Below are 57,671 nucleotides of genomic sequence, written 5' to 3'. Positions count from 1 at the left end.
GAAGGTGGCCTGGAAGTGGGTGGTGGGGGTCGGACTCGTGCTGGGCGTGGCCAAGTTCGGGCTGCTCTTCATCGGGATGGACGCCGGGATGCCCGCCGGTCTGTCCTCGCTCGTGCTCCAGGCCCAGGCCGTCTTCACCGCCCTGTTCGCCTTCGTGGCGCTGGGGGAGCGGCCGGGGCGGGTACGGGCCTGGGGCATGGTCGTCGCCTTCACGGGGATCGGCGTCGCCGCCGTCGACGAGGGGGCGGGCGGACCGCTCACCGCCTTCGCCCTGCTGATCGGGGCCGCCGCCTGCTGGGGCGTGTCCAACGTCCTCACCCGCAGGGCCGCCCCGCCGGATGCCCTGAACTTCATGGTGTGGGTGAGCACCGTCCCGGTGCTGCCCCTGCTCGGGCTCTCGCTGCTCTTCGAGGGGCCCGCGCGGGACCTGGCCGCCCTGCGCTCGCTGGACTGGCAGGGCGCGGGCATCATCGTCTACGTCGCCTGGGTCACCACTGTCTTCGGCTTCGGCGCCTGGGGGTATCTGCTGCGCCGCCACCCGGCCTCCACGGTCGCCCCGTTCTCGCTGCTCGTGCCGGTCTTCGGCATGTCCTCCGCGGCCCTGCTGCTCGGCGAGCCGGTGAGCGCGCTGCGGTGGTGCGCCGCGGCCCTGCTGGTGGGCGGGGTCGCGCTGACCTCGTTCGCCCGGCCGGGCGGCGTCAGCCGGAGCGGGCCACGAGCTGTGACAGCAGTTCCCGGCCGGGACCGAGCAACGGGGCCAGCGGCGCCGCCTCCTCGTACCAGCGCTTCTCGTACTCCCAGCACAGCCACCCCGCCCGGTGCTCCCCGCTGAGCAGCGCCACGCACTCCGCGAGCGGCAGGACCCCGGCGCCGAGCGGCAGCGGGGTGGTGTCGTCGGCCGATGCGATGTCCTTGACCTGGACGTAGCCGAGGTAGGGGGAGAGAGCGGCGAAGGTGTCGGCGACGGGTTCGCCGCCGAGCCAGGTGTGCATCACGTCCCACAGCGCGCCGACCTGACGGTGGCCGACCGTGCCGAGGACGCGGGTCGCGTCGGCGCCCGTGCGGTGCGAGTCGTGGGTCTCCAGGAGGATGCGGACGCCCGCGTCGGCGGCGTACCGGGCGGCGGTGCCAAGCCGCCGCGCGGCCGTCGCGTCGGCCTCGGCCGCGCTCCGGTCGGTGCCGCCGCCCGGGAAGACGCGGACGAAGGGGGCGCCCAGGTCGCGGGCGAGGCCGACGAGGGAGCCGATCTCGTCGAGGACCGGCTCGTCGTCGCCGGGCGCCGCCACGCGCGCGTACCCCGCGACACCGAGGATCTCGACGCCCGATGCCTTGAACTCGGCGGCCACGTCCGCCCGTTCGGCGAGCCCGAGGCCGGGGTGTACCGGCTCCTCCGGGTGCGCGCGGAGCTCGACGCCGTGGTAGCCGTGGGCGGTGGCGAGCGCCAGGACGTCGGGGACGGGCAGGCCCGGCACGCCGAGCGTGGAGAAGGCGAATTTCATGGACCCGACAGTAGGCGGGACCCGGAGGTGGCCGACAGCAGGCGGCGCGCGGACGCGGTCGGCCCCGCCGCCCCGGCCGGGCCAATGACCTCGGGAACCCTCAGAGGAACGCCAGCCGCGCCCCCAGCGCCGCGAACGCCACCGCGAAGGTGCGCCGCATCCGGCCGACCACCCGGGGCCGCGAGATGACGTGGTCGCGCATCGCCGCCGCGAACCGCCCGTACGCCACGAAGACCACGAACGTGATCAGCATGAAGTACGCGCTGAGCTCCGTCATCCGCAGGAAGGCGTACGGCTCGTCGGGGCTCACGAACTGTGGCAGGAACGCGAGGAAGAAGAGCGTCAGCTTCGGGTTGAGGATGTTGATCAGCACGCCGGTCAGGATGGTGCGGCCCGCCGAACGCGGCTCGCTCTCCCGCCCGGTGGTGAGCTCGCTCTTGTCGCGCAGCGTGCTCCACGCCATGTACAGGAGGTAGGCCACGCCCAGGTACTTGAGCGTCTGGAAGGCGACCGCGCTGGCGTTCAGGAGCGCCGCGAGGCCGGTGATCGCGGCGACCATGTGCGGGACGACGCCCAGGGTGCAGCCGACGGCCGCGATCACCGCGGCCCGGGTGCCGCGCGCGAGACCGGCCGCGATCGTGAACAGGACGCCGGTGCCGGGCGTCACGCAGACCACCAGGGAGGTGAGGAGAAATTCCATGCCCCGACCCTCCCGCCACAATGGCTCCATGAACAGGTCCATTGGATCTCCTGCCGACCGGTCCACAACCCCGCCCGCGCCCCCGGTCGCCGCCACGTCCGACTGGCTGCAGCTCAACACCGCGGACGCCCCGCGCGGCGGGCTCAGCGACTGGCTGACCCGGCGGATCAGGGCCGCCATCGCCGACGGCCGCCTCACCGCGGGCAGCCGCCTCCCCGCCACCCGCACCCTCGCCGGCGACCTCCGCGTCTCCCGGGGCGTCGTCACCGAGGCCTACCGCCGCCTCACCGAGGACGGACACGTCGCGGGGCGCGGCCGGGCGGGGACGGTGGTGGTGGCGGTACCGCGGGCCGCGGCGCCGGGGGAGGTGCGGGGCGGGTCAACTCCCGTACCGGTCAAGGCCGATGACCGCCCGCCGGAGCCCCGGGCCCTTTTCGCGTCATCCCCCGAGGACCTCGGCTTGTTCGACGCGATCCGGGCCGTGCCCGCCCGGATCGACCTCTCGCCGGGACTGCCCGACCTCTCCGCCTTCCCGCGCGCGGCCTGGCTGCGCGCCGAGCGGTCCGTGCTCGGGCGGCTCACGCCGACGGACTTCGGGTACGGGGATCCGCGCGGCACGCCGGCCCTGCGCGGCGCCGTCGCGCGCTGGCTCTCCCGGAGCCGGGGGATCCGCGCCGACCCCGACGACGTGCTGATCGTGAACGGCACGGCCCAGGCGCTGCGGCTGCTCGTGGACGTGCTGGGCGCGGCGGGCATCACGCGGGTGGCGGTCGAGGAACCGGGATCGCTCGGCGTACGGCAGCACCTGCGGCCGCTCGGAACGCCGCCCGTCCCGGTCGACGCGCAGGGAGTCCGCGTCGACGCCCTGCGCGCGACCGGGGCGCCCGCGGTGCTGCTGACGCCCGCCCACCAGTTCCCCACCGGTGTCGTCCTCGGCGGCGAGCGGCGCCGCGAGCTGATGGCGTGGGCCCGCGACGGCGGCCTCGTCATCGAGGACGACTACGACGCCGAACACCGTTACGACCGCCCCGCGGTCCCCGCCCTGCGCTCACTCCTCCCGGACCAGGTCTGTTACGCGGGCAGCGTCTCGAAGCTGCTGGCGCCGGCGTTGCGCCTGGGCTGGCTGCTGGCGCCCCCGGCCCACCGGGACGCGCTGGTGGACGCCAAACGCCTCATCGACCTCGGCACCGCCGCCCTGCCCCAGCTCACCCTCGCCCACCTCATGGACTCCGGCGATCTGGAACGCCACCTGCGCCTGGTCCGCAGACATCACCGCAGGCGCAGGGACGCGATGATCGAGGCGATCGGGAGGCGGCTGCCGGGGGCGGTGGTGCACGGCGCGGCGGCGGGCCTGCACCTGACGATCACTCTGGACGCGTACGCGTACGAGGGCGGCGACACGGCCCTGGCGGCGGACGCCCTCCACCGCGGAGTCAAGACCCACCCCTTGTCCTGGCACACCCAACTCCCGCACGCCGCGGGGCTGGTGCTCGGTTACGCGGCGTCCGGGACGGCGGAGATCGCGGAGGGGGTGGGGGTACTGGGTGACCTGCTCGCCGGGGGCGGCCGCGCGGGACGTGGACGCCGAGGGTGAGCTGACCGCCCGCCGACAGAATCGCCCTCGGCGGGGCACGTCGCCCTACGTGCCTGCCACGGGCCGGGGTCGGCCGGAACGCCGGCTGGGCGGTGGCCTCGCGGGGCGGGTCCTTGGGGTGCCCGGCGACCCGTAATCCCCTACCGGGGCGCCGCCGTGGACCCCCGCACCATCAACTCCCCGTGCACCGTGGCCACTCCGCCCGGTGGCGGGTTCTCCTTGGCCATCGCGATGCGGCCCGCCCGGGCGCCCGCCTCGTGCAGGGGGAGGCGGACCGTCGTGAGGGCGGGGACCGCGTCGATGCTGAAGGGCAGGTCGTCGAAGCCCGCCACCGACACGTCGTCGGGGATGCGCAGGCCCTTGTCGCGCAGGGCCGCGCAGGCGCCCAGGGCCACCGTGTCGTTGGCGGCCACGACGGCCGTCAGATCGGGCGCGCGGCGCAGGAGTTCGGCCGTCGCGTCGTAGCCGGAGCGGCGGTCGTAGGGGCCGTGGACCGTGAGCGCCGGGTCGTCCGCGATGCCGCGCGCGGCGAGCGCGGCGCGGTGGCCCTCCAGGCGGTGCCGGGTCGTCGTGCGTTCCTCGGGACCCGCGATGTAGCCGACGCGCCGGTGGCCGAGGCCCAGCAGGTGTTCCGTCAACTGCTGGCCGCCGCCCCGGTTGTCGAAGGTGAGCGCCACCGCCTCGGTGTCCGGGGCGGGCGGTCTGCCGCAGAGCACCACCCGGGCGCCCGCCTCCGCGAGGCGCCGCAGCTTGCCGGCGAGGGCCGCCGCGTGGTCCGGGTCCTCGACGGCGCCTCCGGTGAGGACGACCGCGGCGGCGCGTTGGCGCTGAAGGAGCGTGAGGTAGGTGAGTTCGCGCTCCGGGGAGCCGCCCGTGTTGCAGACGACGGCCATCCGCTCCCCGCCGGCCCGTCCCCCCGGCCCGCCGATCTCGGACTGCACCGCCCCCGCCATGATCCCGAAGAAGGGGTCGGCGATGTCGTTGACGAGGATGCCGACCAGGTCGGACGTGGCCGCGGCCAGCGAGCTCGCGGGACCGTTCAGGACGTAGTCGAGGTCGTCCACGGCGCGCAGGACGCGCTCGCGCGTGGCCGCGGCCACGGGGTAGTTGCCGTTCAGCACACGCGAGACGGTGGCGGGGGAGACCTGCGCTCGGGCCGCCACGTCCGCCAGGGTCACGGTCATCTCGTACTCCTCCGGTCACCGGACGCACGGCCCGGTCACCCATATGTCGGCGCCCGGTCACCGCTCTCGACCGGCACCCTTGTCCGAACCTTGTCGGGCAGGCTAGCTTGCATCCGTATAGAAAGCGCTTGCTACGCTCCTACGGAGGGACTTTCGTGACACGCAAGACGGTGCGCATCGCCATGAACGGCGTCACCGGACGCATGGGCCACCGCCAGCACCTGGTCCGCTCGATCCTCGCCCTCCGCGAACAGGGCGGCCTCGACCTGGGCGACGGCACCGTGCTGTGGCCCGAGCCCGTCCTGGTCGGCCGCAGGGAGCCCGCGCTGCGCGCGCTCGCCGCGCGGTACGGCCTGGAGCACGTCTCGACCGACCTCGACGCCGTCCTCGCCGACCCGGCCGTCGACATCTACTTCGACGCCCAGGTCACCTCGGCCCGCGAGGACGCCCTGAAGCGGGCCATCGCCGCGGGCAAGCACGTCTACACCGAGAAGCCGACCGCCACCGGCCTCGACGCCGCCCTCGGTCTCGCCCGGCTCGCCGAGGCGGCGGGCGTCAAGCACGGCGTCGTCCAGGACAAGCTCTTTCTGCCGGGGCTGCGCAAGCTCAAGCGGCTCGTCGACAGCGGCTTCTTCGGGCGGATCCTGTCCGTGCGCGGCGAGTTCGGCTACTGGGTCTTCGAGGGCGACACCCAGCCCGCCCAGCGCCCGTCCTGGAACTACCGGGCGCAGGACGGCGGCGGCATCGTCGTCGACATGTTCCCGCACTGGGAGTACGTCCTGCACGAGCTGTTCGGCCGGGTGCGCAGCGTCCAGGCGCTCACCGCCACCCACGTCCCGCAGCGCTGGGACGAGCACGACAAGCCCTACGAGGCCACCGCCGACGACGCCGCGTACGGCATCTTCGAACTCGACGGCGGCGCGATCGCGCAGATCAACTCCTCCTGGACGGTCCGCGTCCACCGCGACGAACTCGTCGAGTTCCAGGTCGACGGCGTCGAGGGCTCGGCGGTCGCGGGCCTGCGCACCTGCCGCGTACAGCACCGCGCCACGACCCCGAAACCGGTCTGGAACCCCGACCTGCCCGCCACCGAGTCCTTCCGCGACCAGTGGCAGGAAGTCCCCGACAACCAGGGCCCCGAGGGGTTCGACAACGGCTTCAAGGCTCAGTGGGAGCTCTTCCTCAAGCACGTGTACGCCGACGCGCCCTACCGCTGGGACCTCCTCGCCGGCGCCCGCGGCGTGCAACTCGCCGAGCTGGGCCTGCGGTCCTCCGCGCAGGGCCGTCGCATCGAGGTCCCGGAGATCGCCCTGTGAGCGCCACCCTCCTGCTCCCCGCCGCGGACGGCGGCACGCGCGCGTACACCCCCCGCGGCGAGCCGCCGCGCACCGCGCCGGGCGGCCCGCCGCTCACCTCGCGCACCGTCTTCTCCGCCGCCCACGTGGTCGCCGACCCCCGCGCGGACGTCACCCCGGACGGCCCCGCCGCCGTCGACTGGGACGCCACGCTCGCCTTCCGCCGCCACCTCTGGTCGCACGGCCTGGGCGTCGCCGAGGCCATGGACACCGCCCAGCGCGGCATGGGCCTGGACTGGGCAGGTGCCGCCGAGCTGATCCGCAGATCGGCCGCCGAGGCGAGGGCGGTCGGCGGCCGGCTCGCCTGCGGCGCCGGCACCGACCAACTGGCCCTGCCCGCAAGCCTTTCCGAGGTCCGCGCCGCGTACGAGGAGCAGCTGGCCCTCGTCGAGTCGGCCGGCGCCCGCGCCGTCCTGATGGCCTCACGGGCACTGGCCGCCGCCGCGACCTCGCCGGACGACTACCTGGAGACGTACGGCCACCTCCTGCGCCAGGCCCGCGAACCGGTGATCCTGCACTGGCTCGGCCCGATGTTCGACCCCGCCCTGGAGGGCTACTGGGGCTCCGCCGACCTGGACGCGGCCACGGAGACCTTCCTCCAGGTGATCGCCGCCCACCCGGACAAGGTCGACGGCATCAAGGTCTCGCTCCTGGACGCGGGACGCGAGATCGCCCTGCGCCGCCGCCTGCCCGACGGCGTGCGCTGCTACACGGGCGACGACTTCCACTACCCCGAGCTGATCGCCGGGGACGACCACGGCTTCAGTCACGCGCTGCTCGGCATCTTCGACCCGCTGGGCCCGCTCGCCGCCGAGGCCGTCCGGCTCCTGGACACGGGGGACACCAAGGGCTTCCGCGCCCTCCTCGATCCCACCGTCGAGCTGTCCCGCCATCTCTTCCGGGCCCCCACCCGGTACTACAAGACCGGCGTCGTGCTGCTCGCCTGGCTGGCCGGGCACCAGACGCACTTCACCATGGTCGGCGGCCTGCAGTCGGCCCGCCCGCTGCCGCACCTGGCCCGCGCCTACGAACTGGCCGACGGACTCGGCCTGTTCCCCGACCCCGACCTCGCGGCCACCCGCATGCGAGCCCTGCTCACCGTCCACGGAGTCCCCCAATGAGCCTCGCCCCCAGCACTCCACCGAGCCCGCAGCCCCCCATGTCGCTGTCCCGGCTCAGCATCAACCAGGAGACCCTCAAGCAGTGGTCCCTCCCCGAACTCGCCGAGGGCTGCGCCAAGGAGGGCATCGACGCGGTCGGCCTGTGGCGCGCACCGGTCCAGGAGTACGGGGTGGAGCGCGCCGCCCGGCTGATGCGGGACGCCGGCCTCACGGTGACCAGCCTCTGCCGGGGCGGCTTCTTCACCGGCCCCGACGAGGCGGCACGCGCGCGTGCCCTCGACGACAACCGCGCGGCGGTCGACGAGGCGGCCGTGCTCGGCACCGACACCCTGGTCCTCGTCTGTGGCGGTCTGCCGCCCGGCAGCAAGGACCTGGCGGGCGCGCGCGAGCGCGTGGCCGACGCGCTCGCCGTCCTCGGCCCCTACGCCGAGGAGCGGGGTGTACGGCTCGCCATCGAGCCGCTGCACCCGATGTTCGCCGCGGACCGCTGCGTGGTCTCCACCCTCGGCCAGGCCCTCGACCTCGCGGAACGCTTCCCCGCGCGGCAGGTCGGCGTGGTCGTGGACACCTACCACGTCTGGTGGGACGACCGGGCGCCCGAGGAGATCGCGCGGGCGGGCAGGGGCGGCCGTCTGCACGCCTTCCAACTGGCCGACTGGATCACGCCGCTGCCCGCGGGCGTCCTGCTGGGGCGGGGGCAACTGGGCGACGGCAGCATCGACTTCAGGGCGTGGCGTGCCCTGGTCGACGCCGCCGGGTACCGCGGCCGGATCGAGGTGGAGATCTTCAACGAGGCCCTGTGGGCGCGCGAGGGGAGCGCGGCGCTCCAGGAGACGGCGGAACGCTTTCGCGCGTACGCCTGAGAGCCCGGACCCGGCGGGGCCCGTACGCCCGGTCCCTACTTGCGGCCGCCCAGGATCTGCCCCAGCAGGTCGCCGAGGCCGCCGCCCGAGGAGGGCGCGGACGCCGTGGGGCCCGCACCGCCGGGCCCCTTCGTGCGCGCGGCCCGCTTGGAGAGCACCGCGAGGACGACGGGGATGAGCATCTCGATGACGCGGGTGACCTGCGGCGCGGGGATGCCGGTCTTCTTGGAGACCGCGTTGGCCACCGGCTTGCTCATCTTCGCGAGGACGCCGGACATCATCCCGCCGGCCGCCAGACCGCCCAACCCGCCGAACGCCGCCACCCCTTGGAGGGGCGCCTCCTCGGGCGCCGGTGCCGCGCCGACCTCGGTGATGGCCTGACGCACCTCCGCCGCCTCCGAGGGGTCCGACGTGTCCGCCTTCTCCCGCAGATTCCCGGAGAGCGCGGACACCGTGGTGCCCACCACGTCCTGGGCGCCGGACTGATCCGTTCCGAGCAGACCGGCGATCTCCTGCAGCTTGTCGTCGCCGAGCTCGTGCAGCACGTCCTGCTCGAAGGACCGAGGTTCATCGCTCATGCGACAAACGCTACGTCTGCCCTGCTTTGTCAGCATCTCCAGGCCGCCGGAAAAATTCATGGCAACGCCGTGCAACCCTTCGGGCACCACGCGTGTCGTACTTGGCGTCAGAACCCATGAGGGGGGACCAGGATCTGCGGGGATCCGGGGGATCCGGGGGGGATCGCGAGTTCTGGCAGGGGAGGGGAAACCCGAAGGGGTCCGGTCCGATGCGACCGGGCCCCTTCGAAGGTTGCCGGGGAGTGCGGGCCGCGGGGAGTTTTCCACAGGCTCACCACGCTGTCGGTGCCGGACGGTAGCGTCGGATCATGGCGAGTCCAGCTGCGGCGACGGTGGCGCTCGAGGCGGTCCTCGAGCGCATCACGTACGCCAACGAGGAGACGGGATACACCGTCGCGCGCGTCGACACCGGCCGCGGCGGCGACCTGCTGACCGTGGTCGGCGCCCTGCTCGGCGCGCAGGCCGGCGAGAGCCTGCGGATGCAGGGCCGCTGGGGCTCCCACCCGCAGTACGGCAAGCAGTTCACGGTGGAGAACTACACGACGGTCCTGCCCGCCACCATCCAGGGCATCCGCCGCTATCTCGGCTCCGGCCTCATCAAGGGCATCGGCCCGGTGATGGCCGACCGGATCACCACCCACTTCGGCGTGGACACCCTCGACGTCATCGAGACCGAGCCCGAGCGGCTGGTCGAGGTGCCCGGACTCGGACCCAAGCGGACCAGGATGATCGCCGCGGCCTGGGAGGAGCAGAAGGCCATCAAGGAGGTCATGGTCTTCCTCCAGGGCGTCGGCGTCTCCACCTCCATCGCCGTGCGCATCTACAAGAAGTACGCCGACGCCTCGATCTCCGTGGTGCGCAACGAGCCGTACCGCCTGGCGGCCGACGTCTGGGGCATCGGCTTCCTCACCGCCGACCGCATCGCCCAGTCCGTCGGCATCCCGCACGACAGCCCCGAGCGCGTCAAGGCCGGTCTGCAGTACGCCCTTTCGCAATCCACCGATCAGGGCAACTGCTACCTCCCCGAGGAGCGCCTCATCGCCGACGCGGTGAAGCTCCTCCAGGTCGACACCGGCCTCGTCATCGACTGCCTCGCCGAACTCGCCGGCGAGGAGGAGGGCGTCGTCCGCGAGACCCTCCCCGACCCGGACGGCGGCGACGCCATCGCCGCCGTCTACCTCGTCCCCTTCCACCGCGCCGAACTGTCCCTGGCGGGGCAGCTGTTGCGCCTGCTGCGGACCGGCGAGGACCGCATGCCGGCCTTCCGGGACGTCGCCTGGGACAAGGCGCTCACCTGGCTCGCGGGCCGCACCGGCGCCGCGCTCGCGCCCGAGCAGGAGGAGGCGGTCCGCCTCGCGCTGACCCAGAAGGTCGCCGTCCTGACCGGCGGACCGGGCTGCGGCAAGTCCTTCACGGTCCGCTCCGTCGTCGAGCTGGCCCGCGCCAAGAAGGCCAAGGTCGTCCTCGCCGCCCCCACCGGCCGCGCCGCCAAGCGCCTCGCCGAGCTCACCGGGGCCGACGCCTCCACCGTGCACCGACTGCTCGAACTGAGACCGGGCGGCGACGCGGCATACGACAAGGAGCGGCCGCTCGACGCCGACCTGGTCGTCGTCGACGAGGCCTCGATGCTCGACCTGCTGCTCGCCAACAAGCTGGTGAAGGCCGTGCCGCCCGGCGCCCACCTGCTCTTCGTGGGGGACGTGGACCAGCTGCCCAGCGTCGGCGCCGGCGAGGTGCTGCGGGACCTGCTGAGCGAGGGGAGCCCGATCCCCGCGGTCCGGCTCACCCGCATCTTCCGGCAGGCCCAGGAGTCGGGCGTCGTCACCAACGCCCACCGCATCAACTCCGGTGTCCCGCCCATCACCCAGGGCATGAAGGACTTCTTCCTCTTCGTCGAGGACGAGACCGAGGACGCCGGCCGGGTCACGGTGGACGTCGCCGCGCGCCGCATCCCGCAGAAGTTCGGCCTCGATCCGCGCCGTGACGTCCAGGTCCTCGCGCCCATGCACCGCGGCCCGGCCGGCGCGGGCCACCTCAACGGCCTCCTCCAGCAGGCCATCACCCCGGCCCGGCCCGACCTGCCGGAGAAGCGGTTCGGCGGCCGGGTGTTCCGCGTCGGCGACAAGGTCACCCAGATCCGCAACAACTACGAAAAGGGGCAGAACGGCGTCTTCAACGGCACGGTGGGCGTCGTCACCGCCCTCGACGCCGACGAGCAGCGGCTCACCGTGCGCACCGACGAGGACGAGGAAGTCCCCTACGACTTCGACGAACTGGACGAGCTGGCGCACGCCTACGCCGTGACCATCCACCGCTCCCAGGGCAGCGAGTACCCCGCCGTGGTGATTCCGGTCACCACCGGGGCATGGATGATGCTGCAGCGGAATCTGCTCTACACGGCGGTGACACGCGCCAAGAGGCTGGTCGTTCTGGTCGGTTCGCGCAAGGCTCTGGGTCAGGCGGTGCGCACGGTCTCCGCGGGCAGGCGCTGTACGGCCCTGGATTTCCGGCTTTCCGGACACCGCGGAGCGGGCCCGGGAAAGTTTGATCGATCAAACGAGTCGGAAACGTCACACAGCACTTCCGGAACCGGGGCGAAGGGGGCAGGATGAGCAGGTTGGCGGCACTGAGTGCCGCCAATAGGCCCAATGGTCGACCCCGAGTGCACTCTCCAGGGCCAAATGGGGGATGGTAGAGACAGTCAGGGCACCTCGAAGAAGAGGCACAACGTCGGTGAGGGATGACGTGAGCGAGAACGCTAACAACGGTGTAGTACTGCGGTACGGCGACGACGAGTACACCTACCCGGTGATCGAGTCGACCGTGGGCGACAAGGGCTTCGACATCGGGAAGCTCCGCGCCCAGACCGGTCTGGTGACCCTGGACAGCGGCTACGGCAACACCGCCGCCTATAAATCCGCCATCACCTATCTCGACGGTGAAGAGGGCATCCTCCGGTACCGCGGCTACCCGATCGAGCAGCTGGCCGAGCGCTCCACCTTCACCGAGGTGGCGTACCTCCTGATCAACGGCGAGCTGCCGAAGGTCGACGAGCTGGCCACGTTCAAGAACGAGATCACGCAGCACACCCTGCTGCACGAGGACGTCAAGCGGTTCTACGACGGCTTCCCGCGCGACGCCCACCCGATGGCGATGCTGTCGTCGGTCGTCAGCGCGCTGTCGACGTTCTACCAGGACAGCCACAACCCCTTCGACGAGAAGCAGCGCCACCTCTCGACGATCCGCCTGCTCGCCAAGCTTCCGACGATCGCGGCCTACGCCTACAAGAAGTCGCAGGGCCACCCGGTCGTCTACCCGCGCAACGACCTCGGCTACGTCGAGAACTTCCTGCGCATGACCTTCTCGGTGCCCGCCGCCGAGTACGAGCTGGACCCGGTCGTGGTCTCCGCGCTCGACAAGCTCCTGATCCTGCACGCGGACCACGAGCAGAACTGTTCGACCTCCACCGTGCGTCTGGTCGGCTCCTCGCAGGCGAACATGTTCGCCTCGATCTCGGCCGGCATCTCGGCCCTGTGGGGCCCGCTGCACGGTGGCGCCAACCAGTCGGTCCTGGAGATGCTGGAAGGCATCCAGGCCTCCGGCGGCGACGTCGACACCTTCATCCGCAAGGTGAAGAACAAGGAAGACGGCGTGAAGCTCATGGGCTTCGGGCACCGCGTCTACAAGAACTTCGACCCCCGGGCGAAGATCATCAAGGCGGCGGCGCACGACGTCCTCTCGGCGCTCGGCAAGTCCGACGAGCTGCTCGACATCGCGCTGAAGCTGGAGGAGCACGCGCTGGCCGACGACTACTTCGTCGAGCGCAAGCTCTACCCCAACGTGGACTTCTACACCGGTCTCATCTACCGGGCCATGGGCTTCCCGACCGAGATGTTCACCGTGCTCTTCGCGCTCGGCCGGCTGCCCGGCTGGATCGCCCAGTGGCACGAGATGATCAAGGAGCCGGGTTCGCGCATCGGCCGCCCGCGCCAGATCTACACCGGCGAGGTTCTCCGGGACTTCGTCCCGGTCGAGGGTCGCTGACCCCACCGGGCCGCCGGGCACAAAGCGGAAAGCGCCCCGCCGTCGATCCCCCCACGGGTCGACGGTCGGGGCGCTTCCCTTTTTCCCGGTGCGGATTCCCCCCACGGGATCCGGCCGGGCGTCTGTGGATGCCCTGCGGTCTGCCGGGACGCGTACGTACGGGAGGGCCGCTCAAAGCTCCCCGGTGCACGTGCCCCGGCAACGCAATTTCCGAGGAACATCCCCCAAGATGTCCCTCGATGCCGGAAGGCGTCCCCCAAGACATCTTCCTGCATCGCCCCATTAGACTCGCGACCCGCCTCAATGGTTACGTGCCAATCACTGTGATCTGCGTCTCTTGCATATGTCGCAAACAGGCGCAAGAGCCCCCGTATGGGGATTCTGTGACCAGGGTGAGGATGCTGAAACGGCCCTGTGAAGGGGTTATGTAAACGTCCTCAGGCGGAGGCTGTTGGTCACCACGAAGACCGAGGAGAACGCCATCGCGGCGCCCGCGATCATCGGGTTCAGCAGACCGGCCGCGGCGAGCGGCAGCGCGGCGACGTTGTAGCCGAAGGCCCAGAAGAGATTGCCCTTGATGGTGGCGAGGGTCTTCCGGGAGAGCCTGATGGCGTCGGCCGCCACCCGCAAGTCCCCGCGCACGAGTGTCAGGTCGCTCGCCTCGATCGCCGCGTCCGTGCCGGTGCCCATCGCCAGGCCGAGGTCGGCGGTGGCGAGCGCGGCGGCGTCGTTCACGCCGTCCCCGACCATCGCCACGACCTTGCCCTCGCCCTGCAGCCGCCGTACGACGTCGACCTTGTCCTCGGGCAGGACCTCCGCGAACACGGCGTCCGGCGTGATGCCCACGGTCTCGGCGACCGTCGCGGCGACCGCCCGGTTGTCACCGGTGAGCAGCACCGGCGTCAAGCCGAGCGCGCGCAGGTCCCGTACCGCGTCGGGGCTGGTCTCCTTCAGGGCGTCCGCGACCCCCAGGACGCCGCGTGCGACGCCGTCCCAGGCGACCAGGACGGCGGTGCGGCCCGCGGCCTGCGCCGCGTCCCGCAGCTCCGTGACGGCCTCCAGACCGGTCACGCCCGCCGCCGCGAGGAGCCGCTCACGGCCGGCGAGCACCGCGCGCCCCTCGACCGTGCCGCGCACCCCGGATCCGGCGACGTTCTCGAACCCCTGGGGCGTCCCCAGCGCGCCCACCGCGATCCCCAGCCGGTCCGCGGCGCCCGCCGCGACGGCCCGGGCGACGGGGTGCTCGGAGGCGTGCTCCAGGCCGCCCGCGAGCCGGAGGAGCAGTTCCTCGTCGGTGCCCCCGACGGCGTGCACCTCCGTCAGCTCCATGCGCCCCGTCGTCACGGTGCCCGTCTTGTCCAGGACGATCGTGTCGACACGGCGGGTGGACTCCAGGACCTCCGGACCCTTGATGAGAATGCCGAGCTGGGCGCCGCGGCCGGTGCCGACCATCAGGGCCGTCGGCGTCGCGAGGCCGAGCGCGCAGGGGCAGGCGATGATCAGGACGGCGACGGCCGCGGTGAACGCGGCGGTGGCGTCGCCGGTGGCGCCGAGCCAGCCGCCGAGCGTGCCGATCGCGATGAGCAGCACCACCGGCACGAAGACGCCGGCGATCCGGTCGGCGAGCCGCTGCACCTGGGCCTTGCCGGTCTGCGCGTCCTCCACAAGCCGCGCCATGCGGGCCAGCGAGGTGTCCGAGCCGACGCGCGTCGCCCGGACCACGAGCCGCCCGGCGACGTTCACCGTGCCGCCGGTCACGGCGGCCCCGGCACCGACGTCGGCCGGCACGGATTCGCCGGTCAGCATCGAGGCGTCCACGGCGGAGGTGCCCTCGACGACGGTGCCGTCGGTGGCGACGGTCTCGCCGGGCCGTACGACGAAGAGGTCCCCGACGGCCAGCCGCCCCACCGGCACCCGCTCCTCGGTGCCGTCCCGCAGCACCGCCACGTCCTTGGCGCCCAGCTCCAGCAGGGCGCGCAGCGCCGACCCGGCCTTCCGCTTGGAGCGGGCCTCCAGCCAGCGGCCGAGCAGGATGAACGTGACGACGCCCGCGGCGACTTCGAGATAGATGGTGGAGGCGCCCTCGCCGGGCCCTGCCGTGAGGTCGAAGCCGTGCCGCATCCCCGGCATCCCGGCGTCGCCGACGAACAGGGCCCACAGGGACCAGCCGAAGGCGGCGAGCGTGCCGACGGAGACGAGGGTGTCCATGGTCGCGGCCGCGTGCCGCAGATTGGTGAACGCCGCCCGGTGGAAGGGGAGTCCGCCCCAGACGACGACGGGCGCGGCCAGCGTCAGCGAGAGCCACTGCCAGTAGTCGAACTGCAGGGCGGGGACCATCGCGAGCAGCACGACCGGCAGGGCGAGCAGCGCGGAGACGGTCAGGCGCTGCCGCAGGACCTCGGGTTCGGCGATGTCGGCGGTGGTGGGGGCCGCCGGGGCGGCGTCCGTGGGCTCCGGCGGGGGCGGGACGATCTCCTGTGCCGTGTAGCCCAGCTTCTCGACCAGGGCGATCAGCCGGCCGACCTCGACCCCGTCGGCGTACTCGACCTTCGCCTTCTCCGTGGCGAGGTTGACCGAGGCGGTCACGCCCTCCACGCGGTTCAGCTTCTTCTCGATGCGAGAGGAGCAGGAGGCACAGGTCATTCCGCCGACGGCCAGTTCGACCGCGGTGACCCCGGTGTCGGTCGTGGCGCTGGAGACTTCCGTCATGGCTCTTCCGTACTGCTTCCGTGCTGCTGCTTCAGGCGTGTTTGCGGGGGGTGGGACGGCTCCGGGCCCCGGGGCGCCGACGACGGCGCCACAGGGCCCGGGGTGCCCGGCGGGCCGCCGGTCGGACGTCGCGGCCCGCGGGTGCGTCAGGCCGTGACGCCGACGAGCTCGTAGCCCGCCTCGTCGACGGCCTCGCGCACGGCCGCCTCGTCCAGCGGGGCCTCGGAGACCACGGTCACCCGGCCCGTGGACGCGACGGCCTTGACGGAGCTGACCCCCGCGATCTCCGAGATCTCCGCGGTGACCGCGCCCTCGCAGTGCCCACAGGTCATCCCCGTCACCGCGTACACGGTGGTGACGGCGCCCTGCGGCGCCTCGGCGGCGCCGGAGTGGCAGGAGCCGCTGGGGGAGCAGCAGGAGTCGGCCGACTCGGAGGCGGCCTGCGGGAGCTCGGTCTGGGCGCTCATGTCGTTCTCCTCGGGAAGGGGTGGGTGTACGGATGCGGCGTAGCGTGCAGGAGGGGGCCCCGGAGTCCCGGTAACCTCCTGCCACACTTCGACACTATACCCCTAGGGGGTATTTCTCAACGAACCGGGGACGCGGCCTCAGCCTCTGCGTCCCCGGTTCCCCGGCCGGGCCGCGACCCAGGTGCGGATGGTGTCCGCGTACCAGTAGGGCTTTCCGCCCTCCACGTGGTCGGGGTCGGGCAGCAGACCGTGCTTGCGGTAGGAGCGCACGGTGTCGGGCTGCACCCGGATGTGCGCGGCGATCTCCTTGTACGACCAGAGCCTGCGGTCGGTCATCGGTGGCACCTCCCTGCGCGCACCCAGGGCGGCCGGAGAGGCCGACGGGGGAGCTGGGTGCGACGCGTGGCGATCACTCAGCCTGTGCCCGGTGAACGACGCTGAGTGACCACGGGGGAGCGGCTGTCGACCGCCTGTGACGCAAGACCCGCGTACGCGAGACATGTGTGACAGGACGGGCGTGTTTGTGACAGAAGTGGCGTGGCGGAAGGGCGCGTTGCGCGGGACAAGGGGCCGCGATCGGAGCAGAATCCGCCGCGCAGCGGCGGCGGGCCGGCGCGGGTTTCGCAGGAGGTGCCCGGTCGCGCTGCTACGCGCCGCACGACCGCAGGTAGGAGCGGGTGCGGCGGGCGATCGGCAGCGGCTCGTCCGGGGCGCACGGATACATGTCCTGCTCCACGATGGCGAAGAGTTCCACGCCCAGCCGCTGGGCCGCGGCGAGGACGGGCTCCAGGGCCGGCACCCCGGCGGGCGGCTCGCACATCACGCCGCGCGCCACCGCGGGCCCGAACGGCACCTCCCGCTCCCGCACCTCGGCGAGGATGGCCGGGTCGACCTGCTTGAGGTGCAGATAGCCGATGCGTTCGCCGTACGTCTCGATGAGCTTGAGGCTGTCGCCGCCGCAGTAGGCGTAGTGGCCGGTGTCCAGGCAGAGCGAGACGAGGTCGGGGTCGGTGGCGTCGAGGAACCGGGCGACGTTCTCCTCGCCGTCGATGTGGGTGTCCGCGTGCGGGTGGACCACCACGCGCAGCCCGTACCGCTCGCGGACCTCGTGGGCCAGGCGCTCGGTCTGGGTGGTCAGTTCGCGCCATTGTGCGGGGGTGAGGACGCGGTCCTCCAGGACCTCGCCGGTCTTGTCGTCGCGCCAGAAGGCGGGGATGACGACGAGGTGTCCGGCGCCCATGGCCTGGGCGAGCGCGGCGTTGTCCGCGACGTGCGCCCAGGTCTTCTCCCAGACGGCGGGGCCGTGGTGCAGGCCCGTGAAGACGGTGCCCGCGGACACCTTGAGGCCGCGGCGCGCCGTCTGGGCGGTCAGTTCGGCCGGGTCGGTGGGCAGATAGCCGTACGGGCCGAGCTCGATCCACTCGTATCCGCACGCGGCGACCTCGTCGAGGAAGCGGTGCCAGGGCACCTGCCGCGGGTCCTCGGGAAACCACACGCCCCAGGAGTCGGGCGCCGAACCGATCCGGATGCGAGACAGCGTCGTCATGTCAGCCAGACTCCAGGCCGTCTCGGAACAGTGTCAAGCAGTGGTCCGAATGTAAGGACAAAATGTTGACAGGGTTCCCGGGGCGGGATTAGACCTGGGGGCACACGAGGCGATGAAGGGGCGTGCAGGGTGTCCGATCCGTTCGACGTCATCACGATGGGCCGGATCGGGGTGGACCTGTACCCCCTCCAGGCGGGGGTGCCGCTCGCCGAGGTGGCCGCGTTCGGGAAGTTCCTCGGCGGCTCCGCGAGCAACGTCGCGGTCGCCGCGGCCCGCCTCGGGCGGCGCGTCGCCGTCATCACGCGCACCGGCGAGGACCCCTTCGGGACCTATCTGCACGGCGCGCTGAGGGAGTTCGGCGTCGACGACCGGTGGGTGAGCCCGGTCCCGGGGATGCCGACTCCGGTCACCTTCTGCGAGATCTTCCCGCCGGACGACTTCCCGCTGTACTTCTACCGGCTGCCGAAGGCGCCCGACCTGGAGATGTACGCGGACGAGCTCGACCTCGACGCCGTCGCGGCGGCGCGGATCTTCTGGATGACGGGGACGGGGCTGTGCGCGGAGCCGAGCCGGTCGGCCACGCTCGCAGCCCTCGCCCACCGGGCGCGGTCCGGGACGACCGTGTTCGACCTGGACTGGCGGCCGATGTTCTGGGCCGACCCCGAGGAGGCGCGGCCCCACTACGCGGCGGCCCTCGCGCACGCCACCGTCGCCGTCGGCAACCTCGACGAGGTCGAGATCGCCACGGGGGAGCGCGAACCGCGCGCGGCGGCGCGGGCGTTGCTCGACGCGGGCGTCGAACTGGCCGTCGTCAAACAGGGACCGGCCGGAGTCCTCGCGATGAACCGCGCGGGGGAGGCGGTGCGGGTGCCGCCGCTGCCGGTGAAGGTCCTCAACGGACTCGGCGCGGGCGACGCGTTCGGCGGGGCGCTCTGCCACGGGCTGCTCGCGGGGTGGGAGCTGGAACGGATCATGCGGTACGCCAACGCGGCGGGGGCGATCGTCGCTTCGCGGCTGGAGTGCTCCTCCGCCATGCCGTTTCCTGGCGAGGTCGCCTCGGTGGTGGAAGCGGGGGCCGTCACATGAGGGCTGCCGTTGCGCGGGCGTGCCGTTCGCGGGGCTCTGCCCCGGACCCCGCTCCTCAGGCGCCGGAGGGGCTGAGTCTGTCTCACATGAGGGTTGCCGTTGCGCGGGCGTGCCGTTCGCGGGGCTCTGCCCCGGACCCCGCTCCTCAGACGCCGAAGGGGCTGAGTCTGTCTCACATGAGGGTTGCCGTCGCGCGGGCGTGCCGTTCGCGGGGCTCCGCCCCGGGCCCCGCTCCTCGAACGCCGGAGGGGCTGAAACTGCCGTGAGTTCCGTCGACGTCGGCGCGCTCGCCCGTGTCCGGGCCCGGCACCCCGAAGCCGTCGCCGAGGCCGCCGCCCGGCGTCCGCGGCGCGACCTCCTCGCGGGGAACGGGCGGCTCATGATCGTCGCCGCCGATCACCCCGCGCGTGGCGCGCTCGGCGTGGGGCGGGACCCGTTCGCCATGGCCAACCGGGCCGACCTCCTCGGCCGGCTCTGTCTCGCGCTGTCGCGGCCCGGTGTCGACGGCGTGCTCGCCAGCGCCGACGTCCTGGACGACCTGCTGCTCCTCGGCGCCCTCGACGGCAAGATCGTCATGGGGTCGATGAACCGGGGCGGGCTCGCCGGGGCCGCCTTCGAGATGGACGACCGGTTCACCGGGTACCGGCCCGAGGACCTGGCCCGGCTCGGGTTCGACGCCGGCAAGCTGCTGCTCCGCGTCGACTACGCCGACCCCGGGTCCCTGACCACCCTGCACTCCGCGGCCCGCGTCGTCGACGCCATGGCCGAGCAGCGGCTGCCGGTCTTCGTCGAGCCCTTCCTCACCCGCAGGGACGGGCCGGGGCCGCCCCGCAACGACCTGGGCGCCGAGGCCGTCACCCGGTCCATCGCCATCGCCTCCGGCCTCGGCGGCACCTCCGCGTACACCTGGCTGAAGGTCCCCGTCACCGACAACCCCGATGACATGGCCCGCGTCATGGAGACCTCGACGCTCCCCGCCGTGCTGCTCGGCGGCGACATCGGCGGCGATCAGGACGCCGCGTACGAGAAGTGGCGCGGCGCCTTGCAACTGCCCACCGTGCAGGGTCTGGTCGTCGGCAGAGCGCTGCTGTACCCGTCCGACGGGGACGTGGCGGCGGCGGTCGACACCGCCGTGGGACTGCTGTAGCGGCCGCCGCGGCGGGGCAGACGGTGAGCGGGACGAACAGGCTGGGAGGCCCACATGACGTACGTACCGAAGGGGAGTACGGCCGACGGGGCGTACGCGCTCGACATCGATCCGGAACGGGCCGGCTGGGCCTACTCCGCCCTGCGCGTCGTCGAGCTCGGGCCGGGCGGCACGCATGCCTTCGACACCGGAGGGAGTGAATGGATCGTGCTCCCGTTGACCGGCGGCTGTACGGTGCAGACAGCAGACGGGATCATCGAACTGCTGGGCCGTGACGGCGTGTTCGGCGGAGTCTCCGACTTCGCTTACGTGCCGCGCGACGCCCGGATCCAGATCGCCTCCGGCGCGGGAGGCCGCTTCGCCCTGGCAGGAGCGAAGTGCGAGCGTCGACTCCCCGCCCGCTACGGCCCCGCGCCGGAGGTACCCGTGGAGAGCCGGGGCAGCGGCACCTGCGCCCGCGAGGTGCGGGGCTTCGCGGCGGCGGACGCCTTCGACTGCGACCGGCTCATCGCCGTCGAGGTGATCACGCCCGGCGGCAACTGGTCCTCGTACCCGCCGCACAAGCACGACGAGCACCTGCCCGGCGTCGAGGCGGAGCTCGAGGAGATCTACTACTTCGAGATCGAGGCGCGGGAGGGCCGTGCAGGATGGGGGTACCAGCGGGTCTCCCCGTCCCGGCCCGGCGGAACCGACGTCCTCGCCGAGGTCCGCACCGGGGACGCCGTGCTGGTGCCCGACGGCTGGCACGGGCCGTCCATCGCCCAGCCCGGCCACGCCATGTACTACCTGAATGTGATGGCCGGTCCGGGCGAGGAGAGGGAGTGGCGGATCCGCTTCCACCCCGACCACACGGAGGGATATCGATGACGCAGACTCAGGCGGGCACCGTGCGGCTGACCACCGCACAGGCGCTCGTACGCTTCCTGTCCCGGCAGTTCACCGAGCGGGACGGGGCGCGGCAGCGGCTGATCGGCGCGACCTGGGGCATCTTCGGGCACGGCAACGTGGCGGGCCTCGGCCAGGCACTCGTGGAGCACGCCGACGCCATGCCCTTCCACCAGGGGCGCAACGAACAGGCCATGGTGCACGCCGCCGTCGGGTACGCCCGCCAGTCCGGGCGCCTCGCCACGCACGCCGTCACCACCTCCATCGGCCCCGGCGCCACCAACCTCGTCACCGGCGCCGCGCTCGCCACCGTCAACCGGCTGCCCGTCCTGCTGCTGCCCGGCGACACCTTCGCGACCCGCCCCGCCGACCCGGTGCTCCAGCAGCTCGAAGTGGCCTGCGCCGGCGACGTGTCGGTCAACGACTGCCTGCGTCCGGTGTCCCGGTACTTCGACCGCGTGAGCAGGCCCGAGGCGCTCATCCCCGCCGCGCTCGCCGCGATGCGGGTGCTCACCGACCCCGCGGAGACCGGCGCCGTCACCCTCGCGCTGCCGCAGGACGTGCAGGCGGAGGCGTACGACTGGCCGGCGGCGTTCTTCGCCGAGCGGGTGTGGACCGTGCGCAGGCCCGCCCCCGACCCGCGCGAACTCGCCGCCGCGGTGGCCGCGGTGCGCGAGGCCCGGCGGCCGCTGGTCGTCGCGGGCGGCGGCGTCCACCACAGCGCCGCCGAGGACGCCCTGCGGGAGTTCGCCGAGGCGACCCGGATCCCCGTCGCCGCCACCCAGGCCGGCAAGGGCTCGTTGCGCCACGACCATCCGGCGGACGTCGGCGGCATCGGGCACACCGGCACCGCCACCGCCGACGAACTGGCCCGCACCGCCGACCTGGTGATCGGCGTCGGCACCCGCTACAGCGACTTCACCACCGCGTCCGGCACCCTCTTCGAGGGCTCCGGGGTGCGCTTCCTCAACCTCAACATCGCGCCCTTCGACGGCCACAAGATGGCGGGCACCACTCTGATCGCCGACGCGCGCGCCGGCCTGGAAGCCCTCACACAGGCGCTGGGCGGCCACCGCGTCGAGCCCGCGTACACCGTCGAGTACACCGACGACAAGGAGCGCTGGGAGCAGCGCGTCGACGCCGCGTTCCAGGCCGACGAGCCGGACATAAGGCCCACTCAGACGCAAGTCCTCGGCCTGCTCGACGAGGTGGTGACCGACGAGGACGTCATCATCAACGCCGCCGGGTCGCTCCCCGGCGACCTGCACAAGCTGTGGCGGGCCCGCTCGCCGCGCCAGTACCACGTCGAGTACGGCTACTCCTGCATGGGATACGAGATCCCCGCCGCCATCGGCGTCGCGCTCGCCGCGCCCGAGCGGCCCGTCTGGGCGCTGGTCGGCGACGGCACGTACCTGATGAACCCCACCGAGATCGTCACCGCCGTCCAGGAGAACCTGCCGATCAAGGTCGTCATCCTGCAGAACCACGGCTACGCCTCGATCGGCGGCCTCTCGGAAGCCGTGGGCGGCGAGCGGTTCGGCACCGCCTACCGCTTCCGGGCGCCGGACGGGACGTACACCGAGGGCCCGCTGCCCGTCGACCTCGCGGCGAACGCGGCCTCCCTCGGGATGCGGGTGCTGCGTGCCAAGACCGTCCGCGACCTGCGTGCGGCACTGCGCGAGGCGCGCGGGGCAGACCGGCCCACATGTGTCTATGTGGAGACGGAAACGGCAGACACAGTGTCGGGCCCGCCCCCGGCGCAGGCGTGGTGGGATGTGCCCGTGGCCGAGACCGCGGCCCGGGAGCCGGCGGTCAAGGCCAGGAATGAGTACGACCGGCACGTCGCAGCCCGACGCCGCCACCTGTGAGAGTAGGGATGCTTGTCATGACGAAGACCGTCCACCACTGGATCGGTGGAAAGCCCGTCGAAGGCGCGTCCGGCAACTACGGCCCGGTCACCGACCCGGCGACCGGCGCCGTCACGACGCAGGTCGCGTTCGCGTCGGCCGGCGAGGTGGACGCGGCGGTCGCCGCCGCCCGCGAGGCCTTCGCGACCTGGGGCACGTCCTCGCTGGCCAAGCGCACCGCGATCCTCTTCAAGTTCCGCGCGCTGCTCGACGCCAACCGCGACGCGATCGCCGAGCTGATCGTCGCCGAGCACGGCAAGGTGCACTCGGACGCGCTCGGCGAGGTCGCCCGCGGCCTGGAGATCGTCGACCTGGCCTGCGGCATCACCGTGCAGCTGAAGGGCGAGCTGTCCACCGAGGTGGCCTCGCGCGTGGACGTCTCGTCCATCCGCCAGCCGCTGGGCGTCGTCGCCGGCATCACGCCGTTCAACTTCCCGGCGATGGTGCCGATGTGGATGTTCCCGCTGGCCATCGCCTGCGGCAACACCTTCATCCTCAAGCCCAGCGAGAAGGACCCGTCCGCGTCGATGAAGATCGCGGAGCTGCTGAGCGAGGCCGGTCTGCCCGACGGCGTCTTCAACGTGGTGCACGGCGACAAGGTCTCCGTGGACCGCCTCCTGGAGCACCCGGACGTGGCCGCCGTCTCCTTCGTCGGCTCCACGCCCATCGCCCGCCACATCCACGCCACCGCCTCCGCCAACGGCAAGCGCGTGCAGGCGCTCGGCGGCGCCAAGAACCACATGCTGGTGCTGCCCGACGCCGACCTGGACGCCGCGGCCGACGCCGCCGTCTCCGCCGCGTACGGCTCGGCGGGCGAGCGCTGCATGGCGATCTCGGCCGTCGTGGCGGTGGGCTCGATCGCCGACGAGCTGGTCGGCAAGATCAAGGAGCGCGCCGAGAAGATCAAGATCGGCCCGGGCAGCGACCCGGCGTCCGAGATGGGCCCGCTGATCACCGCGGCCCACCGCGACAAGGTCGCCTCCTATGTCACGGGCGCCGCGGCCGAGGGCTGCGAGGTCGTCCTGGACGGCACCGGCTACACGGTCGAGGGCCATGAGGACGGCCACTGGATCGGCCTCTCGCTCCTGGACCGCGTGCCGACCACCGCCAAGGCCTACCAGGACGAGATCTTCGGCCCGGTCCTGTGTGTGCTGCGGGTCGACACGTACGAGGAGGGCGTGGCGCTCATGAACGCCTCGCCGTTCGGCAACGGCACCGCGATCTTCACCCGGGACGGCGGCGCGGCCCGCCGCTTCCAGCTGGAGATCGAGGCGGGCATGGTCGGCGTGAACGTGCCGATCCCGGTGCCGGTGGGCTACCACTCCTTCGGTGGCTGGAAGGACTCGCTCTTCGGCGACCACCACATCTACGGCAACGACGGCACGCACTTCTACACCCGCGGCAAGGTCGTCACCACGCGCTGGCCCGATCCCTCGGACGCGCCGGCCGGGGTCGACCTCGGTTTCCCGCGCAACCACTGAGCCGCCCCCTCACCGGCTCTCCCGGCAGCCCCCGGCCCACGGCCGGGGGCTTCGCCGTTGGTTCACCGTTCTACGATGTGTGTGCACTACATGAAAGGCCGTGAGCCATGCCGCACATCGACATCGACTACGCCGACACCCTGTCCGGCGTCCTGGATCTGCCCGCCCTGGTGGCGGAGCTGCATCCGCTGGTGGTGGAGCGGGTGGACTCGGTCGGGGTCGGCAAGACCTTCTGCAGGCCGGCGCCCGCCTTCGTGGACGGGCGGCCGGCGGCGGCCTTCGTGCACGTCACCGTGGGCCTGCTGGCGGGGCGGGCGCCCCGGGTGAAGGCGGCGCTCTCCGAGGACGTCCTCGCGCTGCTCGGCAAGCATCTGTCCGGGGTGGCGGACGCGACGTACTCGGTGGAGGTCCGCGACCTCGATCCCTCGTACCGGCTCTGTCCGACGCACTGAGCGCGCTGAGCCCCCTGATCCCACTGAGCGCGTCGGGCGGGTCACCGAGCGTGGAGCAGGACCGTCCGGAATTCGGACGGTCCTGATTCTTTTTTGACGCCGTCCTTGCGGTTCCCGTGCACAGGGTGCAATTCGGGCAACCAATGCTCCCGCGTTCATACGCCTGCAATATCAAGGTCATATTCGGCACGGGCATGTTCATTGCGCCCCTCCGAAGCAAACTCTTGGGAAAGCCAGGCAACTTGGGGATCTTCGCGACTGCGGATTCCGTAGGTAAATGACCGTTGACGTTCCGGTTGCCCCCGGGGTTCGATGACGCGCCGGGAGCCACCGAAAGACCAGATCAACAGCCTTCGGAGGCGATAGCGCTCCCGCCGCACTCCTGCCGCACGAGTCGATCGGAACCGCGCTTCATGACCGATACGCTTCGCCCGCTCCAGACCGCCGCCGATGATTCCCCGGCGCCGGCAGCCGTCCCCGGCGATCCCCAGAAGCTCAAGCGTTCCATCGGAGTCGTCGGCGGCACCCTCCTCACGCTGTCGTGCGTGACGCCCGCCTCCACGCTCTTCGTGGTCGTCCCCGACCTCTTCTCCTCGCTCGGCACCGCCACGGCCCTCACCATCGCCATCGGCTCGCTGCTCTGCGTGGGCGTCGCGTTCTGCTACTCGGAGCTCGGCACCCTCATCCCCAGCGCCGGCGGCGAGTACGCCATGGTCTCGACGATGGCGGGCCGCCTGGCCGGCTGGCTGGTCTTCGTCCTCTCCCTGCTGGTCGTGATGATCGTCCCGCCCGTGATCGCCATGGGCACCGCCGACTACCTGGCCCCGGTCATCCACCTCGACCCCTCCTACGCGGGCGCGGGCGTCATGATCCTCGCCACCCTCGCGGGCCTGCTCGACCTGCGCGCCAACGCGTGGATCACCGGCGTCTTCCTGGTCCTGGAGGTCATCGCGGCCGGTGTGGTCGCCGTCCTCGGCTTCACGCACGCCGAGCGGGGCGCGGGCAGCCTGACGGACCTGTCGGTGGCGGGCTCCGGCCCCGGTGGCGTCGACACGGTCACCGCGATGCTCATCGTCTCCGGCCTCGCCATCGCCCTCTTCGTGACGCAGGGCTTCTCCACCGCCGTCTACCTCTCCGAGGAGCTGGAGAACCCGCGCCGCAACGTCGCGCGCACCGTCCTCGCCACCCTCGCCATCTCCACCGTGATCATCCTGGTCCCGGTCGTCGCGATCACCATGGGCGCCGACAGCCTGACCGCGCTGACCGAGGGCGACATCAGCGCCATGGTGACGGGCTGGTCCAACTCCGCCGTCGGCACGTTCGTCAGCCTCTGCGTGGCCCTCGCGATCATCAACGCGGGCATCGTCATGGTCATCCAGAACTCCCGCGTCCTGTTCGCCTCCGCGCGGGACAAGGCGTGGCCCTCGCCGGTGAACAAGGCCCTCGCCAAGCTCGGCGCGTCCGGCGCCCCCTGGGTGGCCACGCTCCTGGTCGGCGTCCCCGGCGCGCTCCTGTGCTTCGTCAACCTGGACACGCTGTACGGCGTGACCGGCGTCTCCGTGACCGGCATGTACCTGCTGGTGGCGGTCGCCGCGCTGCTCGCCCGGCGCGGCGCGCACCGGCACGGCTCGGCCTGGCGGATGCCGCTGTGGCCCGCGGTGCCGGTGGTGCTGATCGCGGTGCTCGCCTACGTCCTCAGCCGGCAGGAGGTCCAGTTCCTCCTGTGGACCGGCGGCATCGTGCTGGCCGCGACCCTGTACTGGGCGTTCTACCTGCGCCCGCGCCGCGAGACGCGGTGGCTGGTGAGCGTGCCGGAGGAGGACCACGCGGAGGCCGGGCTGCTCACCCGGGTCGTGTCGCCCCGCTCCGAGGCCTGAGGAGGCCCCTGCGCCCGGGGGCCTGAGGAGGCCCCGCGCCCGGGGGCCTGAGGAGGCCCCGCGCCCGGGGCCCTGAGGACGCCCCCGCCCCGGGCCGACCCCGGGGCGCGGCTCAGCCGAACTCCCAGCCCATCGACACGAACCGCCCCTCGTCGCTGCCGCCCGCGCTGCGGTACGTGGCCAGCGCCGCCTCGTTGTCCGTGTCGACGCCCACCCACATCCCGTAACAGCCCCGCTCCCTGGCGAGCGCGGCCAGCGCGCGGACGAGGGCGCTGCCCGTGCCGCGGCGGCGGGCGCCCTCGGCCACCGCGAGCTCGTACAGGAACATCTCCACCCCCTTGTCGGGGTGGACGGTCTCGACGCCGCTGACGAAGCCCACCGGGCGGTCCTCGTCGTCGAGGGCGAGCAGGAGGTGGTGGTCGGGGGCGGCGAGGAAGCGCCGGGCCGCCGCGGGGCGTACCGGGCCGTCGAAGAGGTGCTCGGCGGCGGTCAGTTCGGCGGGCGTGGTCGCGGGGCGGATCTGCACGCCTACCACCATCGCGGTACGCGGGGCGCGGAGTCTACTCCGCGGGGAGGCGGGCGGGTTCGGTCCGGCGGCTGCCCCGGTTGTCGGACCGCGCCCGTACCGTTGGCGTCATGGATCTACGACTGCCCAGGCCCAGGTTCCCCGTGCCGCGCGGTCCGCGCAGGCTGCTCGCCGCCGCGGCCGCCGTCGCGGTGCTCGCCGGGGTGGGCACCTGGACGGCCGCCGCCTCGGACGACGCCCCCGGCGTGCACCGCCTGGACCGCATGGTCGACACCGGCGCCGCCGACATCGACACCTCGTACTTCACCGCGGGCGACCCGGACACCAAGCGCCCCGCCGTCCTCATCGGGCACGGCTTCGGCGGCAGCAAGAACGACGTGCGCGCCCAGGCCGAGGACCTGGCCCGGCACGGGTACGCGGTCATGACCTGGTCGGCCCGCGGCTTCGGCAGGTCCACCGGCAAGATCGGGCTCAACGACCCCAAGGGCGAGGTCGCCGACGCCCGCAAGCTGATCGACTGGCTGGCCACCCGCCCGGAGGTCCAGCTCGACAAGCCCGGCGACCCGCGCGTGGGCATGACCGGCGCCTCGTACGCGGGTGCGGTCTCCCTGCTCACCGCCGGGTACGACCACCGGGTCGACGCGATCGCCCCGCAGATCACCTACTGGAACCTCGCGGACGCGCTCTTCCCCGACGGCGTCTTCAAGAAGATGTGGGCGGGCCTGTTCATCAACACCGGGGGCGGCTGCGAGAAGTTCGAGAAGAAGCTGTGCGCCATGTACGAGCGGGTCGCCGAGGCCGGCAAGCCCGACGCGGCGGCGCGCGAGCTGCTCGCCGAGCGCAGCCCCGCGGCCGTCGGCGACCGCATCAAGGTGCCGACATACCTCGCCCAGGGCCAGACCGACTCGCTCTTCCCGCTCACCCAGGGCGACGCCATCGCCAAGGGGATCCGGGCGAACCACGCGCCGGTCTCCGTCGACTGGATCGCGGGCGGCCACGACGGCGGCGACCGGGAGACGGGCCGCGTGGAAGGCCGGGTCAACGACTGGTTCGACCGCTACCTCAAGGACGAACCCGCCGCCGACACGGGCCCGGCGTTCCGCGTCACCCGCACCGGAGGCCTCGACTCCACCGACGGCGCCGCGCGGAAGCGGGGCGCGAGCGGTGACGTCTACCCGGGCCTGGAGAGCGGCCAGCGCGCGGTGCGCCTCAGCGGCAGGGAGCAGACGTTCGACAACCCGGCGGGCGCGAGCCCGCCCGCCATCTCCGGGCTTCCCGGCGTCGGCGGCGGCCGCCTCTCCCAGTTCGCCTCGCTCGGCGTGGGCGTCTCCGTCGACTTCCCCGGCCAGTTCGCCAAGTTCGACTCGGCGCCCCTGACCGAGGACCTGAGGATCACCGGCACGCCGACGGTCCGTGCGCACGTGAAGTCCACCGCGAAGGACGCGGTGCTGTTCGCCAAGGTGTACGACGTGTCGCCCGGCGGCAAGCAGAAGGTGCTGCCCTCCCAACTGGTCTCTCCGGTAAGGGTGGAGGGTGCCGGGCAGGGCAAGGACATCGAGCTGCGGATGCCGGCCGTCGACCACAAGGTCCAGAAGGGCCACAGCCTGCGCCTCGCGGTCACCTCGACCGACCTCGGCTTCGCCTCCCCGGTCGAGCCTGCCAAGTACACCCTCTCCCTCAAGGGCGACCTGAAGGTGCCGACGGCGCCCGGCGTGGAGACCGCCGCCGCACCCATGCCCTCCTGGGTGTGGTGGCTGCCGGCCGCCGGCGCGGTGCTCGCCCTCGGCCTGCTGGTCACCGCGCGCCGCCGCACCGCGGCCCCCGCACCCGACCCGGCACTCGCCGAAGTCCCCCTCCGGATCACCGACTTGAGCAAGCGGTACGCCAGGTCCACCGACCGGTACGCGGTCCGTGACGTCTCCTTCACCGTCGAGAAGGGCCAGGTCCTCGGCCTGCTCGGGCCGAACGGCGCGGGCAAGACGACCACCCTGCGCATGCTGATGGGCCTGATCCGCCCCGACGCGGGCGAGATCCGCGTCTTCGGCCAGGCGATCCGCCCCGGGGCGCCCGTCCTCTCCCGGGTCGGCGCGTTCGTCGAGGGCGCGGGCTTCCTGCCGCACCTCTCCGGCCGGGAGAACCTGGAGCTGTACTGGAAGGCGACGGGCCGCCCGCCCGAGGACGCCCACCTCGCCGAGGCACTGGAGATCGCGGGCCTCGGCGACGCGCTGGCCCGCGCGGTGCGCACGTACTCGCAGGGCATGCGCCAGCGCCTCGCCATCGCCCAGGCCATGCTCGGCCTGCCGGACCTGCTGATCCTCGACGAGCCGACGAACGGCCTCGACCCGCCGCAGATCCGCGAGATGCGCGAGGTCATGATCCGCTACGCGCGCGCGGGCCGCACCGTCATCGTCTCCAGCCACCTCCTCGCCGAGGTCGAGCAGTCCTGCACGCACCTGGTCGTCATGGACCGCGGCCGGCTGGTCCAGGCGGGCCCGGTCGCCGAGATCATCGGCTCCGGGAACACGCTGTTCGTGGGAGTGGCGTCCGAGGTCCCCGACCCGCTGGTGGAGAAGGTGGCGGCGCTGCCCGGCGTCGTCTCGGCGGTACGGGCCGACGACGGCCTGCTCGTACGGCTCGACGGCACGGAGCGGGGGAGCGCGGCACGCCTGCTGCCCGAACTGGTCCGGCTCGACGTGCCGGTGGAGTCGGTGGGCCCGCACCGCCGCCTCGAAGACGCGTTCCTGACCCTGATCGGAGGCACGGCATGAGCGCCCCCACGCCCACCCTGGAGCGGCCGACCGCGCCCGGCTACCGCGCGGGGCGCACGCTGCCGCTGCGGGTCGAGGCGGTCCGCCAGCTGAAGCGGCGCCGCACGCTGGTGATGGGCGCCGTCATGGCGCTCCTGCCGGTGGTCCTCGTCATCGCGTTCGCGGTCGCGGGCGGCTCACCGGGTTCCCGCAACGGCAGCGTGACGCTGATGGACACGGCGACGGCGTCCGCGGCGAACTTCGCCGCGACCTGCCTGTTCGTCTCCGCGGGCTTCTTGCTGGTGATCCCCGTGGCGCTGTTCTTCGGCGACACGGTCGCCTCCGAGGCGAGCTGGTCCTCGCTGCGCTATCTGCTCGCGGCGCCGGTGCCGCGGGCCCGGCTGCTCTGGTCCAAGCTGGCGGTCGCGCTCGGCATGAGCGCCGCGGCGGTGGTGCTGCTGCCCCTGGTGGGCCTGGTCATCGGCACGGTGGCGTACGGGTGGGGGCCCCTGGAGATCCCGACCGGCGGCGAGCTCCCCGCGGGCACGGCGGCCCAGCGCCTGCTGGTCGTCGTGGCCTTCGTCTTCGTCTCCCAACTGGTCACCGCGGGCCTGGCGTTCTGGCTCTCGACGAAGACGGACGCGCCGCTCGGCGCGGTGGGCGGGGCGGTCGGCCTGACGATCGTCGGCAACGTCCTGGACGCGGTGACGGCGCTCGGCGACTGGCGCGACTTCCTGCCGGCGCACTGGCAGTTCGCCTGGGCGGACGCGTTGCAGGCGCAGCCCGAGTGGGCCGGCATGATCCAGGGCTCGTCGATCTCGGTGACGTACGCGCTGGTGCTGTTCGCGCTGGCGTTCAGGGGGTTCGCGCGGAAGGACGTGGTGAGTTGACGGGGTGGGCCGGCGTGGTGGGTCGACGGAGTGGGCCTAGGGGAGCCGGCCGTGCGGTCTCGGCGCGTCTGCCGTCCTGAGAACCCCCCTCGCGCCATGCCCCGCACCCGGGTGGAGCCTGGGTGCGGGGCCCGTTCCGTGTCAGGGAACGCCAGCGACAGATGTGCCGTCAGCCGTCAGGCGCGGTGTCTGAACCAGAGGTTCACTCGCTGCACACCGTTGCTGAAGACGCCGGGGGCGCAGTAGTAGTACTCCTGCGCGTCCCTCGGGTGGTGGCGGTCCAGTTCGAGGTTCCCCTCGTACTTGAACCTGTCGCATTCGGTCCAGTTGTAGGCGCTGACGCCGGTGTCGAGGGTGCGCACCAGGTCGTTGCGGTACGTCGCCGCGGTGGCGGTTCCGGCGCCTGCGATGAGTGCTCCGGCGGCCGTTGCTCCGGCCAGGACTACGCCGACGGAAGCCCTCGTCATGCGCTTCATGATCATGCTCATCTCTGTCGAGTCACGGGCCCTCGGATCGAGGCCCCGGCTCGGAGACCTGTGCGGGAGGCGGGAGGTTGCCCGATTTCTTGATCTTCCTCGAAGTGGTCGCACGTGCCGCGCCGAAGCCCGGAGACGGATCTGATCCGGCGAGCTGGACCACCTCGGCCCCGGACCTGACGACCGGTCGGGGCGAACGCCGTCGCAGTACGTCGAGACGAACGCCGTCGCAGTACTAGGTCTCACGCCCGATGCGCACGGCGGACGCGCTGTCTAAGGTCGGCCCCCATGCACCCCACGAAGATCACCCCACGCGACACGGCGCGGCGCAGGCGCGACACCGTGGACCGGCTCGGCACGGAGCGCGACATCTGGGTGTCGACGTCCCACCCCGGCCACGGCCCGCACCAGATACCGCTGTGGTTCCTGTGGGACGGGCAGGCGGTGTGGATGTGCACCGGCGCGACGTCCGCGACCGCACGCAACGTACGCGAGGAGCCGCGCGTCCGACTGGCCCTGCCGGACTCCTTCGACGTGGTGCTGCTGGAGGGGCGGGCAGAGGCGCACCCGGCGACGGAGGTGCCGGGGGAGCCCGCGGACGCGTTCGCGGAAAAGTTCGGCTGGGATCCGCGGACGGAGCCGGGCCCCTTCGTGTACGTGCGGGTGCGGCCGCGGACGGTGCGGGCGTGGCGCGGCGAGTCGGAGCTGCGGGGCAGGACGGTCATGCGGGAGGGCGCGTGGCTGGCGTGAGGCGGGCCTCCGCCGACGCGGCGCGACGCGGCGTGCTTCCTTCTCACCCTTTCTCACCCGCCGCCGCAGAACGTGGTCCTGATCGACCGCACGATGAGGTCGGCCTGGTCGTTCGTCACGTCGAACCGTCGAGCCGTGTCGCGCCGCACCTCGTCGTCGCCCGACCCCTGTCTGACGTCCAGGCAGACCCACCCGGCGTCGTCCACGGCTCGCTCCTCGTCCGAGACGAGCCGCGGGTCGATGGCTTCGAGATCGTGCAGCAATATCTCCTGCTGTCCCGCTTCCGGGGAGGGCGGCCCCGCGACGGGCTCGGCGCCGCCTGAGCCCGAGGAGGCCGAGGTCCCGTCGTCCTGCGCACAGCCCGCCATCGCCGTGGCGGCGATCACCGCGCACAGGACCACCCTCGTCACACGCTTCATCTCTGCCCCTCCAGTACTACCGCGTCACCCCCGAACCGGGATCGACGTCATCACCCGCGCAGTCAATACCACGTCAACTGTCCCGGCCTCTGGTGATAGAAGCCCCGGGGCCCCTGCGGTTCGCCACCTTCCAGACAGAGGCACGCGGAGGGCGGGGAAGAGCGGGCGGACCTGGACGACTGTTCCGCAACAAGCCCGCTCCCCCTGAGGACGGGTTTGCCGTCGAAGCGGCGGCCGGCCGACCCGAAGATGTGCGTTCCGCGCCCCAGCCGCATCAGCCCCGCGGTGAGCCGCACCGGGGACACGACCAGCCCGTCGGAGACGAGAGGGATAAGGAGGAAGAGGTTCCACTTGTCCCGGGCCGCCGGCCCGGTCCACAGCGCGACGATGACCGCCGGCTCATCACCATCCGGAACGCACCCTCGTACGTAATACGGCTGCGCGACCGGCGCGTCCACGTAATGCGACAACGCGCCGGCAACGCCCCGCTGGGCCCGCGCCACGCACTGGGCCGAGCAAAGGGGCGGGGATCCAGGGATGGTCACGTGGTGCTCCTGGCTCAGGGGTTTCCGGGGGTGACTCTCCTGCTCACCGCCCGCCGGTCAGCGCGCGGACCGCAAACGATAGGCGTACGCATACGTACGCCCCGCATGCAGCAGATACCGTTCCAGCGGTGGCGCGCCCCACGAGTCGTTGCCGCCCACGCCCATCTGGCGGTGGGCGACCCGCAGAATCGTCTCCGCGCGTCGCTTCACCTCGTGCGGGTGGCGTGGGCCCTCCAGGTCCGCCGGGGTGTGGTGCAGGGCGCTCGCCTCCAGGAAGGGCTCGCCGTCCGCGGGGTCGGCGAGGACCACCAGGCCGTCCCCGGACCGGTCGGTGAGCGCGATGCGCCGTACGTCGGTCTTGTTGCCGGTCTCCTGCGGCCGCTGGTACGGGGCGACCTGGTCGTCGACCGTCGAGCGGTAACGGCCCACGAACGCACCGGACTTGCGGTCCTGGTAGTTCTCCTGCGGGCCGCGCCCGTACCAGTCGAGACGCTCGAAGCCGGCGGGCATCGTGAGCAGCGCCCCCACCAGGGGGAGATCGGGCAGGCCGGCCGCCGCCCTCAGCGTGTGCCGGACCCGCACCTCGCCGTCGCCGCGCACCGTGAACTCGGTGTGCCACGGGGACGGCGTGGGGGAGGTCGGCAGGGTGGCGCTCACCTCGACCCTCACCTCACCGGGTGAGGGCTGCGTGGCCTTGATTTCGGTGACCTTCGCATCTGAACCAGCAGCGCGCCAAGTAGCAGCCTGGTCGGGGAAGTCGCGGCCTATGTCGTTGTCGATGGGCGCGCGCCAGAGGTTCGGCACCGGCCCGCCGGAGAGCAGGCGCCGCCCCCTCACCTCGTACGACGACAAGGTGCCCGTCGCCTTGGACAGCACGACCGTCACGTCCCTGCCGCTGATCCGTACCTCCTTCGCGTCCTCGGCCAGATCGAGCCGCGGCAGCGAGCCGGGGTCCGGGTCGGCGGGCGCGGGGGTGTGCCAGCTCGCGGGGAGTCGGAGCTGTTCGGCGGCGACGGTGTGGCCCGCCCCGGCCCACCTGGCCTTCTTCCGCAGGACGAGGGCGAGGTTCAGCAGGTACTCGGCGCCGGGCACCGGGTGGCCGGGCTTCTTGTACGGGACGCGTACCGCCCCCGTGGCGCCGGGCGCGACGTCCGGCGCGGCCAGCGTCCCGTGCTGGATCTCCGCGCCGTCCCGGGTGACGCTCCACCGCAGCTCGTACGCGTCCAGCGTGCTGAACAGGTGCTTGTTGCGGACGCGTACGGAACCGGCGTCGAGGTCGTCCGCCGTGAACGCCGCCGGCTGGTAGACCTTCTTGATCTCCAGGATGCCCGGGTGCGGCGCACGGGTGGAGGCGACGAGGCCGTTGCCGCTGAAGTTGTCGTCGGTGGGGTAGCCGGGCTTCCAGTCGGCGCCGTACGACAGATAGGTGTGCCGGCGGTCACCGGGGATGGGCAGCCGGATGTTCTGGTCGACCCAGTCCCACACGAACGCCCCGTGCAGATTGGGGTACTTCTCGAAGATCTCCCAGTACTCGGGGAGGTTCCCGCTGCTGTTGCCCATGGAGTGGCAGTACTCGCAGAGGAGGAACGGCGTGGGGTTGCCCGACCTGCCGTACTTCTCGACGTCGGCGGGCTTGGTGTACATCTCGCTGTGCAGGTCGGCGACGGAGTTCATGCCCTCGTAGTGCACGGGCCGCGAGTCGTCGCGGGCCCGCACCCAGTCCGCCATGGCCTTGAAGTTGCCGCCCTCCCCGGCCTCGTTGCCGAGCGACCAGACGATGACGCTGGGGTGGTTCTTGTCCCGCTCGACCATGGACCGGATCCGGTCCACGCAGGCGTCGGTCCACTCGGGCAGCGACCCGGGCAGCCGGTCACGCACGCCGTGCGTCTCCAGGTTGGTCTCGCCGATGACGTACAGGCCGTACTCGTCGCAGAGTTCGAGCCAGTACGGGTGGTTGGGGTAGTGCGAGGTGCGGACGGCGTTGATGTTGTGCCGCTTCATCAGCAGCACGTCCCGGAGCATCACCGACTCCGGGACGGCCTGGCCGTGGTCGGGGTGGGACTCGTGGCGGTTGGTGCCGCGGAGCATGACGGGTTTGCCGTTGACGGTGAACGTGCCGGGTCCGTAATCGACTTGGCGGAAGCCGACCCGCACGCGGTGCACGTCCACCGTCCTGCCGGAGCCGTCGCGCAGGGTGACGACGAGGGTGTACAGGTTCGGCTGCTCGGCGGACCAGAGCGCCGGATTGCGCACGGTGGTCCTGAGGGTGAGGGGGCGGTCGGGTACGGGTTCTCCGGTCAGCTCGGCGCCGGGGACGGGGCGGCCGTCGGCGTCGTGCAGCACCGCTTCGATGCGGAGCTTGCCGGAGCCGTGCTTGACGGTGGCCCCGGCCTCGTCATCGAGGTCGCGGACGACCGTCGTCACGGACAGGATCGCGTCCCGGAACGCCCCGTCCAGATCCGTCCGCACCCCGAGGTCGTGCACATGCAGCTCCGGGACGGAGTACACGTACACGTCACGGAAGATCCCGGACAGGTCGATCATGTCCTGGTCCTCAAGCCAACTGCCGTCGGACCACCGGTACACCTCCACGGCGAGGGTGTTCTCGCCCGGCCGCAGATACGGCGAGACATCGAACTCCGCGGGGGTGTAACTGTCCTCGCTGTAGCCGACCTTCTCGCCGTTGACCCAGACGAAGAAGGCGGACTTCACGCCCTGGAAGGAGAGCAGGGTGCGCCGGCCGCGCCAGCCGCGCGGCACCGTGAAGGTGCGGCGGTAGGAGCCGACGGGGTTGAAGTCCTTCGGCACGTCGGGGAAGTCGGGCTTCTCGTACCCCTCCCACGCGTACTTGATGTTGAGGTAGATCGGGTGCGGGTATCCCTCGATCTCCCAGTTCGCGGGCACGGCGATCCGGTCCCAGCCGCTCACGTCGTACGCGTCCGCCTCGAAACCGACCGGCCGCTGCTCCGGGTTGCGGGCCCAGTGGAAGGCCCAACGGCCGTTCAGGGAACGGTAGTACGGGGATGCGGTGAAGTCACCGCGCAGGGCGTCGGCGGCGGACGCGTACGGGACGAGCCGGGTGCGGGCGGGCTCTCTGTTGACCTGGAAGACGCGGGGGTCGGCGTCCCACGGGGCGCCGGGCTCGCGGGAGCCGGGGGCGCCGGATGCGGCGCGGGGTGCGCCGCCGTTCGCGGCGAAGGCCTGCTTCTGCGCGGCGAAGACGGCCCACCCCGCCAGGGCGGTTCCGGAGGCGAGGAAGGACCGGCGGCTCGGACGGCTCATGCGGCAACTCCGAACGTAAGGCAACAAGAACCATCAGCATCCGACGCACTCACTCACGGCGCAAGAGGCCCGCAAGCACCGGGAGTTGCCGCCCTCCCGGCGCTCCCCGGGGCAGCCGCTTCAGCGTCCCCGGCCGCACAGCTCCCGCTCCGCCCGCACCGGATCATTGGGGAAACGGAACGACGTGCGGTGCACGGCCCCGGTCAGGTTGTGCCAGAACCGCCCCGCCGTCATCGGCGCGCGCGTGGCAGCCCGCAGCTCGGCGAGCGGCCCGCAGCGCAGGGCCCGGCGCGCCGCGTCGACCCGGGCGGGGTCCAGCCGCTGGTCCGCGGCGCCGCGCGCCGTGCCCCGGTCGGCGACGATCCACTCGTACGGGAGGCTCTTGTCGTGGCCGACCCGGCCGGGGAGCGGCTCGGAGTGGGCGGCCAGCGGATAGGCCAGCCCGATCGGGTCGAGCGCGGCGCCGCTCAGCGGGACGACGGCGCCGTTCATGCCGAGGACGTTGTAGACGCCGGTGACGGACGGGGTCCGGGCTGGGGTCGGTGTCCAGGCGATCAGGAGGGTGGGCTCGCCGGAACGTGCCGCCCCGCGGACCAGGCGCATGTAGTGGGCGTTGCCGGCGGACTCGGAGAAGTCGTGGTGGAGGGGGTGCGGGTCGCCGTTCTGCCGTACGTACACGCCTCGCTCGTCGGCGATCCCGCTCGGCCCGATCTTCCCCTCGTACGGGATGCGGAGCGCGGCCGCGCACACCACGGCCCACACGGCCACGCCGACGGCGACGACGCGCCACACGCGCGTGGCGGGCACGACGAAGACGGGCAGCAGCATCAGGAGCAGGCCGGGCAGGAACATCCTGCCGTGCATGAAGTCGCCGCCGACCTTGATGACGTAGACCCAGCACAGGGTCCCGGCGAGGAGCGGGGCGAGGACGGGGGCGAGGGCCGGGGCGAGAGCCGGTGCGGGCGTGCGGGCGCTCACACGGAGCGGTCCGGGCGCCGACGCGCCCGCCACGGCGGCCGGCGGGTGCGCTCGGGCCGTCAGCGCACCCACGCCGGCGACCAGCGCACCCACGCCCACCGCCACCAGCGGGAGCCACAGCGCGTACGGGCCGACGAAGTCGCCGAGGTAGCCGAACCCCCGTTCCCACAGGCTGCGTGAGGCCTCCTTGGTGACGCCGGGCAGCGGCACCAGATGCCCGTAGTAGCCCATGCGGAAGATCTCGTACGCGACGGGCAGCGCGCCCGCGACACCCGCGCCCGCGAGCGCCCCGCGCCACGACGGCCGGACCATCACCCACTGCGCGGCCAGGAAGACCACCGAGACCAGCGCCAGGTCGGGCCGGACGAGCGGCCCGAGCCCGAGGACCGCAGAGGTCACCAGGGACCGCGACGCCGACGGGGCCGATGAGCCCGCGCACGAGGGCGACCCCGACCCGGACCCCGACCCCGACAACGCCCCCGACCGCAAGCCCGACCCTGACCGAGACCCCGCCCCCGACCGTGTCCGGGGCGGTCCGACGAGCGCGAGCCACGCCCCGGCGATCCAGCAGGTGGCGAGCCCGGTCTCCAGGCCCGACGTGGCGAAGTCCCAGACGGGCGGCAGCGCGAGCAGCACCAGCGCCCCGCACGGCACCGCGTAGCCGTCGGCGCCCCACATCCGCAGGGCGCCGGCCGCGGCGAGCGCGAACCCGGCGGCGGTGAGCAGCAGCCCGCCGTACATCGCCACCCTCGCGACGTCGAACCCCGGCGCCCCGCCGATCACGAGCAGCCATTGCCAGAGGGTGCCGGTGGACGACTCGGCGCGCTCGCCGGGGTTGAAGACGGGCCCGTTGCCCGCGAGGACCTGGCGGACGGTCCGCACATAGATGTGTCCGTCGTCGGACATCCAGCGCCGCTGGAAGCCGGCGAAGGCGATGACGAGGGCGGGCAGCAGGCAGGCGGCGACACGGGACCGGGCCCGCCATCGCGCGGGCCGGCCGCCGGACGCTTCCGGGGCGGTCCCGGCGACGGCTTCGGCACCATCGACGGAGGAGTACGCAGAGGTCGTCATGACCGCTACATCGGCGCAGGTCAAGGTGGCCTTGAATCGCGCGGTGAGGACCCTGAGGGTCAGATGAGGACCCTGGGGGTCAGGCCCCGAGGGGAGGGCCGGGGGTCAGGACCCTCAGGCCAGGGCGGGTCAGGCCTTGGGGATGTCGAAGTACCGCGTGAGCCCCGCCGCGAACGCCACGTCCCCGGCGACCTTGACCTTGCGCATCAGGAACAGCGAGACGGGGCTGGCGTTTCCGGAGACGAGCTTGAGGAACTCGGGGTCGGCCAGGGTGAGCGTCACGCGTGGCCTGGCGTCCGAGCGCCCCTCGCGCACGACGCAGGTCCCGTCGGCGATGTCCGTCTCGTACACGGCCTCGTCGTTGTCGCCGGAGCCGGTGATCTGCCAGCGGATGAGCGCGGTCAGCGAGTCCGCCGCCTCCGGCCTGAACTGCCGCTCCATGCGCCCGAAGACCTCGTTCAGGACACGGGCGCGCAGCGCGCCGTCGCGGGCGATCGAGGCGATCTCCTTGGCGGAGAGGCTCTTGACGAGCCTGGCGAACTCCTCGGGCGTGACGCGGGCGAAGTCGAGGTCGGCGATCCTGCTGATGTCGTCCGCCACGGCAATCTCCTTACTCTACGGTAAACTTACTAAAGAGTAAGGTAAGTCGGGACCAGGAGGCTGACAAGGGTGAGGGAAACCTCCGAAGGCGCATCCGCCGGTGCGAGCGACGACTCCGGAGGCGGACGCGCCGGTGCGGGAGACGGCCGCGGAGGCGCTCCCGCCTCCCGCAGGCGCAAGGTCCCGCGCCCCGAGCGCGAGCGGCAGATCGTCGACGTGGCGGTCCGGGTCTTCGCCAAGCGCGGCTATCACGGGGCCTCGGTGGACGAGATCGCCGAACTCGCCGGAATATCCAAGCCGATGGTGTATCTGTACCTCGAATCCAAGGAGGGCCTCTTCCTCGCCTGTCTGCGCCGCGAGGCGGACCGGCTGGTCGGCGCGTTCCAGGGGGCGGCGACGGCGGCGGACGCGGCGCCCGAACTGCGGCTGCACGCGGGGCTCCTGGCGTTCTTCACCTTCGTCGCCGAGCACCGCGACAGCTGGGTGGTGCTGCACCGCCAGGCGTCGGAGCTGAGCGAGGCGATCGCGGCGGCGGTGGCCGGGGCGCGCGACGCGGTGATGGCCGAGGTGGCGGGGCTCGTACGGTCGGGCATCGCGGAGAGCGGGAGCGGGAGTGAGGGAGCGCGCGGGGACGGGGGTGGCAGGGGCGGCGGCGTGCAACTCTCCGACGAGGACGCGGACTTCGTGGCCCACGCGCTGGTGGGTGCGGCGGACTCGCTGACGGACTGGATGGCGCGGCACCCGGGCCAGTCGCCGGAGGGTGTGACGCTCCGGCTGATGAACATGGTGTGGGTGGGGATGGGCGGAGTCCTGGCGGGGGAGGTCTGGCGTCCGGGCCGTCCGGCCCATTGAATTTTTCTTACGGGTGAGTAAGTTGACCTCCGAGTAAGTACGTACCGATCGCGTGTGCGGGGCAGGTATGTGCCCGCACGGAGGGGCGCGCGCGAAAGCCGCCTGAGCCGACAGCCGCCCGCGCCAAGAGCCGCCCGCGTCAAGAGCCGTCCGCACCGATAGCCGTCGCACCAACAGTCGCCTGCACCAACAGCCGTCGCACCAAATCCGTCTGCACCATCAGCCGCCTGCACCACCGCTGGGAACGGGAAGCCGGGGAGCCGTCATGGGCGTACGCAAGGATCTGAAGAAGGCACGACGTCACACCGGGCTCGCGGACCGCGCCGAGGTTCAGGTCGTCCGGGACGAACACGGCACCGTACGCGAGGTCCGTGCCGCCCCGCTCGTCCCCCCGGCCACCACCGGGAGCACCGCGGACATTCCCTTCGTCAACGCCGCGGAGGCCCCCGACGCGGTGGTGCTGCGCCGCAAGCGGGACGGCCGCTGGTGCCCCGTCACCGCCGCCGCCTTCGCGCGCGAGGTGACCGACGTGGCCAAGGGCCTGATAGCGGACGGCCTGGAACCCGGCGGCCGGGTCGCCCTGATGTCGCGCACCCGCTACGAGTGGGCGGTCCTGGACTTCGCGATCTGGGCGGCGGGCGGCCAGAGCGCCCCCGTCTACGCCACGTCGTCGGCGGAGCAGATCGAGTGGATCGTCCGGGACTCCGGCGCGCGCCTGCTCATCGCGGAGACGCCGGAGAACGCGGCGAGGGCGGAGGAGGCGGTGGCGGCCCACGCGGATCCGCCGCGGGTGCGGTGCGTCGAGGGCGGGGCGGGCACGGAAGGTGCGGGGTCGGGCGAACCCGGCGTGACCGGTGAACCCAGCGAACCCGGCGTGACCGGCGGAGGCGGCGTGATAGGTGAACTGGTCGCCCTCGGCCGCGAGTTGTCCGACGAGGAGGTCACCAAACGCCGCTCCGCCCTCACCCCGGACTCGATCGCGACCCTCTGCTACACCTCGGGCACCACGGGCCGCCCCAAGGGCTGCGTCCTCACGCACGGCAATCTGCACGCGGAGGCGGCGAACACCGTCGACCTGCTGCACCCCATCTTCAAGGAGATCACCGGACAGGTCGCCTCGACCCTCCTCTTCCTGCCGCTCGCCCACATCCTGGGCCGCACCTTGCAGATCGCCTGCATGCTCGCCCGCATCGAGGTGGGCCACTGCCCCGGCATCAAACCGGACGAACTCCGCCCGGAACTGCGCTCGTTCCGGCCCACCTTCCTCGTCGGTGTCCCGTACCTCTTCGAGAAGATCCACGACACCGGCCGGGCGACGGCCGAGAAGATGGGCCGGGCCGCGTCGTTCGACCGCGCGGAGCGGATCGCGGCGCGCTTCGGCGAGGCGTACCTGAACAAGTTCCTGGACACCAAGGCCCCCGGCCCCACCCTCGGCCTCCGGGCGGCCTGGGCGCTGTACGAACTCCTCGTCTACCGCCGCATCCGCAAGGAGGTCGGCGGCCGGCTGCGGTACGCGATCAGCGGCGGTTCGCCCCTGGACCGCGACCTCAACCTCTTCTTCTACGCCGCCGGAATCATCATCTACGAGGGGTACGGCCTGACGGAGACCTCGGCCGCCGCCACCATCACCCCACCACTGCGGCCCCGCCCCGGCACGGTCGGGCTGCCCGTGCCGGGCACGGCCGTGCGCATCGCGGACGACGGGGAGGTGCTGATCAAGGGCGGCATCGTCTTCGGCTCGTACTGGAACAACCCGGCCGCGACGGACGCGGCGCTCACGGGCGGCTGGTTCGCCACGGGCGACCTCGGCGCGCTGGACGCCGACGGCTACCTGACCATCACCGGCCGCAAGAAGGACATCATCGTCACGTCGGGCGGCAAGAACGTCTCACCCGCCGTCCTGGAGGACCGGCTGCGCAGCCGGGCGCCGGTCGGCCAGTGCATGGTCGTGGGGGACAACCGTTCGTACGTCGCCGCGCTGGTCACGCTGGAGCCCGAGGCGGTGGAGCACTGGCTGACGGTGCGCAGGCGGCCCAGGGACACCCCGTTGGCGGAGCTGGCCGGGGATCCGGCGATGATCGCGGAGATCCAGAAGGCGGTGGACCACGCCAACGCGGCGGTGTCCAGGGCCGAGTCGATCCGCAGGTTCGTGATCGTCGGGGGCGAGTTCACGGAGGACAACGGCCTGCTGACCCCGTCCCTGAAGATCAAGAGGGACGCGGTGGCGGCGGCGTACGCGGCGGAGATCGAGGGGTTGTACGGGGAGCGGGGCTGACAGGGTGACGGCGTGACCCGGGGGCCGGGCTGGCCCGGCCCCCGACAGCCCCGGCCCCGGGGTCAGTCGACGCAGAACTCGTTGCCCTCGATGTCCAGCATCGGGATGCAGGAGTCGTTGCCGTCGTAGAGCGTCTGTACGTGCACCGCACCGAGCGGGACGAGCCGGGCGCACTCGGCCTCGAGCGCGGCGAGCCGTTCCTCGCCGACGAGCCCGGTGCCGACGCGCACGTCCAGGTGCACCCGGTTCTTGACGGCCTTCCCCTCGGGGACGCGCTGGAAGTACAGCCGGGGGCCCACGCCCGTCGGATCGACGCAGGCGAACCACGCGTCCCGCTCCGCCGGAGGCTGCGACTCCCGGTACTCCTTCCAGCCGGCGAACCCCTCGGGCGGGGGCGGCACGACGTACCCCAGCACCTCGCACCAGAAACGGGCGAGGCGCTCGGGCTCCGCGCAGTCGAAGGTGACCTGGAACTTCTTGATCGACGTCACCCGATCACCGTAGGGGCGCACGCCGGCCCTGAGAACCCACCGTCGCGACACGACGGAAGCCACACCTCACGGCGCGGCGGCGGCCCGAGGCGAAGGGCGCGGAGCCGACGGGCTGGTACATCCGGATGAACCTCATCCGAGGCGCGATCGGAGAGGTGAGGCGCGATCCACGATTTTTCGGAATCCGGCGGGGCCGGGGATGTCGAGAACGTGTCACCGGCTCCGTCCCAGGGGCATCAGCGGCCACCGCAGGCCGCCCGAGGAAGCAGGAGAGACCACCATGGCGATTCAGCGCATGGACAACGTGGGCATCGTCGTCGACGACATGGACGCGGCCGTCGCGTACTTCCAGGAACTCGGCATGGAACTGGAGGGCAGGGGACAGGTCGAGGGTGCCGTCGCCGACCGGTGCACGGGGCTCGACGGCGTCCGCTGCGACATCGCGATGCTCAGGACCCCGGACGGTCACAGCCGGCTCGAACTGGCGAAGTACCGCAGCCCGGAGGCGACCAGCGACGGCCCCCGCGACAAGCCGCACAACATCCTGGGCACGCACCGCGTCATGTTCGCCGTCGACGACATCAAGGACACCGTCGCCCGGCTGCGCCCGCACGGCGCCGAGGTGCTCGGCGAGATCGCCCGGTTCGAGGACAGCTATCTGCTCTGCTACGTCCGCGGCCCGGAGGGCATCATCGTCGGCCTGGCGGAGCAACTGGGCTGAGCCGGGCGACCGACGGGGCCGAGCCGGGCGACCGGCCGGGCCGCGGGGAGGTGGGGCGGGGCGACGCTTACGCGTCCGCTACGCCCCACTCGCTACGTTCCCCCTGACCAGCAAAAAGGCCCTCCGGGGTGGAGGGCCGAACAAGGCTGGACAGAAGCGCCCCCGGCAGGACTCGAACCTGCGGCCAAGCGCTTAGAAGGCGCCTGCTCTATCCACTGAGCTACGGGGGCCGGGTGTGGCCGGTGGCATGGAGCCGGATGGTTGGGGGAGATCCGTGACCTTGCCGGGGACAAGGATAGGGCTCCCGGGTCCCTGCCCCTGGTGCTTCGCCTCCCCGCCATGATGTGGAGGTTCGGTGAAGCGGTCCTGATAATCGCAGGCAGGTGCGAATCGCGCATCGCTTTTGGCGCCTCACGCCCCGGGTGTTGTGCACTCGTTATGCCTGCGCCCCAGTCGCCCCTTCCATCCCCTGTGTCCTATCGGCGCGCAGGGGTGCTCATATGCTTCAGAAAGCCGTCAAAATTGGGCATTCTTCGCATGTGGTGACCTTGGACGTACGGCCTCAATTGCTTGACGCACTCTCCGCCCTGCGCGAGCGTGTCGCCGCCGCACGCTTTCCGCTCCCCCTTCCGGGGGCGCCACGCGCGCGTGCCAACCGCGACGAGCTGCTGGCACAGCTCGACGACTATCTGGTGCCCCGCCTCAAGGCACCCGAAGCGCCCCTGCTCGCCGTCATCGGCGGATCCACCGGGGCCGGCAAGTCCACCCTCGTGAACTCCCTCGTGGGGCGGCAGGTCAGCGAGGCGGGTGTGCTGCGGCCCACGACGCGTACGCCGGTGCTCGTCTGCCACCCGGACGATCACCACTGGTTCTCGGGGATGCGCATCCTGCCCGACCTCACGCGCGTGTGGATGCCCCGTCAGGAGCCCTCTGAGGGCGGTGAGGGCGACGGGAGGGGACACGAACGAGGAGGAGAGAGGGCGGACCGCCGCGGGGACGCCAGAGGCGGCGACGACGCCGATCCGCGGGCGCTCGGGGACGAGCAGGAGCGCGCGCTGCGGATCGAGACCGCCTCGACCCTGCCGCGCGGCCTCGCCCTCCTCGACGCCCCCGACATCGACTCCCTCGTCTCCGACAACCGCAACCTCGCCGCCGAACTCATCTCCGCGGCCGACGTGTGGATCATGGTGACCACCGCCTCGCGGTACGCCGACGCCGTGCCCTGGCACCTGCTGCGCACCGCCAAGGAGCACGACGCCACCCTCGTCACGGTCCTTGACCGGGTGCCCCACCAGGTCGTGGGCGAGGTCTCACGGCAGTACGGGGCGCTGCTCGCCAAGGCCGGCCTCGGCGACGTACCGCGCTTCACCGTCCCCGAACTGCCCGAATCCGCGGGCGGCGGCGGACTGCTGCCCTCCACCGCCGTCGCCCCGCTGCGCGCCTGGCTCACCCACCGCGTGCAGGAACCCGCCGCCCGCGCCCAGGCCGTCGCCCGCACGGCGCACGGCGTCATCGGCTCCCTCGACAGCCGGATGCCGGAGCTCGCGGGGGCCGTCGCCGCCCAGTACGCCGCCGCGCTGCGGCTCACCTCCGCCGTCGACGAGGCGTACGAGAACGAGCACGCGCGCGTGCAGGGGCGGTTGCGTGCGGGGGGAGTGCTGGCGGGCGGCGCCCTGAAGCGCTGGCGCAGCTATCCGCTCGACTGCGGACCCGGCGAGCTCCTCGACGCCATCGCCGAGAGCCTGGAGGCGCTCCTGTTGTGCGCCGTCACCGCCGCCGACGAGCGCATCGACGAGGCGTGGCGGCGCGAACCCGCCGCGGGCGCCCCCGGCCTCGCCGACCGCGACCGGGAGATGGAGAACGCCGAACACCGCATCGGGATGGCCGTCCGCAGATGGCGGCGCGTCCTGGAGGAGTACGCCGAGGAGGAGGTCCGCGGGATCGAGCGGGTCGACAAGAACTCCGTGCCCGACCCCGAGGTCGTCGCCGCGCTGCTCGCCACCGCCCTGCTCGGCGGGCGCCGGGCGCGCTCCGCAGGGGAGAGCCTCGCCGAACGCATCGGCGCCCAGGCCGCGGTCCGGCTGCGCGACCGGGGCACGCGCCTGCTGACCGACTACCTGGAGAAGGTCCTCACCGCCGAACGGGAGCGCCGGCTCGCCCCCCTGGACGCCCTAGAGGTGCATCCCGAACCCCAGGCCGAGCTGATCGCCGCCCTGTCCGTACTGCAGAAGGAGAGGTGACCGCGGTGACCGCCGTCACTGATCACGCCGACCGCGCCGACCACGGCGACGGCACGGAACCCCGCAGGGCCGAGCCCCGGAAGGCCGACCCCGGGAAGACCGAGTCCCGCCGGGCCGAGCCCCAGGGGAGCAGGTCCCAGGGCGCCGCGCCGCGCCGGGCCGCACCCGACGCGGCCCGTCCCGCCGAAATGCGGCCCGAGGGGGACGACGAGGGCCACGAGCGGACCGGCACCGACTCCGAGCCGGCCTGGGACGACGGGCTCATCGCGCGGCGCGTCGCGGTCGGCCCCCGGGGTGAACTCCCCGGCGCCGACACCGCGGTGCGCTCCTACACGCGCGCGGGGAGCCCCACGTCGTACGAGGGCAGCCCCACGTCGTACGAGAAGAGCCCCCTCGCGTACGAGAAGAGCGCCCCCTCGTACGAGGAGAGCCCCCTGGCGTACGACGGGAGCCCCGGCGCGTACGAGGGGAGCCCCAGCGCGTACGAGCGGGGCGCCACCTCCCCTGAGGGGACGCTGCGCGCGCGGCTCGACGCGTTGCGCGAACTCGTCGGGCTCTCCCGCACCCGCCTCGACAGCGGCACCCTCGCGGAGGCGGGCCGGGTCCTGGACGAGGCCGCCGCGCGGCGCAGGCTCTCCGACCGGCACACCGTCGTCGCCATCGCGGGCGCCACCGGAAGCGGTAAGTCGACGCTCTTCAACTCCCTCGCCGGCGTGATGATCTCGGACACCGGCGTACGCAGGCCGACCACCGCCGCGCCCATCGGGTGCAGCTGGACGGACGGCGCCGCCGGCCTGCTCGACCGGCTCGGCATCCCGGGAAGGCTGCGCCGCAGGCCGCTGCAGGGGCCGGGCGCCGACGAGCTCCAGGGCCTTGTCCTGATCGACCTGCCCGACCACGACTCGGCGGTGGCCGAACACCGCGAGCACGTCGACCGGATCCTCGCCCTCGTCGACGCCGTCATCTGGGTCGTCGACCCGGAGAAGTACGCCGACGCGATGGTCCACGAGCGCTATCTGCGGCCGATGGCAGGCCACGCCGAGGTCACCTTCGTGGTGCTCAACCAGATCGACCGGCTCCCCGGGGACGCCGCCGACCAGGTCCTCGACGACCTGCGGCGCCTCCTGGACGAGGACGGCGTCGCGCTCGGCGAACACGGCGAGCCGGGCGCGACGGTGCTCGCCATCTCCGCGCTGACCGGCGAGGGGATGGGCGAACTGCGCGAGGCGCTCGGCCAGTTCACCCAGGAGCGGGGCGCCGCGGCCCGCCGCATCACCGCCGACCTGGACGCGGCGACGGACCGGCTGTGGCCGGTGTACGTCGGCGGCGGCCACACCGGACGCAACCGCGGCTGGATCGGGCTCAGCGAGGAGGCGCGCGAGGAGTTCGCCGACCGGCTCGCGGACGCCGTGGGCGCGACCGCGGCGGGGGACGCGGCGGAGCGGGCCTGGCGCCGGCACGCGGGCAGGGCGTGCGGCGACCCCTGGCTCAGGCTGTGGCGGTGGTTCGAGGCCCAGCGCTCCCCGCAGGGGCTGCCGGCGCCGGGCGCGCTGCCGCCCGTGGACGAGGAGGCGACGGCGCGCCAGCGCGTGGAGCACGCGGTGCGCACGGTGGCCGACGAGGCGGCGTCGGGCCTGCCCACGCCCTGGGGTCAGGCCGTACGGGAGGCTGCGGCGCGCGGCGCCGTGGGGCTGCCCGAGGCGCTCGACGAGCTGGCGGTCGCGGCGGGCGGACCGGCCGGACGGCCACCGCGGCCCGGCTGGTGGCCCGCGGCGGTCCTCGCGCAGGCGGCGATGACACTGCTCCAAGTGGTGGGCGGGCTGTGGCTGGTGGGACAGATCATCGGGATCGCCTCGCCGAACCTGGGCGTGCCCGCGCTGCTGATGCTGGCGGGCATCGTGGGCGGCCCGTGCGTGGAGTGGGCGAGCCGCCTCGCGGCACGCGGACCGGCCCGGCGGTACGGGAACGAGGCGGAACGGCGCCTGCGGGAGGCGGCGGCCGGGTGCGGCCGGGCGCGCGTCCTCGATCCGGTGGCGGCGGAGCTGCTGCGGTATCTGGAGGTCAGGGAGCAGTACGTGCGGGTCACGGGGGCGCCGGTGGGGTGAGGGGCGACTCCCCCTTCCGGGTGACGGAGTTATCCACAACCGGGGGACGGTCCACAGGGCTCAGCGGGATCCGCCCGGCCGGTGCAGTCTGAGATCGCGGTCGCGGAGGGCGCGACGGCGAGAGCGGACGATGCGGGAGGGGTTCGGCATGAACGAGACCTTGGTGACGGTGGTGGGGAACGTCGCGACGACACCGGTGTACCGGGAGTTGCCGTCGGGGCCGGTGGCGCGGTTCCGGCTCGCGGTGACGGCGCGGTATTTCGACGCGGCGAAGAACACGTGGAACGACGGGCACACCAACTTCTTCACCGTCTGGGCCTGGCGTGCGCTCGGCACGAACGTGCAGGGCTCGGTGTCGGTGGGTGAACCGGTCATCGTGCAGGGCCGGTTGAAGGTGCGCGACGAGGAGCGCGGCGGCCAGCACTGGACGTCGGCGGACATCGAGGCGCTGACCATCGGCCACGATCTGTCGCGGGGGACGTCCGCGTTCCGGCGGGTCGCCAAGGGCAACCCCGCGCTGACGGCACCCGTCTCGGGGCGGGGTGAGGAGGCCGAGGGGGTGCGGGACAGGGAGCCGGCGCCGGTGGGGTGACGGGGCGTCAGGATCGGGTCCGAGGAGGCGACCGATGTGCGGCATATCGTCGAACGAGGGCGGTTGATTTGTCGATAAGCCCAGCTCGGAAGGGGTGTTGGGGGATAACGATTCCGAGTCGGATCCGCCGTGCGACGGGATGCGTGGGGCTCGTGATGCGCAGTTTCCTTAGGATGCCGAAGATAACTCACGGGGCAGTTGGCAGGTGACGCCATGCGGATGGCGGAGGATCCTGCCCCATTCGGTCTGCTGGCGGGTCCACCCCCCAACGTTGTGAACGGGTCCCGCCCGGAGGGGAATTCAGTGTTTTCTGCGTTGTCCATACGTAGCCGAGGTGTCGCCCGCCTCGCCGCAGTGACCGCGGCGGTGGGGCTGGCCGTGGAGGGCGGGGTGTCCGCCGCCGACGCCGCCGCGGCGCAAGAGGCGCCGCAGACCCGCGGTGGCGCGAGCGCGACGCTGGGCGGACTGCGGACGTTCGACCAGGCCGTCGTCCGGGACAACGGCAGCTCGCAGCAGGTGCCCGCGGGACTCTTCGAGATGACCGTGGAGGGCGGCGGCACCCTCCAGACGTACTGCGTCGACATCCTCAACCCCACGCAGAAGGATGCCAAGTACGAGGAGACGCCCTGGAGCGGCACCTCACTGAGCACCAACCGTGACGCGGGCAGGATCCGCTGGATCCTCCAGAACTCCTACCCGCAGGTGAACGACCTCGCGGCGCTGGCCAGGAAGGCGGGCGTGCGCTCCCTCACCGCGCAGACCGCCGCGGCCGGCACCCAGGTGGCGATCTGGCGGTACTCCGACCACGCGAAGGTCGAGGCCGTCGACCCGAGCGCCGAGAAGCTCGCCGACCACCTGTTCCGGAGCGCGCGCGGCAGCGCCGAGCCGAAGGCGTCGCTGACGCTCGACCCGCCGGCCGTGTCGGGGCGCGCGGGGGAGCGGCTCGGCCCGGTGACCGTGCGCACCGACGCCGACTCGGTGACGGTGACCCCGCCCGCGGACACGGCGAGCGGTGTGAAGGTCGTCGGCGGCAACGGCAAGGCGGTGAAGTCGGCGCGCAACGGCAGCCGCCTCTACTTCGACGTGCCGAAGGGCGCCCCCGACGGCTCGGCCGCGCTCTCCGTGCAGGCCTCCACGACCGTGCCGGTCGGCCGCGCCTTCACCTCCGAGACCAGGAGCCAGACGCAGATCCTCGCGGGCTCCAGCGAGTCGACGGTGTCGGCCGCGGCGACGGCGCACTGGGCCGCGGAGGGAGCGCTGCCGGCTCTCTCGGCGGAGAAGGACTGCGCCAAGAGCGGCGTGGACATCACCGCGACGAACAAGGGCGACGAGCCGTTCACCTTCCGGCTGATGGGCTACCGGCACACCATCAAGGCGGGCGCGTCACAGACGGTGACGATCCCGCTGCAGGAGGACCAGCCCTACGACTTCACCATCCAGGGCCCGAACGGCTTCGAGAAGCGCTTCAAGGGCGTGCTCGACTGCCGGACCGAGGGCGCGGTGGTCACCAACAAGGCCCGGCCGGTCGCCGAGCCCAGCCCCGCGTCCGCGGGCGGCACGGTCGGCGTCGGCGGCGACCTGGCCGAGACGGGCAGCTCAAGCAACACCCCGCTGATAGCGGGCATAGCGGTGGGCTTCGTGGTCCTGGGCGGCGCGGCTGTGTTCTTCCTGCGCAAGAAGGACGACAAGACGGACGCCTCGACGGAGGAGTGAGAGGGGGCGGTGACGCTCGGTGCCGGCCCGGCCACCCAAGTGGTCGGCGAACGTCCAGGTCACGGGCGCCCGCCGGTACGGGTTTCCTCCGGGAGGTGGCTGTCAGGCAAGATGGGGTGTATCTGCCCACTCACTGATTGCCGGACGGTTTCTCTTGGCTGAGTACATCTACACCATGCGCAAGACGCGCAAGGCGCACGGCGACAAGGTGATCCTCGACGATGTCACCTTGAGCTTCCTTCCTGGCGCGAAGATCGGTGTCGTGGGCCCCAACGGCGCCGGTAAGTCCACGGTGCTCAAGATCATGGCGGGCCTGGAGCAGCCGTCCAACGGCGACGCGTTCCTCACGCCCGGGTTCAGCGTCGGCATCCTCATGCAGGAGCCGCAGCTCGACGAGTCCAAGACCGTCCTGGAGAACGTGCAGGACGGCGCCGCCGAGATCATGGGCAAGCTCAAGCGCTTCAACGAGGTCGCCGAGCTCATGGCGACCGACTACTCGGACGCGCTCATGGAGGAGATGGGCAAGCTCCAGGAGGACCTGGACCACGCCAACGCGTGGGACCTCGACGCCCAGCTCGAGCAGGCCATGGACGCGCTCGGCTGCCCGCCCGGCGACTGGCCCGTCACCACCCTCTCCGGTGGTGAGAAGCGCCGCGTCGCGCTCTGCAAGCTCCTCATCGAGGCGCCCGACCTGCTCCTCCTCGACGAGCCCACCAACCACCTCGACGCCGAGTCGGTGAACTGGCTGGAGCAGCACCTCGCGAAGTACGCGGGTTGCGTCATCGCCGTCACCCACGACCGGTACTTCCTGGACAACGTCGCCGAGTGGATCCTCGAGCTCGACCGCGGCCGGGCCATCGCCTACGAGGGCAACTACTCCACGTACCTGGAGAAGAAGCAGTCCCGTCTCAAGGTCGAGGGCCAGAAGGACGCCAAGCGCGCCAAGCGGCTCAAGGAAGAGCTCGAGTGGGTGCGGTCCAACGCCAAGGGGCGTCAGGCCAAGTCCAAGGCGCGTCTCGCCCGCTACGAGGAGATGGCCGCCGAGGCGGACAAGATGCGGAAGCTGGACTTCGAGGAGATCCAGATCCCGCCGGGCCCGCGTCTGGGCTCGATCGTCGTCGAGGTCGAGAACCTGTCGAAGGCCTTCGGCGACAAGGTGCTCGTCGACGACCTGAGCTTCTCGCTGCCGCGCAACGGCATCGTCGGCATCATCGGTCCGAACGGCGCGGGCAAGACCACGCTGTTCAAGATGATCCAGGGCCTGGAGCAGCCGGACTCCGGCAGCATCAAGGTCGGCGACACGGTCAAGGTCAGCTACGTCGACCAGGGCCGCGCCAACATCGACCCGAAGAAGACGCTGTGGGCCGTCGTCTCCGACGAGCTCGACTACATCAACGTCGGCCAGGTCGAGATGCCCTCGCGGGCGTACGTCTCCGCGTTCGGGTTCAAGGGCCCGGACCAGCAGAAGCCGGCCGGGGTGCTCTCCGGCGGTGAGCGCAACCGCCTCAACCTGGCGCTGACCCTCAAGGAGGGCGGCAACCTGCTCCTCCTCGACGAGCCGACGAACGACCTGGACGTCGAGACCCTGTCGTCCCTGGAGAACGCGCTCCTGGAGTTCCCCGGTGCCGCCGTCGTGATCTCCCACGACCGCTGGTTCCTCGACCGGGTCGCCACGCACATCCTGGCGTACGAGGGCGACTCCAAGTGGTACTGGTTCGAGGGCAACTTCGAGTCGTACGAGAAGAACAAGGTCGAGCGGCTCGGCCCGGACGCGGCCCGTCCGCACCGTGCCACCTACAAGAAGCTGACTCGGGGCTGAGGCGACCGTGGCTCGACACGTATACCAATGCCCGTTGCGCTGGTCGGACATGGACGCCTTCGGGCACGTCAACAACGCGGTCTTCCTGCGCTATCTGGAAGAGGCGCGGATCGACTTCATGTTCCGGCTGGCACCGGGTGACGGCAGCCCGTCGTTCTCCGGCGGGTCCGTCGTGGCGCGCCACGAGATCGACTACGTGCGGCCGTTGGTGCACCGGCACGAGCCGGTCACCATCGAGTCGTGGGTGACGAAGATCGGTGCCGCCTCGCTCACGATCTCCTACGAGGTCAAGGACCCGGAGCAGGTCTACGTGCGGGCCTCCACGGTCGTCGTGCCCTTCAACCTGGAGGCGCAGCGGCCCCGGCGGATCACCGCCGAGGAGAAGGCCGTCCTGCAGCAGTACGTGGACGACGCCGACACTGATGCCGACGCCGGCACCACGGGGGCGCTGGCCGCATGACCGCGCGGCTGCACTTCGCCGATGCCGGGGAGGCGGCGGACCTCGCCGCCTTCCTGGCCCGGCTGATCCATTACGACAAGGCGGCCGCGGTCCGGCTGCAGGCCGCCGGGGACACGCTCGCCGTGTTCGGGCGGCCGCCGTCGTTCGAGGTGCTCGTCATCCGTACGGCGCGGCTCGCCAAGCCCTACGAGCACGGGCTCCACACCACGCTGGACGTCACCGTCTCGGCGGGGGAGTTCCTGGAACGGGTCGGGGAGTCGGCTCAGTCCGTGGAGCACGCCGGGGTCGCCGAGGTTCCGGCGGCCGTCACCGGGCCGCCGTGGGCGGGTGTGCTGCCCCCGCGCGGCGGCTGGCGGCAGGAGCCGGGGCTGCCGGCTCCGGCGGCGGTGCGGGCCCTCGTGCAGGGCGCCGTCGCCGAATTCCGGTCCCGCGTCGAGGAGTTGCCCGCCGAGCGGCGGGTGCGGACCGAACTCGACCGCGTGGGGCGGGAGATCTGGGCCAGGACGATCGGCGACACGCAGCTGCCGGTGCGGGCCGCACACGCGGCGCAGTCCCTGGGGTTCCTGCGCGGCAGCGTGCTGACCCTGCTGTCGTCGGGGCCGTGGCTCCGGCTGCGTACGGACTACGGGTCGGTCGCGGTGCGACCAGCCGGTGCCGGAGGGCTCACCGTCACGCCGGCGTGACGGTGACGCGAGGATCTGCCCCGTCGCCCGGAGCGGCGCCCGGAGCGGGTTCCCCCTCGCCGCCTCGCACGGGGGCCGCCGCGCCGTCCCGCCGTGTCAGCCCTCGGAGTTGACCATGGACGCCGCCGCGTACGTCAGGTAGTTCCACAGCGTGCGCTCGTGCTCCGCGGAGAGGCCGAGCCGGTCGACCGCCGCGCGCATGTGCTTCAGCCAGGCGTCGTGCGCGGCCCGGTCGACCGTGAACGGCGCGTGGCGCATGCGCAGGCGCGGGTGGCCGCGGTTGTCGCTGTACGTGCGGGGGCCGCCCCAGTACTGCATGAGGAAGAGCGCGAGGCGCTCCTCGGCCGGGCCCAGGTCCTCCTCCGGGTACATCGGCCGCAGCAGCGGGTCCTCCGCGACCCCCTGGTAGAAGAAGTGCACCAGGCGTCGGAAGGTCTCCTCGCCGCCGACCTGCTCGTAGTAGGTCTGCTCCTGAAGCGTGCCGCGCGGGATCTCGTTCACACCGTCCATGGTCTCAGACGGGGCGACCGAGTACGGAAGACTTAGGACCACCCCCCGAACCGGCAGCCCCCCGGAACCGGCAGCCCCCCGGAACCTGCAGCCCCCCGGAACCTGCCGACCTCCGCACGCCGGGCCGGTCGGCGCCCGTCCAGGCCCCGCCACTCGCATCGGCGGCGTCCGCGCAGCACAGTGGACCCATGGAACCCGATCCTGTCGTCGCCGCCGAGGCCCGGGCCGCGCTCGTGCGCGAGATCGAGGCGAGCGGGGCCTGGCGGGACGACCCGGCCTGGCGGGCGGCATTCGCGGCCGTGCCGCGCCACCTGTTCGTGCCGTACTACTACGTGGGCGCCGGGGGCGGATACGAGCGGCTGTGGGGCGAGGACCCCGACGCGGGGCGCCGCGCCCGCTGGCTGCGCGGCGCCTACAGTGACGCCCCGCTGGCGACCCGGGTGCGCGACGGGAGCCTGCTCTCCTCCAGCAGCCAGCCGTCCCTGATGGCGAAGATGCTCGTCGAACTCGACGTACGGGACGGCCACCGCGTCCTGGAGGTCGGCGCGGGCACTGGGTACAACGCCGCGCTCCTCGCACACCGGCTCGGTGACGACCGCGTCACGACCGTCGACCTGGACCCGGAGATCACCGAGTCCGCGCGGCGCCACCTCGCGGCCGCCGGGTACCGCCCGGCCGTGGTGACCGGCGACGGCGCGGCCGGCTGCCCCGAGCGCGCCCCCTACGACCGGATCATCGTCACCTGCGCCCTGACCTCGGTGCCCCGGACCTGGCTCGCCCAGTGCGCGCCCGGCGCCCGGATCCTCGCGCCGCTGGCCACCGGCCTGATCGCGCTGACCGTACGGGACGCGGAGCACGCCGAGGGGCGCTTCCTGCACACACCCGCCTACTTCGTCCCGCTGCGCGGCGGCGAGGCGCGGAGCGCGCCCGAGCGGCACATCGGGGCGCTGCCGCGCCGGGCCCTGCAGGACGAGCTCTTCCGCTTCCTCCTGGAGCTGACCGCGGGCACCCTCGATCCGCACGAAGCGCTCGCGCTGTGGCAGCGCGAGGGGCTGCCACAGCGCGAGCGCTTCGGGGTGAGTGTGAGCGGACCGTACGAGTGGGCCTGGCTCGACGACCCCGAAGGGCCGTACGCCTGGCCGCTGTGAACCCGCTCAGTCGCGTCGGATCGTGATCGTCGTCCAGGCGCCCACGTGCACCTGGTCGCCGTCCTGGAGCGGGATGGGGACGAAGGGCTGGATGGGCTCCTCGCCGCCGTTGACGGTGGTGCCGTTCGTCGAGTTCTGGTCGACGACCGCCCAGCCGCCGTCCGGCTGCTGGACCAGGACCGCGTGCTGGTGCGAGACGCCCGGGTCCTCCGGCGGCACCGACAGGTCGATGTCCGGGGTGTCACCCGTGGAGTGCCGGCGGCGGCCGATGCTGATCTGGTTGCCGGACAGCGGGCGCTGCTGCTCCGGCGAGTACGCGGGCAGGTTCAGGCCCGACGCCTCGGGGCCGCTGCGCTGCATCATCGCCATGAAGTACTCGCGGTCGGGACCGATCGTCGCCGTCCACGTGCCGGGACCCTGCGGAGCCGGGGGAGCCTGCTGCTGCCCGGGGGCCTGCGGGAACGGGTCCTGCCGCGGGAAGGACTCCTGCTGCCGGCCCCCGTCCTGCTGCGGGAAGGGCTCCTGGCGGAACGGGTCCTGCTGGGCCGGGGCCGGGGCCGAGGGCGGGGCCGCGGACGACGGGGGCGAGAGCACCCAGTCGTCGCCTCCGCCGCCGAAGGACGGACCCGGCGGGGGCGGGGGCGGACCCTGCGGGGCGCCCGACTCCTGCGGGAACGCGGGCGGCGCGGGCGGACCCGGCTGCTGGAACGCCTGCGGGGCGCCGGGCGGCGGCTGACCGGGACCGGGACCCTGGTGACCGGGGCCCTGCGGGCCGAGGTGGCCGTGCTGACCGGGACCACCCGGACCGTGCTGACCGGGGCCGTGCTGGCCGGGACCCTGCGGACCAGGGCCACCCGGACCGTGCTGACCGGGGCTGTGCTGGCCGGGACCCTGCGGGCCCTGCGGACCCGGACCCTGCGGGCCGCCGTTGCCGAACGGCGGGATCGGCTCGGCGGGGCGGTTCATCTGCGAGGGGCGCGAGCCCTGGTACTCGTAGCCGGGCGGGGGCTGCTGGAACTGCTGGGCCGGGTTCGGACCCGGCGGCATGCCGGGGCCGTGTCCTGGACCGGGGCCGTGCCCGGGACCGGGTACGCGGCCGGGACCCTGGCCGGGCCCTCCCTGGGTGCCGGGCAGCGGCGGGTTCGGCGCGGCCGGGGTGTACGAGGTCGCCGTGTTCGTCAGGAAGTTCCAGCGGCACTCCTCGCAGAACGGCGCGTTCGCCTCGCGGGGCGTGCGGCACTGCGGGCAGAGCTCCGCCTCGGGAGCCGGCTCCGGCACGGCGGCCAGGTGCGGGCGGCCCGGCGCGGGCTGCGGGAACCCCGGGTCCTGGCCGGGCGGCGGCGGGGGATACCCGTATCCGGCCGGGGGCGGCGGCGGGGGTGGGGGCGGTACGGCACCGGCCATGCGGTGACCGCAGACCTCGCACCAGTCGTCGGAACCCGACTGGTGTCCGTTCGGGCAGGTCGGCATGTCGGCGCTTCCCCCTCTCCTTCTCCGGCCCGCGGGCCGTACGTGCTGATCGTGTTCCGTACGCGGCGCCGGAGCACCGCGTACCCGCGTCGTCGACGCGCTACTGCTTCTTGACGCGAACGGTCTTCGTCGACCGGGTCTCGAGTGTCATCTCGTCGGCCTCGGCGACCTTCGCCTTCAATCGAACAGTACCTGCCGCGGCGTCCACGACGTCCACCACCTTCGAAAGCAGTTTCGCCGTATCGGCGTTGCCCGAGGCGCCGGCCAGCTGCACCGCGCGGCCGAGCTTCGCCGTCGCGCCGTCGACATCGCCCGATTTGCGGGCGTCGAGGCCCTGCTGGATGACGTGGGCCAGCTCCGCCTGGCCCGTGTAGTGCGCGACCTGCGGATTGATGGAGGTGGACGCCTCCATGTCGTCCGTCCACACCGCCCGCACCAGCCCCTGCGACAGCGTCCGTGCGCTGCCGTCCTCCTGCGGCACGATCAGCGAGACGCGGGCCGCGAGCATCTCCTGGCCCAGCTCGGCGCCCGGCACCTGGACGCAGATGTGGTAGTCGCGGGACTCGTCGCCCCAGGACCCGGTGGGATAGTCCCCGGAGCGCGGGCCCGACTCCGTGCGGCGGTCGGTCAACTCCTCGACCGTGGGCGCCACTTGCTTCACGAACTTGATCTCCACGCCCACCGGCGTCCAGAGCCGCAGGCTGACGTCGGCGACCTCCTTGCCCATCGCCGTCTCCATCATCTGTGTGAAGTCGGCGGTGAGCCCGGCCGGGTCGGCGACGATGTCGGCGGTGCCGAGCAGCGCCGAGGCGATCCCTGTGACCTCCTTCACCTCCCAGTCCGTGCCGACGCCGCGGGCGTCACAGGTGAAGCGGCCCGCGCAGGAGTCGAGCGCGGCCCTCAGGTCGTCCGGCGATTCGTGTTCGTTGCGGCCGTCGGTCAGCAGGATGCCGTGCCGGATGGTGACGTCGGCGGAGGAGAGGAGACGGTCGGCAAGGCGCAGCCAGGTGCCGATCGCGGTGCCGCCGCCCGCGCTCAGCTTGCGCAGGGCCTGCTTGGCCTGCCCGCGGGTGGCCGCGTCCGCCACCGCGAGACGGCCGTTGCCCGGGTAGACCTCCTTGGCGACGTGCGTGCCGCCGATCACCGCGAAGTGCACGCCGTCGCGCAGGGCGTCGATCGCCGCGGCGGTGGCGTCCCGCGCGCCGCGCATCTTCGTGGGCGGGTAGTCCATCGACCCGGAACAGTCGACCATGATCGCGACAGCGGCGTCCGGGCTCTGCCCCGCCGAGTACAGATGCGGGGCCCCCACCGCGGAACCGATCGTCCCGCCACCGGTCGAGGTGACCGTGGCAATGGCGTTGACCTCCCTGCCGCCTTCCGGGAGATACTCGTTCTGGTACACGTCGACCGTGAACTGCGGCACGGTCGACTTCGAGAAGTTGGCCATGGAACTGCTCCCCCTCAGATCCTCGGACGCCCGGACCCCGGCCTCCCCCATGTCGGCCGGGTCGCCCCTGTGGCGGGCGGGCGTCCGTCGCGTTGATATGCGTCCGCTCTAGGCCGATCCTGCCCCTTGTGCCACGAACGGGAACGGGACGACGGCCACTGTTACGTTGTCGTGGCCCCCGCCGTCCAGCGCGTGGCCGACCAGGACCTGGGCGCTGTGCAGCGGGCGGACCGCGGCGTCGGCGGGCACCGCGTCGGCCATCTCCTCGACGGCTTCCGCGTAGTTCCACAGACCGTCCGTGCACACCACCACTACACCCGCACGGTCCGGCTTGAAGGAAGCGGTGTGCGGCTCCAGTTCGTACGC

Annotated in this window: 46 protein-coding genes, 1 tRNA gene and 1 pseudogene (2 of these 48 running past the window's edge); 28 read left to right on the top strand and 20 right to left on the bottom strand. The window is 72.5% G+C overall.

The features are described 5' to 3' along the window. Nucleotides 1-832: the 3' portion of an EamA family transporter gene (locus ACZ6B8_RS02905; RefSeq protein WP_471606083.1), read on the top strand. 161 nt of this gene lie to the left of the window's left edge; only the last 832 of its 993 coding nucleotides appear in the window; the start codon falls outside the window, past its left edge; its stop codon occupies nt 830-832. On the opposite strand, the pseudogene ACZ6B8_RS02900 reads toward ACZ6B8_RS02905, so the two are convergent. After that, nucleotides 831-1,499: pseudogene (locus ACZ6B8_RS02900) on the bottom strand (sugar phosphate isomerase/epimerase family protein); the annotation flags it as partial. The gene ACZ6B8_RS02905 and the pseudogene ACZ6B8_RS02900 overlap by 2 nt on opposite strands. 100 nt (nt 1,500-1,599) lie before the next feature. Continuing rightward, nucleotides 1,600-2,199, bottom strand: coding sequence for a LysE family translocator (locus ACZ6B8_RS02895; RefSeq protein ID WP_471073704.1), 600 nt, complete (start codon nt 2,197-2,199; stop codon nt 1,600-1,602). Between the two features lie 28 nt (nt 2,200-2,227). Between ACZ6B8_RS02895 and pdxR the strand changes: the two genes are divergently transcribed. Continuing rightward, the gene (pdxR, locus tag ACZ6B8_RS02890; protein ID WP_471606082.1) at nt 2,228-3,793 is read left to right on the top strand and encodes a MocR-like pyridoxine biosynthesis transcription factor PdxR; all 1,566 of its coding nucleotides are present in this window, start codon (nt 2,228-2,230) and stop codon (nt 3,791-3,793) included. Between the two features lie 140 nt (nt 3,794-3,933). On the opposite strand, the gene ACZ6B8_RS02885 is transcribed toward pdxR, so the two are convergent. Further along, nucleotides 3,934-4,977 (bottom strand): LacI family DNA-binding transcriptional regulator, encoded by a 1,044-nt coding sequence (locus tag ACZ6B8_RS02885; RefSeq protein ID WP_471606081.1) that lies wholly within the window; start codon nt 4,975-4,977, stop codon nt 3,934-3,936. Nucleotides 4,978-5,132: 155 nt separating this feature from the next. On the opposite strand from ACZ6B8_RS02885, the gene ACZ6B8_RS02880 reads away from it, so the two are divergent. From ACZ6B8_RS02880 to ACZ6B8_RS02870, 3 genes are read left to right on the top strand one after another with little or no spacing between them, the layout of a single operon-like run. Next, nucleotides 5,133-6,293, top strand: coding sequence for a Gfo/Idh/MocA family protein (locus ACZ6B8_RS02880; RefSeq protein ID WP_471606080.1), 1,161 nt, complete (start codon nt 5,133-5,135; stop codon nt 6,291-6,293). After that, nucleotides 6,290-7,453, top strand: coding sequence for a dihydrodipicolinate synthase family protein (locus ACZ6B8_RS02875; protein ID WP_471606079.1), 1,164 nt, complete (start codon nt 6,290-6,292; stop codon nt 7,451-7,453). Before ACZ6B8_RS02880 ends, ACZ6B8_RS02875 begins: the two co-directional genes overlap by 4 nt. A 38-nt stretch (nt 7,454-7,491) precedes the next feature. Then, complete coding sequence (locus tag ACZ6B8_RS02870) at nt 7,492-8,316, top strand: sugar phosphate isomerase/epimerase family protein (RefSeq protein WP_471606448.1); 825 nt, start codon at nt 7,492-7,494, stop codon at nt 8,314-8,316. Nucleotides 8,317-8,351: 35 nt separating this feature from the next. Here the strand turns inward: ACZ6B8_RS02870 and ACZ6B8_RS02865 are convergent, their stop codons facing one another. Next, nucleotides 8,352-8,894 (bottom strand): DUF937 domain-containing protein, encoded by a 543-nt coding sequence (locus ACZ6B8_RS02865; protein WP_471073719.1) that lies wholly within the window; start codon nt 8,892-8,894, stop codon nt 8,352-8,354. Nucleotides 8,895-9,202: 308 nt separating this feature from the next. Here ACZ6B8_RS02865 and recD2 point away from each other — a divergent pair, with 308 nt between their 5' ends. Together recD2 and ACZ6B8_RS02855 are read left to right on the top strand one after the other, a co-directional pair. Further along, entirely contained in the window at nt 9,203-11,506 is a 2,304-nt protein-coding gene (recD2, locus tag ACZ6B8_RS02860; RefSeq protein ID WP_471606078.1) for an SF1B family DNA helicase RecD2, read from the top strand. Between the two features lie 133 nt (nt 11,507-11,639). Then, complete coding sequence (locus tag ACZ6B8_RS02855) at nt 11,640-12,938, top strand: citrate synthase (RefSeq protein WP_355819913.1); 1,299 nt, start codon at nt 11,640-11,642, stop codon at nt 12,936-12,938. 423 nt (nt 12,939-13,361) lie between these two features. Here ACZ6B8_RS02855 and ACZ6B8_RS02850 read toward each other — a convergent pair whose 3' ends face one another. From ACZ6B8_RS02850 to ACZ6B8_RS02835, 4 genes are all read right to left on the bottom strand, one after another. Further along, nucleotides 13,362-15,647, bottom strand: coding sequence for a heavy metal translocating P-type ATPase (locus ACZ6B8_RS02850; RefSeq protein ID WP_471606077.1), 2,286 nt, complete (start codon nt 15,645-15,647; stop codon nt 13,362-13,364). Between the two features lie 146 nt (nt 15,648-15,793). Continuing rightward, nucleotides 15,794-16,114, bottom strand: coding sequence for a heavy-metal-associated domain-containing protein (locus ACZ6B8_RS02845; protein WP_471606076.1), 321 nt, complete (start codon nt 16,112-16,114; stop codon nt 15,794-15,796). Nucleotides 16,115-16,252: 138 nt separating this feature from the next. Continuing rightward, on the bottom strand, nt 16,253-16,450 hold the full coding sequence (locus ACZ6B8_RS02840; protein WP_471073732.1) for a MerR family transcriptional regulator: 198 nt from the start codon (nt 16,448-16,450) through the stop codon (nt 16,253-16,255). A gap of 310 nt (nt 16,451-16,760) precedes the next feature. Further along, nucleotides 16,761-17,660 (bottom strand): sugar phosphate isomerase/epimerase family protein, encoded by a 900-nt coding sequence (locus tag ACZ6B8_RS02835; RefSeq protein ID WP_471073735.1) that lies wholly within the window; start codon nt 17,658-17,660, stop codon nt 16,761-16,763. A 129-nt stretch (nt 17,661-17,789) separates the two neighbouring features. Between ACZ6B8_RS02835 and iolC the strand changes: the two genes are divergently transcribed. The 7 genes from iolC (at nt 17,790) to ACZ6B8_RS02800 (ending at nt 26,495) form a co-directional block, all read left to right on the top strand. Continuing rightward, a complete protein-coding gene (iolC, locus tag ACZ6B8_RS02830) occupies nt 17,790-18,746 on the top strand; it encodes a 5-dehydro-2-deoxygluconokinase (RefSeq protein ID WP_471606075.1) in 957 nt (318 codons plus the stop codon). 262 nt (nt 18,747-19,008) lie between these two features. Beyond that, entirely contained in the window at nt 19,009-19,893 is an 885-nt protein-coding gene (locus tag ACZ6B8_RS02825; RefSeq protein WP_471606074.1) for a Cgl0159 family (beta/alpha)8-fold protein, read from the top strand. Between the two features lie 54 nt (nt 19,894-19,947). Then, nucleotides 19,948-20,760 (top strand): 5-deoxy-glucuronate isomerase, encoded by an 813-nt coding sequence (iolB, locus tag ACZ6B8_RS02820; RefSeq protein ID WP_471073744.1) that lies wholly within the window; start codon nt 19,948-19,950, stop codon nt 20,758-20,760. Then, the gene (gene iolD / locus ACZ6B8_RS02815; RefSeq protein WP_471073747.1) at nt 20,757-22,646 is read left to right on the top strand and encodes a 3D-(3,5/4)-trihydroxycyclohexane-1,2-dione acylhydrolase (decyclizing); all 1,890 of its coding nucleotides are present in this window, start codon (nt 20,757-20,759) and stop codon (nt 22,644-22,646) included. The genes iolB and iolD overlap by 4 nt, the downstream gene beginning before the upstream one ends. Nucleotides 22,647-22,663: 17 nt before the next feature. Then, nucleotides 22,664-24,166 (top strand): CoA-acylating methylmalonate-semialdehyde dehydrogenase, encoded by a 1,503-nt coding sequence (gene mmsA / locus ACZ6B8_RS02810; protein ID WP_471606073.1) that lies wholly within the window; start codon nt 22,664-22,666, stop codon nt 24,164-24,166. A 107-nt stretch (nt 24,167-24,273) separates the two neighbouring features. Next, a complete protein-coding gene (locus ACZ6B8_RS02805) occupies nt 24,274-24,618 on the top strand; it encodes a 5-carboxymethyl-2-hydroxymuconate Delta-isomerase (protein WP_471073753.1) in 345 nt (114 codons plus the stop codon). A gap of 413 nt (nt 24,619-25,031) precedes the next feature. Then, complete coding sequence (locus tag ACZ6B8_RS02800) at nt 25,032-26,495, top strand: APC family permease (protein ID WP_471073756.1); 1,464 nt, start codon at nt 25,032-25,034, stop codon at nt 26,493-26,495. Between the two features lie 112 nt (nt 26,496-26,607). Here ACZ6B8_RS02800 and ACZ6B8_RS02795 read toward each other — a convergent pair whose 3' ends face one another. Beyond that, nucleotides 26,608-27,021, bottom strand: coding sequence for a GNAT family N-acetyltransferase (locus ACZ6B8_RS02795; RefSeq protein ID WP_471606072.1), 414 nt, complete (start codon nt 27,019-27,021; stop codon nt 26,608-26,610). Nucleotides 27,022-27,131: 110 nt separating this feature from the next. Here ACZ6B8_RS02795 and ACZ6B8_RS02790 point away from each other — a divergent pair, with 110 nt between their 5' ends. Both ACZ6B8_RS02790 and ACZ6B8_RS02785 read left to right on the top strand, forming a co-directional pair. Then, nucleotides 27,132-29,789, top strand: coding sequence for an alpha/beta fold hydrolase (locus ACZ6B8_RS02790; RefSeq protein WP_471606071.1), 2,658 nt, complete (start codon nt 27,132-27,134; stop codon nt 29,787-29,789). Further along, complete coding sequence (locus ACZ6B8_RS02785) at nt 29,786-30,658, top strand: ABC transporter permease (protein WP_471073765.1); 873 nt, start codon at nt 29,786-29,788, stop codon at nt 30,656-30,658. The genes ACZ6B8_RS02790 and ACZ6B8_RS02785 overlap by 4 nt, the downstream gene beginning before the upstream one ends. A 176-nt stretch (nt 30,659-30,834) precedes the next feature. Here ACZ6B8_RS02785 and ACZ6B8_RS02780 read toward each other — a convergent pair whose 3' ends face one another. Continuing rightward, entirely contained in the window at nt 30,835-31,125 is a 291-nt protein-coding gene (locus ACZ6B8_RS02780) for a hypothetical protein (protein WP_471073768.1), read from the bottom strand. A 297-nt stretch (nt 31,126-31,422) separates the two neighbouring features. Here ACZ6B8_RS02780 and ACZ6B8_RS02775 point away from each other — a divergent pair, with 297 nt between their 5' ends. Further along, nucleotides 31,423-31,884 (top strand): pyridoxamine 5'-phosphate oxidase family protein, encoded by a 462-nt coding sequence (locus ACZ6B8_RS02775; RefSeq protein ID WP_471606070.1) that lies wholly within the window; start codon nt 31,423-31,425, stop codon nt 31,882-31,884. A 53-nt stretch (nt 31,885-31,937) separates the two neighbouring features. Here the strand turns inward: ACZ6B8_RS02775 and ACZ6B8_RS02770 are convergent, their stop codons facing one another. The 4 genes from ACZ6B8_RS02770 to ACZ6B8_RS02755 form a co-directional block, all read right to left on the bottom strand. After that, nucleotides 31,938-32,303 (bottom strand): hypothetical protein, encoded by a 366-nt coding sequence (locus ACZ6B8_RS02770; RefSeq protein WP_471606069.1) that lies wholly within the window; start codon nt 32,301-32,303, stop codon nt 31,938-31,940. 602 nt (nt 32,304-32,905) lie between these two features. Further along, a complete protein-coding gene (lacZ, locus tag ACZ6B8_RS02765) occupies nt 32,906-36,130 on the bottom strand; it encodes a beta-galactosidase, LacZ type (protein WP_471606068.1) in 3,225 nt (1,074 codons plus the stop codon). A 120-nt stretch (nt 36,131-36,250) separates the two neighbouring features. Then, nucleotides 36,251-38,179 (bottom strand): arabinofuranosyltransferase AftB family protein, encoded by a 1,929-nt coding sequence (locus ACZ6B8_RS02760; protein ID WP_471606067.1) that lies wholly within the window; start codon nt 38,177-38,179, stop codon nt 36,251-36,253. A gap of 129 nt (nt 38,180-38,308) precedes the next feature. Then, on the bottom strand, nt 38,309-38,779 hold the full coding sequence (locus ACZ6B8_RS02755; RefSeq protein WP_471073783.1) for an SCP2 sterol-binding domain-containing protein: 471 nt from the start codon (nt 38,777-38,779) through the stop codon (nt 38,309-38,311). Between the two features lie 207 nt (nt 38,780-38,986). On the opposite strand from ACZ6B8_RS02755, the gene ACZ6B8_RS02750 reads away from it, so the two are divergent. Together ACZ6B8_RS02750 and ACZ6B8_RS02745 are read left to right on the top strand one after the other, a co-directional pair. Then, on the top strand, nt 38,987-39,631 hold the full coding sequence (locus tag ACZ6B8_RS02750; protein WP_471606447.1) for a TetR/AcrR family transcriptional regulator: 645 nt from the start codon (nt 38,987-38,989) through the stop codon (nt 39,629-39,631). 265 nt (nt 39,632-39,896) lie between these two features. Further along, nucleotides 39,897-41,906 (top strand): AMP-dependent synthetase/ligase, encoded by a 2,010-nt coding sequence (locus tag ACZ6B8_RS02745; RefSeq protein ID WP_471606066.1) that lies wholly within the window; start codon nt 39,897-39,899, stop codon nt 41,904-41,906. A gap of 62 nt (nt 41,907-41,968) precedes the next feature. Here the strand turns inward: ACZ6B8_RS02745 and ACZ6B8_RS02740 are convergent, their stop codons facing one another. Next, a complete protein-coding gene (locus tag ACZ6B8_RS02740; RefSeq protein WP_471606065.1) occupies nt 41,969-42,397 on the bottom strand; it encodes a VOC family protein in 429 nt (142 codons plus the stop codon). Between the two features lie 280 nt (nt 42,398-42,677). On the opposite strand from ACZ6B8_RS02740, the gene ACZ6B8_RS02735 reads away from it, so the two are divergent. Continuing rightward, a complete protein-coding gene (locus ACZ6B8_RS02735; RefSeq protein WP_471073792.1) occupies nt 42,678-43,118 on the top strand; it encodes a VOC family protein in 441 nt (146 codons plus the stop codon). Nucleotides 43,119-43,275: 157 nt separating this feature from the next. On the opposite strand, the gene ACZ6B8_RS02730 is transcribed toward ACZ6B8_RS02735, so the two are convergent. Beyond that, a tRNA-Arg gene (locus tag ACZ6B8_RS02730) sits at nt 43,276-43,348 on the bottom strand. 270 nt (nt 43,349-43,618) lie between these two features. Here ACZ6B8_RS02730 and ACZ6B8_RS02725 point away from each other — a divergent pair. The 7 genes from ACZ6B8_RS02725 to ACZ6B8_RS02695 all read left to right on the top strand — a co-directional run bounded on the left by ACZ6B8_RS02725 (nt 43,619) and on the right by ACZ6B8_RS02695 (nt 52,730). Beyond that, nucleotides 43,619-45,358, top strand: a complete 1,740-nt coding sequence (locus ACZ6B8_RS02725; RefSeq protein WP_471606064.1) for a dynamin family protein — start codon at nt 43,619-43,621, stop codon at nt 45,356-45,358. Between the two features lie 5 nt (nt 45,359-45,363). Then, the gene (locus tag ACZ6B8_RS02720; RefSeq protein ID WP_471606063.1) at nt 45,364-47,463 is read left to right on the top strand and encodes a GTPase; all 2,100 of its coding nucleotides are present in this window, start codon (nt 45,364-45,366) and stop codon (nt 47,461-47,463) included. 148 nt (nt 47,464-47,611) lie between these two features. Further along, complete coding sequence (locus tag ACZ6B8_RS02715; RefSeq protein ID WP_471073801.1) at nt 47,612-48,055, top strand: single-stranded DNA-binding protein; 444 nt, start codon at nt 47,612-47,614, stop codon at nt 48,053-48,055. Between the two features lie 321 nt (nt 48,056-48,376). Then, the gene (locus tag ACZ6B8_RS02710) at nt 48,377-49,768 is read left to right on the top strand and encodes an LAETG motif-containing sortase-dependent surface protein (RefSeq protein WP_471606446.1); all 1,392 of its coding nucleotides are present in this window, start codon (nt 48,377-48,379) and stop codon (nt 49,766-49,768) included. A 154-nt stretch (nt 49,769-49,922) separates the two neighbouring features. Then, a complete protein-coding gene (gene ettA, locus ACZ6B8_RS02705; protein WP_471073804.1) occupies nt 49,923-51,587 on the top strand; it encodes an energy-dependent translational throttle protein EttA in 1,665 nt (554 codons plus the stop codon). A gap of 7 nt (nt 51,588-51,594) precedes the next feature. Further along, nucleotides 51,595-52,047, top strand: a complete 453-nt coding sequence (locus ACZ6B8_RS02700; protein WP_471073807.1) for an acyl-CoA thioesterase — start codon at nt 51,595-51,597, stop codon at nt 52,045-52,047. Beyond that, nucleotides 52,044-52,730, top strand: a complete 687-nt coding sequence (locus tag ACZ6B8_RS02695; RefSeq protein WP_471606062.1) for a DUF8185 domain-containing protein — start codon at nt 52,044-52,046, stop codon at nt 52,728-52,730. Before ACZ6B8_RS02700 ends, ACZ6B8_RS02695 begins: the two co-directional genes overlap by 4 nt. A gap of 96 nt (nt 52,731-52,826) precedes the next feature. Here the strand turns inward: ACZ6B8_RS02695 and ACZ6B8_RS02690 are convergent, their stop codons facing one another. After that, entirely contained in the window at nt 52,827-53,240 is a 414-nt protein-coding gene (locus ACZ6B8_RS02690; RefSeq protein ID WP_471073813.1) for a globin, read from the bottom strand. 188 nt (nt 53,241-53,428) lie between these two features. On the opposite strand from ACZ6B8_RS02690, the gene ACZ6B8_RS02685 reads away from it, so the two are divergent. Further along, entirely contained in the window at nt 53,429-54,388 is a 960-nt protein-coding gene (locus ACZ6B8_RS02685) for a methyltransferase domain-containing protein (RefSeq protein WP_471606061.1), read from the top strand. Nucleotides 54,389-54,394: 6 nt separating this feature from the next. Here the strand turns inward: ACZ6B8_RS02685 and ACZ6B8_RS02680 are convergent, their stop codons facing one another. The 3 genes from ACZ6B8_RS02680 to ACZ6B8_RS02670 form a co-directional block, all read right to left on the bottom strand. Further along, nucleotides 54,395-55,858 (bottom strand): FHA domain-containing protein, encoded by a 1,464-nt coding sequence (locus ACZ6B8_RS02680; RefSeq protein ID WP_471606060.1) that lies wholly within the window; start codon nt 55,856-55,858, stop codon nt 54,395-54,397. 100 nt (nt 55,859-55,958) lie between these two features. Further along, nucleotides 55,959-57,305, bottom strand: a complete 1,347-nt coding sequence (locus ACZ6B8_RS02675; protein WP_471073822.1) for a vWA domain-containing protein — start codon at nt 57,303-57,305, stop codon at nt 55,959-55,961. Between the two features lie 108 nt (nt 57,306-57,413). Continuing rightward, a protein-coding gene (locus tag ACZ6B8_RS02670) for a PP2C family protein-serine/threonine phosphatase (RefSeq protein ID WP_471606059.1) crosses the window boundary here: on the bottom strand, nt 57,414-57,671 show its end. 1,122 nt of this gene lie beyond the right edge of the window; only the last 258 of its 1,380 coding nucleotides appear in the window; its start codon lies beyond the right edge, outside the window — the gene reads right to left on this strand; the stop codon is at nt 57,414-57,416.

The sequence above is a fragment of the Streptomyces sp. NPDC041122 genome, assembly GCF_055592445.1.
Note: the sequence above shows the minus strand (reverse complement) of the source record. Positions and strands in the feature narration are given on the sequence as shown.

Coding starts and splice junctions, on each gene's coding strand:
- ACZ6B8_RS02735 (WP_471073792.1), top strand. CDS start 42,678: ATGGCGATTCAGCGCATGGACAACGTGGGCATCGTCGTCGACGACATG.
- lacZ (WP_471606068.1), bottom strand. CDS start 36,130: ATGAGCCGTCCGAGCCGCCGGTCCTTCCTCGCCTCCGGAACCGCCCTG.
- ACZ6B8_RS02745 (WP_471606066.1), top strand. CDS start 39,897: ATGGGCGTACGCAAGGATCTGAAGAAGGCACGACGTCACACCGGGCTC.
- ACZ6B8_RS02845 (WP_471606076.1), bottom strand. CDS start 16,114: ATGAGCGCCCAGACCGAGCTCCCGCAGGCCGCCTCCGAGTCGGCCGAC.
- ACZ6B8_RS02695 (WP_471606062.1), top strand. CDS start 52,044: ATGACCGCGCGGCTGCACTTCGCCGATGCCGGGGAGGCGGCGGACCTC.
- ACZ6B8_RS02675 (WP_471073822.1), bottom strand. CDS start 57,305: ATGGCCAACTTCTCGAAGTCGACCGTGCCGCAGTTCACGGTCGACGTG.
- iolD (WP_471073747.1), top strand. CDS start 20,757: ATGACGCAGACTCAGGCGGGCACCGTGCGGCTGACCACCGCACAGGCG.
- ACZ6B8_RS02785 (WP_471073765.1), top strand. CDS start 29,786: ATGAGCGCCCCCACGCCCACCCTGGAGCGGCCGACCGCGCCCGGCTAC.
- recD2 (WP_471606078.1), top strand. CDS start 9,203: ATGGCGAGTCCAGCTGCGGCGACGGTGGCGCTCGAGGCGGTCCTCGAG.
- ACZ6B8_RS02790 (WP_471606071.1), top strand. CDS start 27,132: ATGGATCTACGACTGCCCAGGCCCAGGTTCCCCGTGCCGCGCGGTCCG.
- ACZ6B8_RS02850 (WP_471606077.1), bottom strand. CDS start 15,647: ATGACGGAAGTCTCCAGCGCCACGACCGACACCGGGGTCACCGCGGTC.
- ACZ6B8_RS02865 (WP_471073719.1), bottom strand. CDS start 8,894: ATGAGCGATGAACCTCGGTCCTTCGAGCAGGACGTGCTGCACGAGCTC.
- ACZ6B8_RS02770 (WP_471606069.1), bottom strand. CDS start 32,303: ATGAAGCGTGTGACGAGGGTGGTCCTGTGCGCGGTGATCGCCGCCACG.
- ACZ6B8_RS02780 (WP_471073768.1), bottom strand. CDS start 31,125: ATGACGAGGGCTTCCGTCGGCGTAGTCCTGGCCGGAGCAACGGCCGCC.
- pdxR (WP_471606082.1), top strand. CDS start 2,228: ATGAACAGGTCCATTGGATCTCCTGCCGACCGGTCCACAACCCCGCCC.
- mmsA (WP_471606073.1), top strand. CDS start 22,664: ATGACGAAGACCGTCCACCACTGGATCGGTGGAAAGCCCGTCGAAGGC.
- ACZ6B8_RS02680 (WP_471606060.1), bottom strand. CDS start 55,858: ATGCCGACCTGCCCGAACGGACACCAGTCGGGTTCCGACGACTGGTGC.
- ACZ6B8_RS02840 (WP_471073732.1), bottom strand. CDS start 16,450: ATGACCGACCGCAGGCTCTGGTCGTACAAGGAGATCGCCGCGCACATC.
- ACZ6B8_RS02690 (WP_471073813.1), bottom strand. CDS start 53,240: ATGGACGGTGTGAACGAGATCCCGCGCGGCACGCTTCAGGAGCAGACC.
- iolB (WP_471073744.1), top strand. CDS start 19,948: ATGACGTACGTACCGAAGGGGAGTACGGCCGACGGGGCGTACGCGCTC.
- ACZ6B8_RS02715 (WP_471073801.1), top strand. CDS start 47,612: ATGAACGAGACCTTGGTGACGGTGGTGGGGAACGTCGCGACGACACCG.
- ACZ6B8_RS02725 (WP_471606064.1), top strand. CDS start 43,619: ATGCTTCAGAAAGCCGTCAAAATTGGGCATTCTTCGCATGTGGTGACC.
- ACZ6B8_RS02885 (WP_471606081.1), bottom strand. CDS start 4,977: ATGACCGTGACCCTGGCGGACGTGGCGGCCCGAGCGCAGGTCTCCCCC.
- ACZ6B8_RS02835 (WP_471073735.1), bottom strand. CDS start 17,660: ATGACGACGCTGTCTCGCATCCGGATCGGTTCGGCGCCCGACTCCTGG.
- ACZ6B8_RS02895 (WP_471073704.1), bottom strand. CDS start 2,199: ATGGAATTTCTCCTCACCTCCCTGGTGGTCTGCGTGACGCCCGGCACC.
- ACZ6B8_RS02685 (WP_471606061.1), top strand. CDS start 53,429: ATGGAACCCGATCCTGTCGTCGCCGCCGAGGCCCGGGCCGCGCTCGTG.
- ACZ6B8_RS02775 (WP_471606070.1), top strand. CDS start 31,423: ATGCACCCCACGAAGATCACCCCACGCGACACGGCGCGGCGCAGGCGC.
- ACZ6B8_RS02805 (WP_471073753.1), top strand. CDS start 24,274: ATGCCGCACATCGACATCGACTACGCCGACACCCTGTCCGGCGTCCTG.
- ACZ6B8_RS02760 (WP_471606067.1), bottom strand. CDS start 38,179: ATGACGACCTCTGCGTACTCCTCCGTCGATGGTGCCGAAGCCGTCGCC.
- ACZ6B8_RS02800 (WP_471073756.1), top strand. CDS start 25,032: ATGACCGATACGCTTCGCCCGCTCCAGACCGCCGCCGATGATTCCCCG.
- ACZ6B8_RS02870 (WP_471606448.1), top strand. CDS start 7,492: ATGTCGCTGTCCCGGCTCAGCATCAACCAGGAGACCCTCAAGCAGTGG.